The 57,226-nt window shown below is 64.1% G+C and carries 54 protein-coding genes (1 of these 54 cut by a window edge); 28 read left to right on the top strand and 26 right to left on the bottom strand.

Annotated elements, in window-relative coordinates; genetic code table 11:
* The 6 genes from ACIGGF_RS21820 to ACIGGF_RS21795 form a co-directional block, all read left to right on the top strand.
* On the top strand, positions 1-280 hold the final stretch of the coding sequence (locus tag ACIGGF_RS21820) for a sulfurtransferase (protein WP_397523249.1). 617 nt of this gene lie to the left of the window's left edge; 280 of the gene's 897 nt are visible here — the last part of the coding sequence; the start codon falls outside the window, past its left edge; the stop codon is at positions 278-280.
* A complete protein-coding gene (locus tag ACIGGF_RS21815) occupies positions 277-690 on the top strand; it encodes a SufE family protein (RefSeq protein WP_397523248.1) in 414 nt (137 codons plus the stop codon). The genes ACIGGF_RS21820 and ACIGGF_RS21815 overlap by 4 nt, the downstream gene beginning before the upstream one ends.
* 89 nt (positions 691-779) lie before the next feature.
* Positions 780-2,279 carry a condensation domain-containing protein gene (locus tag ACIGGF_RS21810; protein WP_397523247.1) on the top strand — a complete coding sequence of 500 codons (1,500 nt, stop codon included), beginning with the start codon at positions 780-782 and terminating at the stop codon, positions 2,277-2,279.
* A 109-nt stretch (positions 2,280-2,388) separates the two neighbouring features.
* Positions 2,389-4,182 carry an acetyl/propionyl/methylcrotonyl-CoA carboxylase subunit alpha gene (locus ACIGGF_RS21805; RefSeq protein ID WP_397523246.1) on the top strand — a complete coding sequence of 598 codons (1,794 nt, stop codon included), beginning with the start codon at positions 2,389-2,391 and terminating at the stop codon, positions 4,180-4,182.
* Between the two features lie 66 nt (positions 4,183-4,248).
* Positions 4,249-4,674: a DUF1707 domain-containing protein gene (locus ACIGGF_RS21800; RefSeq protein WP_397523245.1), complete on the top strand. Its 426-nt coding sequence runs from the start codon at positions 4,249-4,251 to the stop codon at positions 4,672-4,674.
* Positions 4,671-5,357, top strand: coding sequence for a haloacid dehalogenase type II (locus tag ACIGGF_RS21795; RefSeq protein ID WP_397523244.1), 687 nt, complete (start codon positions 4,671-4,673; stop codon positions 5,355-5,357). Before ACIGGF_RS21800 ends, ACIGGF_RS21795 begins: the two co-directional genes overlap by 4 nt.
* A 9-nt stretch (positions 5,358-5,366) precedes the next feature.
* Here ACIGGF_RS21795 and ACIGGF_RS21790 read toward each other — a convergent pair whose 3' ends face one another.
* Genes ACIGGF_RS21790 through ACIGGF_RS21775 form a run of 4 tightly spaced genes read right to left on the bottom strand, consistent with a single transcriptional unit; the run spans position 5,367 to position 7,865 of the window.
* The gene (locus ACIGGF_RS21790) at positions 5,367-5,930 is read right to left on the bottom strand and encodes an AAA family ATPase (protein ID WP_397523243.1); all 564 of its coding nucleotides are present in this window, start codon (positions 5,928-5,930) and stop codon (positions 5,367-5,369) included.
* Positions 5,931-5,961: 31 nt separating this feature from the next.
* The gene (locus tag ACIGGF_RS21785; RefSeq protein ID WP_397523242.1) at positions 5,962-6,789 is read right to left on the bottom strand and encodes a hypothetical protein; all 828 of its coding nucleotides are present in this window, start codon (positions 6,787-6,789) and stop codon (positions 5,962-5,964) included.
* Positions 6,790-6,816: 27 nt separating this feature from the next.
* Entirely contained in the window at positions 6,817-7,458 is a 642-nt protein-coding gene (locus tag ACIGGF_RS21780; RefSeq protein WP_397523241.1) for a class I SAM-dependent DNA methyltransferase, read from the bottom strand.
* Between the two features lie 5 nt (positions 7,459-7,463).
* Positions 7,464-7,865 (bottom strand): VOC family protein, encoded by a 402-nt coding sequence (locus ACIGGF_RS21775; RefSeq protein WP_397523240.1) that lies wholly within the window; start codon positions 7,863-7,865, stop codon positions 7,464-7,466.
* Positions 7,866-8,096: 231 nt separating this feature from the next.
* Between ACIGGF_RS21775 and ACIGGF_RS21770 the strand changes: the two genes are divergently transcribed.
* Positions 8,097-8,603 (top strand): alpha/beta fold hydrolase, encoded by a 507-nt coding sequence (locus ACIGGF_RS21770; RefSeq protein WP_397523239.1) that lies wholly within the window; start codon positions 8,097-8,099, stop codon positions 8,601-8,603.
* Between the two features lie 102 nt (positions 8,604-8,705).
* On the opposite strand, the gene ACIGGF_RS21765 is transcribed toward ACIGGF_RS21770, so the two are convergent.
* Positions 8,706-9,239, bottom strand: a complete 534-nt coding sequence (locus ACIGGF_RS21765; RefSeq protein ID WP_397523238.1) for an NTP transferase domain-containing protein — start codon at positions 9,237-9,239, stop codon at positions 8,706-8,708.
* 179 nt (positions 9,240-9,418) lie between these two features.
* Here ACIGGF_RS21765 and uraD (ACIGGF_RS21760) point away from each other — a divergent pair, with 179 nt between their 5' ends.
* Genes uraD (ACIGGF_RS21760) through pucL form a run of 4 tightly spaced genes read left to right on the top strand, consistent with a single transcriptional unit; the run spans position 9,419 to position 13,082 of the window.
* Positions 9,419-11,323, top strand: a complete 1,905-nt coding sequence (uraD, locus tag ACIGGF_RS21760) for a 2-oxo-4-hydroxy-4-carboxy-5-ureidoimidazoline decarboxylase (RefSeq protein ID WP_397523237.1) — start codon at positions 9,419-9,421, stop codon at positions 11,321-11,323.
* Between the two features lie 10 nt (positions 11,324-11,333).
* Positions 11,334-11,837, top strand: a complete 504-nt coding sequence (gene uraD, locus ACIGGF_RS21755; RefSeq protein ID WP_397523236.1) for a 2-oxo-4-hydroxy-4-carboxy-5-ureidoimidazoline decarboxylase — start codon at positions 11,334-11,336, stop codon at positions 11,835-11,837.
* Positions 11,834-12,160 (top strand): hydroxyisourate hydrolase, encoded by a 327-nt coding sequence (uraH, locus tag ACIGGF_RS21750; protein WP_397523235.1) that lies wholly within the window; start codon positions 11,834-11,836, stop codon positions 12,158-12,160. The genes uraD (ACIGGF_RS21755) and uraH overlap by 4 nt, the downstream gene beginning before the upstream one ends.
* Before the next feature lies 1 nt (position 12,161).
* Positions 12,162-13,082 (top strand): factor-independent urate hydroxylase, encoded by a 921-nt coding sequence (gene pucL / locus ACIGGF_RS21745; RefSeq protein ID WP_397523234.1) that lies wholly within the window; start codon positions 12,162-12,164, stop codon positions 13,080-13,082.
* Between the two features lie 10 nt (positions 13,083-13,092).
* Here pucL and ACIGGF_RS21740 read toward each other — a convergent pair whose 3' ends face one another.
* Genes ACIGGF_RS21740 through ACIGGF_RS21730 form a run of 3 tightly spaced genes read right to left on the bottom strand, consistent with a single transcriptional unit; the run spans position 13,093 to position 15,303 of the window.
* On the bottom strand, positions 13,093-13,725 hold the full coding sequence (locus ACIGGF_RS21740; protein WP_397523233.1) for a DUF2461 domain-containing protein: 633 nt from the start codon (positions 13,723-13,725) through the stop codon (positions 13,093-13,095).
* Positions 13,726-13,734: 9 nt separating this feature from the next.
* Positions 13,735-14,817: a PucR family transcriptional regulator gene (locus tag ACIGGF_RS21735; protein WP_397523232.1), complete on the bottom strand. Its 1,083-nt coding sequence runs from the start codon at positions 14,815-14,817 to the stop codon at positions 13,735-13,737.
* Positions 14,818-14,823: 6 nt separating this feature from the next.
* Positions 14,824-15,303 (bottom strand): PucR family transcriptional regulator ligand-binding domain-containing protein, encoded by a 480-nt coding sequence (locus tag ACIGGF_RS21730; RefSeq protein WP_397523231.1) that lies wholly within the window; start codon positions 15,301-15,303, stop codon positions 14,824-14,826.
* A 182-nt stretch (positions 15,304-15,485) separates the two neighbouring features.
* Here ACIGGF_RS21730 and ACIGGF_RS21725 point away from each other — a divergent pair, with 182 nt between their 5' ends.
* Complete coding sequence (locus ACIGGF_RS21725; protein WP_397523230.1) at positions 15,486-16,298, top strand: FAD binding domain-containing protein; 813 nt, start codon at positions 15,486-15,488, stop codon at positions 16,296-16,298.
* On the top strand, positions 16,295-19,009 hold the full coding sequence (locus tag ACIGGF_RS21720; RefSeq protein ID WP_397523229.1) for a molybdopterin-dependent oxidoreductase: 2,715 nt from the start codon (positions 16,295-16,297) through the stop codon (positions 19,007-19,009). The genes ACIGGF_RS21725 and ACIGGF_RS21720 overlap by 4 nt, the downstream gene beginning before the upstream one ends.
* Here ACIGGF_RS21720 and ACIGGF_RS21715 read toward each other — a convergent pair.
* The 3 genes from ACIGGF_RS21715 to ACIGGF_RS21705 all read right to left on the bottom strand — a co-directional run bounded on the left by ACIGGF_RS21715 (position 18,981) and on the right by ACIGGF_RS21705 (position 21,411).
* Complete coding sequence (locus ACIGGF_RS21715; protein WP_032397433.1) at positions 18,981-19,418, bottom strand: Lrp/AsnC family transcriptional regulator; 438 nt, start codon at positions 19,416-19,418, stop codon at positions 18,981-18,983. The genes ACIGGF_RS21720 and ACIGGF_RS21715 overlap by 29 nt on opposite strands.
* A 98-nt stretch (positions 19,419-19,516) precedes the next feature.
* Positions 19,517-20,227 carry a lysostaphin resistance A-like protein gene (locus ACIGGF_RS21710; RefSeq protein ID WP_397523228.1) on the bottom strand — a complete coding sequence of 237 codons (711 nt, stop codon included), beginning with the start codon at positions 20,225-20,227 and terminating at the stop codon, positions 19,517-19,519.
* A complete protein-coding gene (locus ACIGGF_RS21705) occupies positions 20,227-21,411 on the bottom strand; it encodes an NAD(P)H-binding protein (protein ID WP_397523227.1) in 1,185 nt (394 codons plus the stop codon). The genes ACIGGF_RS21710 and ACIGGF_RS21705 overlap by 1 nt, the downstream gene beginning before the upstream one ends.
* Before the next feature lie 54 nt (positions 21,412-21,465).
* Between ACIGGF_RS21705 and ACIGGF_RS21700 the strand changes: the two genes are divergently transcribed.
* Positions 21,466-22,068 (top strand): ribulose 1,5-bisphosphate carboxylase large subunit, encoded by a 603-nt coding sequence (locus ACIGGF_RS21700; RefSeq protein ID WP_397523226.1) that lies wholly within the window; start codon positions 21,466-21,468, stop codon positions 22,066-22,068.
* 3 nt (positions 22,069-22,071) lie between these two features.
* Here the strand turns inward: ACIGGF_RS21700 and ACIGGF_RS21695 are convergent, their stop codons facing one another.
* Positions 22,072-23,190: an acyl-CoA dehydrogenase gene (locus ACIGGF_RS21695; RefSeq protein WP_397523225.1), complete on the bottom strand. Its 1,119-nt coding sequence runs from the start codon at positions 23,188-23,190 to the stop codon at positions 22,072-22,074.
* 376 nt (positions 23,191-23,566) lie between these two features.
* Here ACIGGF_RS21695 and ACIGGF_RS21690 point away from each other — a divergent pair, with 376 nt between their 5' ends.
* Both ACIGGF_RS21690 and ACIGGF_RS21685 read left to right on the top strand, forming a co-directional pair.
* Positions 23,567-24,796, top strand: a complete 1,230-nt coding sequence (locus ACIGGF_RS21690) for an aminotransferase class I/II-fold pyridoxal phosphate-dependent enzyme (protein WP_397523224.1) — start codon at positions 23,567-23,569, stop codon at positions 24,794-24,796.
* Positions 24,793-26,358, top strand: coding sequence for an NAD-dependent epimerase/dehydratase family protein (locus ACIGGF_RS21685; protein ID WP_397523223.1), 1,566 nt, complete (start codon positions 24,793-24,795; stop codon positions 26,356-26,358). Before ACIGGF_RS21690 ends, ACIGGF_RS21685 begins: the two co-directional genes overlap by 4 nt.
* Here the strand turns inward: ACIGGF_RS21685 and ACIGGF_RS21680 are convergent.
* Positions 26,342-26,863: a DUF1992 domain-containing protein gene (locus ACIGGF_RS21680; RefSeq protein ID WP_397523222.1), complete on the bottom strand. Its 522-nt coding sequence runs from the start codon at positions 26,861-26,863 to the stop codon at positions 26,342-26,344. The two genes, ACIGGF_RS21685 and ACIGGF_RS21680, sit on opposite strands and share 17 nt — an antisense overlap.
* Positions 26,864-27,045: 182 nt before the next feature.
* Entirely contained in the window at positions 27,046-27,297 is a 252-nt protein-coding gene (locus tag ACIGGF_RS21675) for a modification methylase HgiDII (RefSeq protein ID WP_397523221.1), read from the bottom strand.
* Between the two features lie 94 nt (positions 27,298-27,391).
* On the opposite strand from ACIGGF_RS21675, the gene ACIGGF_RS21670 reads away from it, so the two are divergent.
* Positions 27,392-31,936: an ATP-dependent helicase gene (locus tag ACIGGF_RS21670; protein ID WP_397523220.1), complete on the top strand. Its 4,545-nt coding sequence runs from the start codon at positions 27,392-27,394 to the stop codon at positions 31,934-31,936.
* 32 nt (positions 31,937-31,968) lie between these two features.
* Entirely contained in the window at positions 31,969-32,751 is a 783-nt protein-coding gene (locus tag ACIGGF_RS21665; RefSeq protein ID WP_397523219.1) for a DNA-formamidopyrimidine glycosylase family protein, read from the top strand.
* 148 nt (positions 32,752-32,899) lie between these two features.
* Here the strand turns inward: ACIGGF_RS21665 and glpD are convergent, their stop codons facing one another.
* The 3 genes from glpD to ACIGGF_RS21650 all read right to left on the bottom strand — a co-directional run bounded on the left by glpD (position 32,900) and on the right by ACIGGF_RS21650 (position 37,501).
* Positions 32,900-34,630: a glycerol-3-phosphate dehydrogenase gene (glpD, locus tag ACIGGF_RS21660; RefSeq protein ID WP_397523218.1), complete on the bottom strand. Its 1,731-nt coding sequence runs from the start codon at positions 34,628-34,630 to the stop codon at positions 32,900-32,902.
* A 101-nt stretch (positions 34,631-34,731) separates the two neighbouring features.
* A complete protein-coding gene (locus ACIGGF_RS21655; RefSeq protein ID WP_397523217.1) occupies positions 34,732-35,958 on the bottom strand; it encodes a PLP-dependent aminotransferase family protein in 1,227 nt (408 codons plus the stop codon).
* A gap of 139 nt (positions 35,959-36,097) precedes the next feature.
* On the bottom strand, positions 36,098-37,501 hold the full coding sequence (locus ACIGGF_RS21650) for an NAD(P)H-quinone dehydrogenase (protein WP_397523216.1): 1,404 nt from the start codon (positions 37,499-37,501) through the stop codon (positions 36,098-36,100).
* A 182-nt stretch (positions 37,502-37,683) separates the two neighbouring features.
* Between ACIGGF_RS21650 and ACIGGF_RS21645 the strand changes: the two genes are divergently transcribed.
* Entirely contained in the window at positions 37,684-38,148 is a 465-nt protein-coding gene (locus ACIGGF_RS21645; RefSeq protein WP_397523215.1) for a gamma-glutamylcyclotransferase, read from the top strand.
* A gap of 13 nt (positions 38,149-38,161) precedes the next feature.
* Here ACIGGF_RS21645 and ACIGGF_RS21640 read toward each other — a convergent pair whose 3' ends face one another.
* From ACIGGF_RS21640 to ACIGGF_RS21625, 4 genes are all read right to left on the bottom strand, one after another.
* Positions 38,162-38,626 (bottom strand): TrmO family methyltransferase, encoded by a 465-nt coding sequence (locus ACIGGF_RS21640; protein WP_397523214.1) that lies wholly within the window; start codon positions 38,624-38,626, stop codon positions 38,162-38,164.
* Positions 38,627-38,640: 14 nt separating this feature from the next.
* Entirely contained in the window at positions 38,641-39,804 is a 1,164-nt protein-coding gene (locus ACIGGF_RS21635) for a M20 family metallopeptidase (protein ID WP_397523213.1), read from the bottom strand.
* The gene (locus ACIGGF_RS21630) at positions 39,801-40,964 is read right to left on the bottom strand and encodes a M20 family metallopeptidase (protein WP_397523261.1); all 1,164 of its coding nucleotides are present in this window, start codon (positions 40,962-40,964) and stop codon (positions 39,801-39,803) included. Before ACIGGF_RS21630 ends, ACIGGF_RS21635 begins: the two co-directional genes overlap by 4 nt.
* Before the next feature lie 112 nt (positions 40,965-41,076).
* Positions 41,077-41,781 carry an enoyl-CoA hydratase-related protein gene (locus ACIGGF_RS21625; RefSeq protein WP_397523212.1) on the bottom strand — a complete coding sequence of 235 codons (705 nt, stop codon included), beginning with the start codon at positions 41,779-41,781 and terminating at the stop codon, positions 41,077-41,079.
* A 120-nt stretch (positions 41,782-41,901) separates the two neighbouring features.
* Here ACIGGF_RS21625 and ACIGGF_RS21620 point away from each other — a divergent pair, with 120 nt between their 5' ends.
* Both ACIGGF_RS21620 and ACIGGF_RS21615 read left to right on the top strand, forming a co-directional pair.
* Positions 41,902-42,696 (top strand): purine-nucleoside phosphorylase, encoded by a 795-nt coding sequence (locus ACIGGF_RS21620; RefSeq protein WP_397523260.1) that lies wholly within the window; start codon positions 41,902-41,904, stop codon positions 42,694-42,696.
* A complete protein-coding gene (locus tag ACIGGF_RS21615) occupies positions 42,693-44,294 on the top strand; it encodes a phospho-sugar mutase (protein ID WP_397523211.1) in 1,602 nt (533 codons plus the stop codon). The genes ACIGGF_RS21620 and ACIGGF_RS21615 overlap by 4 nt, the downstream gene beginning before the upstream one ends.
* Before the next feature lie 112 nt (positions 44,295-44,406).
* Here ACIGGF_RS21615 and ACIGGF_RS21610 read toward each other — a convergent pair whose 3' ends face one another.
* The 4 genes from ACIGGF_RS21610 to upp all read right to left on the bottom strand — a co-directional run bounded on the left by ACIGGF_RS21610 (position 44,407) and on the right by upp (position 49,775).
* On the bottom strand, positions 44,407-46,218 hold the full coding sequence (locus ACIGGF_RS21610) for an ATP-dependent helicase (protein WP_397523210.1): 1,812 nt from the start codon (positions 46,216-46,218) through the stop codon (positions 44,407-44,409).
* Positions 46,218-48,008, bottom strand: a complete 1,791-nt coding sequence (locus ACIGGF_RS21605; RefSeq protein ID WP_397523209.1) for an AAA family ATPase — start codon at positions 48,006-48,008, stop codon at positions 46,218-46,220. Before ACIGGF_RS21605 ends, ACIGGF_RS21610 begins: the two co-directional genes overlap by 1 nt.
* A gap of 214 nt (positions 48,009-48,222) precedes the next feature.
* The gene (locus ACIGGF_RS21600) at positions 48,223-49,071 is read right to left on the bottom strand and encodes a DUF2797 domain-containing protein (protein ID WP_397523208.1); all 849 of its coding nucleotides are present in this window, start codon (positions 49,069-49,071) and stop codon (positions 48,223-48,225) included.
* 80 nt (positions 49,072-49,151) lie between these two features.
* Positions 49,152-49,775 carry a uracil phosphoribosyltransferase gene (gene upp / locus ACIGGF_RS21595; protein WP_397523207.1) on the bottom strand — a complete coding sequence of 208 codons (624 nt, stop codon included), beginning with the start codon at positions 49,773-49,775 and terminating at the stop codon, positions 49,152-49,154.
* 133 nt (positions 49,776-49,908) lie between these two features.
* Here upp and ACIGGF_RS21590 point away from each other — a divergent pair, with 133 nt between their 5' ends.
* Genes ACIGGF_RS21590 through ACIGGF_RS21570 form a run of 5 tightly spaced genes read left to right on the top strand, consistent with a single transcriptional unit; the run spans position 49,909 to position 53,342 of the window.
* Positions 49,909-50,241, top strand: a complete 333-nt coding sequence (locus ACIGGF_RS21590) for a type VII secretion target (protein ID WP_397523206.1) — start codon at positions 49,909-49,911, stop codon at positions 50,239-50,241.
* Between the two features lie 6 nt (positions 50,242-50,247).
* On the top strand, positions 50,248-51,372 hold the full coding sequence (locus tag ACIGGF_RS21585) for a C40 family peptidase (RefSeq protein WP_397523205.1): 1,125 nt from the start codon (positions 50,248-50,250) through the stop codon (positions 51,370-51,372).
* A 27-nt stretch (positions 51,373-51,399) separates the two neighbouring features.
* Positions 51,400-51,738, top strand: a complete 339-nt coding sequence (locus ACIGGF_RS21580) for a hypothetical protein (protein ID WP_397523204.1) — start codon at positions 51,400-51,402, stop codon at positions 51,736-51,738.
* Positions 51,735-52,049: a YbaB/EbfC family nucleoid-associated protein gene (locus ACIGGF_RS21575; protein ID WP_397523203.1), complete on the top strand. Its 315-nt coding sequence runs from the start codon at positions 51,735-51,737 to the stop codon at positions 52,047-52,049. Before ACIGGF_RS21580 ends, ACIGGF_RS21575 begins: the two co-directional genes overlap by 4 nt.
* Positions 52,050-52,064: 15 nt before the next feature.
* Positions 52,065-53,342: a primosomal protein gene (locus ACIGGF_RS21570; protein ID WP_397523202.1), complete on the top strand. Its 1,278-nt coding sequence runs from the start codon at positions 52,065-52,067 to the stop codon at positions 53,340-53,342.
* Positions 53,343-53,362: 20 nt separating this feature from the next.
* On the opposite strand, the gene ACIGGF_RS21565 is transcribed toward ACIGGF_RS21570, so the two are convergent.
* Entirely contained in the window at positions 53,363-54,487 is a 1,125-nt protein-coding gene (locus tag ACIGGF_RS21565) for an adenosine deaminase (protein WP_397523201.1), read from the bottom strand.
* Positions 54,488-54,732: 245 nt separating this feature from the next.
* Here ACIGGF_RS21565 and ACIGGF_RS21560 point away from each other — a divergent pair, with 245 nt between their 5' ends.
* Positions 54,733-56,235, top strand: coding sequence for an APC family permease (locus ACIGGF_RS21560; RefSeq protein WP_397523200.1), 1,503 nt, complete (start codon positions 54,733-54,735; stop codon positions 56,233-56,235).
* Between the two features lie 21 nt (positions 56,236-56,256).
* Positions 56,257-57,111, top strand: a complete 855-nt coding sequence (locus ACIGGF_RS21555) for a universal stress protein (protein WP_397523199.1) — start codon at positions 56,257-56,259, stop codon at positions 57,109-57,111.
* Positions 57,112-57,226 lie beyond the last annotated feature (115 nt).

The following is a 57,226-nucleotide window of genomic DNA, read 5'->3' as shown; positions in this document are numbered from 1 at the left end:
TGCCGTCAGCATTCCGTGGGCGAAGGCGGCGGCACCGGACGGACGCTTCCGCTCCCGCAAGGAACTGGACGAGATCTATTCCGCTACCTCCGCGAGCGACGACGTGATCGCCTACTGCCGCATCGGTGAGCGGTCGAGCCACACCTGGTTCGTACTGACACATCTGCTCGGTTACGACTCGGTCCGCAACTACGACGGCTCGTGGACCGAATGGGGCAACGCCGTTCGAGTTCCGATCGCCAAGGGCGAGGAGCCCGGATCGGCACCGGCGACTCGATGAGTGCCCTACCGGAATCGTTGGCCGAAATCGTCGAGGACTTCGCCGCAGTGGAAGGGCAGGACAAACTACAGCTGCTGCTGGAGTTCAGTCGCGAACTGCCGCCACTGCCGGAGCACCTGGCCCAGGATGCGATGGAACCGGTGCCCGAGTGCCAGTCACCGCTGTTCCTGTCCGTCGATGCCGCCGACCGCGAGCAAGTGCATCTGTACTTCAGTGCCCCGCCGGAAGCTCCGACCACTCGCGGGTTCGCCTCGATTCTTGCGCAGGGGCTCGACGGTCTCGGTGCTCAGGAGATCCTCGATGTACCGGACGACTTCTACTCGGCTCTCGGGCTGAGCGACGCGGTCAGCCCGTTGCGTCTGCGCGGGATGTCGGCGATGTTGGCTCGAATCAAGCGTCACTTGCGCTGACGGTCGCGAGCGTTCGTCTTGATCGATACATCCGGTGATCGGTAGACTGCCGGGACGAGCGTCGATGCTCGATTCATCCTCACCCCGATGTGGTCGAACGAAGGCTGGTTGCTGCCGACATGGAGTTCACGGAGTTAGCGGACTACGCGGTTCCCGCAGGCACGCTCACCGAGTGGATACCCAGCGTCGGCCCGCAGGCTCGCACGCCGGAAGCAGCGGGGTGGCGTCCGGACACCAGGCCGACGTCCTACGTTCACGAGGCGCACCTCCGCTCGAGTCTGAGTAGTCCCCGTCGTGGCCGCGAATCGTGGCTCGGTGCGGCCTTCGAGATTGCGGGCCCGCTCGACAAACCGGCGTTTCGGCAAGCGGTACTGCAGTGGATCGACCGGCACGAAGCCATGCGGTCCAGTGCGTCGATCGACGAGACGACCGGCGAGATGTCGCGGGTGACCGCGGCGGAGGGTGCCATCGACATCTGGCAGGTGGAGCAGGAGCGGTGCAGCCAGTCGAGCGAGGTTTTCGAGCACCTGCATTACCTGTTCGACGAGTTCACGTCACCGCTGATATGGCCCGCGTACGCGTTCGTCACGCTCGAGCCGCTCGACGACACGCGCCCGATCACCGTGTTCTTCGCAGCCGACCATTCCATCATCGACGGCCTGTCGACAGTCCTGGTTGCCCACGAGATCGCCGCGCTCTACGGAGCGGAACTGGGCGGTCCGCCTGCCGCCCTGTTCGAGGCAGGCAGTTACCTCGACTTCGGGTCCTCCGAACGCGAGCGTCATGCCGAACTCGAACATTCTCACGATGCGGTGACCATGTGGCGAGACTTCCTCGTCGAGGGCGACGGCGAACTACCTGCGTTTCCACTCGACATCGGCGATCCGAGCCCGGAGGACGTGCCGCAGGGTGGTCTCTCGGCATGGGTGCTGGACCCGGAGCAAGCCGACTCGTTCTCGGTCGCCTGCCGAAAGACGGGGCACAGCCTGTTCGCGGGACTGCTCGCGGTCCTGGCCATCACCGGCACCGAACTGGGCGGCGGCACTCGTTTCCGCACCGTGACTCCCGTGCACACCCGTGACGAGCCGCAATGGGCATCTGCGCTCGGGTGGTTCGTCGGGCTGTGCCCCATCTCCTTCGACATCGAAGGTGCCGATTCGTTCGGCTCGGTCATCGCGGCCGCCTCGGCGGAGGTGAAGAAGACCAAACCGATCGCCCGAGTTCCACTCGACCGGGTGTTCACCACTCTCGGCTACTCGGCCCGCCCTCGCTTCGTAGTCTCCTTCATGGACGTTCGCTTTGCGCCTGCTGCCGAGCACTGGCCGAACTGGAATGCCCGTGCGCTGCGCAGCAAGCAATATCAACACGACGTATACGTGTGGATCAACCGCACCCCGCAAGGGATCAACATCGCTGCCCGATACCCCAACACCGAGCAGGCGACGGCACGGGTGCACGAGTACATCGGGGCGCTGCGCAGACTGCTGACGGACGTTGCCGACACCTGGACCGTCCGACTTCCCGGAGGCACCCTCGAGCCGTCGAGTGACGGCCGCATCGACACCGGCCGCATCGCTACCAGCCAGTAGCCCCAGTCCACTCGGCGTGGCGGTGCAGTCCGATTGCAGCGATGACGAGTCCGATGCTTAGACTCCGACGTGACGTTCGCAACGATAAGACTCATTCGTAGGAGGCTCAGTGCCCAGCCATGCCAGTGCTCAGATCACCAAGGTTCTTGTTGCCAATCGTGGTGAGATCGCGGTGCGGGTGATCCGGGCGGCTGCTGATGCCGGGTTGGGCAGTGTCGCTGTCTACGCCGAGCCCGATGCCGATGCCCCGTTCGTCCGCCTCGCCGACGAAGCATTCGCCCTCGGTGGGCAGTCCTCGGCCGAGTCGTATCTGGTGATCGACAAAATCTTGGACGCCGCCGCCAAATCCGGGGCCGACGCCATCCACCCCGGCTACGGCTTCCTCTCCGAGAACGCCGACTTCGCCCAAGCCGTGATCGACGCCGGTCTGATCTGGATCGGCCCGTCCCCGCAGTCCATCCGCGACCTCGGCGACAAGGTCACCGCCCGCCACATCGCCGCCCGTGCCAAAGCACCGTCGGTCCCCGGCACCTCCGAACCGGTGAAAGACGCCGACGAAATTCTGGCGTTCGTCGACGAACACGGCCTCCCGATCGCGATCAAAGCGGCGTTCGGTGGCGGCGGCCGCGGCATGAAAGTGGCCCGCACCCGCGAGGAAATCCCCGAACTGTTCGACTCCGCCACCCGCGAAGCCGTCGCCGCGTTCGGGCGGGGGGAATGCTTCGTCGAACGCTACCTCGACAAACCCCGCCACGTCGAAGCCCAAGTCATCGCCGACCAGCACGGCAACGTCATCGTCGCCGGCACCCGCGACTGCTCCCTGCAACGCCGCTTCCAGAAACTCGTCGAAGAAGCACCCGCCCCGTTCCTCACCGAGGGCCAACGTAAAGAAATCCACTCCTCCGCCAAAGCCATCTGCCTCGAAGCCGGCTACTACGGCGCCGGCACCGTGGAATACCTCGTCGGCCAAGACGGCCTCGTGTCGTTCTTGGAGGTCAACACCCGTCTGCAGGTCGAGCACCCCGTCACCGAGGAAACCTCCGGCATCGACCTGGTGCTGCAGCAGTTCCGCATCGCCAACGGTGAGGAGCTGTCCATCACCGAGGACCCCGAGCCGCGGGGGCATTCGTTCGAGTTCCGGATCAACGGTGAAGACGCCGGGCGTGGGTTCCTGCCCGCCCCCGGCCCGGTCACCACGTTCACCGCGCCGTCGGGTCCGGGTGTGCGCGTGGATTCCGGTGTCGAATCCGGCTCGGTGATCGGTGGCCAGTTCGATTCGATGCTCGCCAAGCTCATCGTCACCGGCGCCACCCGCGAGGAAGCCCTCGCTCGGTCCCGTCGCGCGCTGGCAGAGTTCACCGTCGAAGGGTTGGCGACGGTGATCCCGTTCCACGCTGCGGTGGTCTCCGATCCCGCGTTCATCGGCGACGGGGAGTCCTTCGAGGTGCACACCCGGTGGATCGAAACCGAATGGGACAACCAGGTCCCGCCGTTCACCGCCGGCCAGCCCATCGACGACGAGGAGCTGCTGCCGCGGCAGTCCGTCATCGTCGAGGTCGGGGGCCGCCGCGTCGAGGTGTCCCTGCCCGGGGAACTGTCCCTCGGCGGCAACGGTGGCGGGTCTGCCGGTGCGGTACGGCGCAAACCCAAAGCCCGTACCCGCGGCGGTGCCGGAGCCGGAGCCGCGTCCGGTGACGCGGTGACCGCACCGATGCAGGGCACCGTGGTCAAAGTCGCCGTCGAGGAAGGCCAGGAAGTCGCCGCTGGGGACCTCATCGCGGTGCTCGAAGCGATGAAAATGGAAAACCCCGTCACCGCCCACAAAGCCGGCACCATCACCGGCCTGACCGTCACCGCAGGCGACGCCATCACCCAAGGCACCGTCCTCACCGAAATCAAATAACGACATTTCGGTAGCAATGCGAATTTCGGCTCGAATCCAGAACTTGGATGGCGCTACCCTGTAGCGATGTCCGAGCTTCCGGAAATTCGTATCGGTACAGCTGATCGGGAAAAGGCGCTCGACGCGCTGAGCCTGCACTTCAGCGAGGGACGTCTCACGGTCACCGAGTTCGACGAGCGCAGTGCCACAATCGCTTCCGCCATGACGCGTGGGGAGCTCGACACAGTTTTCGTCGATCTCCCCGCGGCGTCCGGTACCGGGTCGGCGTCGGTCGCTCGATCGGACTCCGGCACACCGGCCGTCGAGGACGGCGGATTCGATTGGGCAGCCGTGGTGATGCCGATCGTCATCTTCGGTTCGCTCGCTCTGTTCTTCCTTACCGATTTCGACCAGAAGTGGCTCTTCTTCCTGCTCATCCCACTGGCCGGAGCCATCCTGTCCGCGGCGGGACATCCTGCGGACAAGAAGAAGAACAAGAAGAAGAAGCGGTGAAGGCGCTGCTGTTCGACGTCTTCGGCACCGTCGTCGATTGGCGTACGAGCATTGCCCACGAGGTCCACGAGATCTGCGGGTCGGGAGTCGAGAGCCTTCGGTTTGCCGATCGTTGGCGGAGCCTCTATCAACCGGCGATGGAACAGGTGCGCTCGGGTCAGCGCCCCTTCACCCGGTTGGACGTGTTGCACCTCGAGTCCCTGCGAACGGTGCTCTCCGAGTTCGAGATCGACCTGGACGCGGACGCCACGACCACACTCAATCTCGCGTGGCACCGACTGGAACCGTGGCCCGATTCCGTTCCGGGACTCACCAGACTGCGCACCGACTTCATCATCGCGCCGCTCTCGAACGGCAACATCTCTCTCCTGCTGGACATGGCCAAGCATGCCGGCCTGCCGTGGGATGCCATCCTCGGCGCAGAACCGGTGCAGGCGTACAAACCCATGCCCGACGCCTACCTGCGCACCGCCGATATCCTCGGGCTCCGTCCCGACGAGTGCATGATGGTCGCCGCACACAACAGTGACCTCGCGGCGGCTGCCGACTGTGGCTTCGCCACTGCATTCGTCGCCCGGCCGCTGGAGCACGGGCCGAGTCAGACCACCGACCTCGCTGCAGAATCCGAGTGGACCTACAGCGTCGATTCGATCGAGGCTCTCGCAACGCACTTGGGCTGCTGACAGCACCTGTCACGTCAGCGGAGTCAGCTGGTGCGCGATCCACGCATCCACCTCGCGGTGAGACCGAAAGCGAACAATCATCAGCTCGAGTCGACTGCCATCGGCTCGATGCACCAGTTCCGCGGTTTTCGGGTACGTGCGCCAAGCCCATCGAATGATGTGGTCGCGCTCGAAGAAGATGCGGTGCAGTGGGGGTTCGAAGTTGCCGTTCCACAGCTCGCGCCTACCGTACCGTCGACGCAGCGTGCGAATCACGATCTGCCGCATCACCGTTCGGCGCGGCAGATCGAGCCACAACATCAGATCCGCGCGTTCGACGAGACGATCGCGCACAAGACTGTATTGCCACTCGGTGACCCACGACGGGCGGGCGATGAACTCGTCCACCTCCTGCTCGAAAGTGGCACGAGGCGTCCAGTTCTGACCGTGGAACAAACTGTCGATCTCGACGTGTTCGATGTCGAGCAAGGACCCGATGCGAGCGGAAAGAGTGGTCTTTCCGGAACCCGACGTCCCCGCCACGATGATCCGCGCGGGGCGATGGGGCACCGCATCGTTCGGTCCGAGAATCACGGAGAAGACGGTAGCGAACTGACTTCGCCCTCTATGGTTGGGCACACAGCGCTACGATCGCCTCCGCAGTGTGGTTCACGAACTCTCTACGCTCCGACTCGGGAAGCCGGTCGAGTGAGAGGTACGGGTTCAGGTCTTCGAGCTCGACCAACAGCAGCGCACCGTCGACGGTGCGGCATGCGTCGACCCGCGTGATTCCGTGGTCGATGTCGTTCCAGTCGACGAATCGTTGCGCGAACTCTTCGTCCTGAGCAGTAGCCCTGTACGGCTCCAAGTCCCAGCGTCGGCCGGGGTCAGGAGCGTGCAGGGCATATTGCACTGCGCGGCCGATGAAGTAGAACGACACTTCGTACACGAAATCGATCCGCGGCTGAATCAGGCTGCCCGGCTTCAGGTTCGACAGTTCGGCGCGATCGACCTGCCGCATGCCGATCGAGTCGGCACCCCATTTCGGTTTCACCAGATAGGTATCCACCTCGGGCAAGCACGAGACGTTCCGCGGATCGTCGACGGTAGGTATGACCGGAAAACCGTCGGCAAAGAGATCGACCAGGTACTGCTTGCCTCTCTGGTCGCCTTTGCCGGTGAGTTGGGTGAAGACCTTCGTACCGTTCTCTCGCGCATGGCGAGCAAACGCGTCGAAAGCATCCTGGTATCCCAGCACCGGTCCGGAGTTCCGGACAACGACAGCATCGAAGTCGTCCATCAGCGCACGTGCGTCGAGCGGGTGACACAGCGCGATGTCGACCCACTCGCGGAGCTGTGACGACAGGAAGATGTCTTCGTCGCAGTAGCGTCGGCCCTTCGACAGATACGCCAGGTCGGTGACGAAGAGAACGCGTGGACGGCGTGCATGCATCCAGCGAACCCTACCGGTCTCGAGGCGTCACGATGTTCGCTTGCGTGCCATCAGATATGCCTGCGGTGTGGGCTCGAATCCCATCGGAGCGCGATGCACGCGGACGTCCACCTCGAAATCGGCCTCGACGAGCATGCCCGCGACCACATCGGGATCGAGTCGGTAGGCATCGTACGAGACCGAGTGTCCGTATACGTGTTCGAGCCGCACGCACTCGTTACCGGATTGAAAAGCCAGCAGCAGTGAACCGTTCGGTGCCAGCGCTCGATGCAGTTCGGCAAATACCTGCGGCAGCTGCGCCGGCGGGGTGTGGATGATCGAATACCAGGCAACGATCCCGGCGACAGAGCTGTCCCCCGCGTCCAGTGCATCCATTGATCCGACACCGAATCGCAGGTGCGGATGTTCGCGCCGCGCAACCTCGATCATGTTGGGCGACAGGTCGATTCCGGTCACATCGACGCCGAGGCCGTGCAGGTGCTCGGTGATGCGGCCGGATCCACACCCCACCTCGAGAACCTCGCCACCCGCCACCCGGTCGGCAAATGTCGCCAGGAGACCGAGCTCGAGATGCCGACCGTCGAGTTCGTGCCGTACGAGGTCTGCGTAACTTTCGGCAACGGTGTCGTAGGCGGCCCTCGTCATCGAAACATGCTGCTGCTCGGTCACCGTGGCTACGGTACCGGCTCACCCGGCGTCGGCAGATACGAGTGCGTCAGCATCTCGAAAAAGTGCCCGGTCGGGTCGCGAAAGTACACTCCGCGGCCACTGTGATCGGTGTTGACGGTGCCGGGTTCGGTCATCCGAGGGTCTGCCCAGTGTTCGACGCCCTGGTCGACCAGCCTGGAATAGGCCGCGTCGAACAGATCGTCGCTGACCCGAAAGGCATAGTGCTGAAACTGAATATCGTCGAAGGGCGGCTCTGCGAATTGGACGAGAGTTCCATCGGTGAGTTGCACGTTGACGAACGGCCCCCACGACGGCGCTTCGGGGAGAGCGAACACGTCGCGAAAGAACGACGCAGAATCGGAACTGTTCTTCGCAACGATGATGGTGTGATCGAACGAAATGGACATGCGCTGCCTCCTGGGCAGTACGACGCCTCCATGCCTGACGCAGTCCGTCATCGGCACGCGACGCTGCACCAGATGGTTCCACTCGGGTCGGTTCGACGTCAACCCTTGTGCGCGTTTTCCGTAGCTATGGGTACGCAAAACGCGCACGACAAAATTGGGTGACTACCGGTTGATCAACGGGCAAACACCGGTCCTAATTCGTGACAGCGATACCGAGGAGAGGAACCCATCATGGCCGGACGACTTCTGTTCGTTCACGGTGCAGGCGGATTTGCCGACGACGCGGAGTTGGCGCGCGGGTTGGCTGGGGCTCTGCATCTCGATCTGCTCATGCCGGAGCTATCCGACACCGCTATGGGTTTCGAGGACTGGGCCGAACCGGTAAGGCAGCATCTGGACCGGCTCGGACCCGATGATGCGGTGATCGCGCATTCCTTCGGCGCGTCGATCCTCGTCAGGGTCCTGGCCGAGAGGAGCTGGGAACGCCCGCGGCGGGCCACGCTGTTGGCGATGCCGGATTGGACTCCGCGTGGGTGGGACGTTGCCGACTACGCGTTCACCGACCCGGAACTTGGGACCGAGCTGACGCTTCTCCACTGCCGGGACGACGAGGTGGTTCCCATTTCGCACCTGATGTTGAACGCGAAGGCCCTGCCGTCGGCGACAGTGGTCGAGCTCCCGACTGGTGGCCACCAATTCGACGGCATGGTCGACGTCGTTGCCGCCCGCATACTCTGACCGGCCTTCCCGAGGGGACGTGTCGACGTCTGTGGGAAACCCACGACGTCCTCCGTCATGCGCGTTTTGAGTAATTCCAGGGGCGCAAAACGCGCACAAGGGTTATCGGTAGTCGTGATCGATTCCCGTTGCCCATTGCGAACATTCGACGGCCCTGACGTCGGCGCGACCTTTCAGGAAATCCCGGGCACCGAAGTCTCCCGACGCCGAAGCCACGGCTGCCTCCACATGCCGGCGCGCCAGCACGACCGGATGACCGGGACGGCCGTCGAACACGGCCCTGGCGAGACCGGTTTCCCGCGCTGCAGCGAGAACCGCCCGCACCACCTCGGGTCCGACGTCCGGCGTATCGACCACGTGCACCACCGCGTAGTCCCCGTCCGATGCCGCTGTCAGCCCGGCCTCGAATGATGCACTCATGCCTTGTTCCCAGCGGGGTGCATACACCGCAGTGGCACCATCGGGCACCACTGCATCGGCCGCGCCCAGCACGACGACCACGCGATCACAGCCGCCGTCGGCCAGGGCCTGTACTGCCGTTCGAAGCCACAGCCCGTCGTATGCGAGCACTTTGGGTGAGCCGTATCGCGTTCCGGCTCCTGCGGCCAGAACCACTCCCACTGCGGAGTCGGACACCGCCGCTCCTCCCGTCGTTCGGCCGAGTGTTGGATGTTCGCACAACGTCCACGTCGAGTACGTCGACAAGTTTGTACCCGCTCGACTAGCGAGGATAGGCGTGATGGCTGATTCTTAGTGCACTTCTCCTGCAGCGTCGCAGGAATCCTGCCCTGTTGCTTCCCGCGAGGTGCCCACCCATGTCCGTCAAGCCCATCACACGCAAGCGCGTCCATCCCGTCGACGAAATTCTTCCCGTTCCCAAACTCGCCGCGTACGGGTTTCAACATGTCGTCGCGTTCTACGCCGGCGCTGTGCTCGTACCGATCATCATCGGTAGCGCGATCGGACTGACCAACGAGCAGCTGATTCACTTGATCAACGCGGACCTGTTCACCTGCGGTATCGCATCGATCATTCAGTCGGTCGGGTTTTGGAAGGTCGGTGTCAGACTGCCACTTCTGCAGGGCGTGACATTCGCCGGCGTGTCTCCGGTGATCGCGATCGCGATGGCGAACGGCGGCGGCACCGAGGGGTTGCTGTACGTCTACGGTGCCGTCATCGTCGCCGGTCTCGTCACGTTCTTCATGGCTCCGTACTTCAGAAGGCTGCTGCGCTTCTTCCCACCTGTGGTCACCGGTACCGTCATCACGATCATCGGTGTGGCGCTGCTGCCAGTGGCAGTCAACGATGCGGTCACCAATCCTGCTACGCACGAACAGGATCCGTCCAACGGACGGTGGATGGCCTACGCGATCGGCACGCTGCTGATCATCGTGCTGATCCAACGATTCTTCAAGGGCTTCATGGCCACCATCGCCGTGCTTCTGGGCCTGGTGATCGGCAGCGCCGTCGCATTCGTTCTGGGAGACATGAACTTCGACGGCACCGCCGAGGCATCGTGGGTTGGCTTCACTCAGCCTTTCCTGTTCGGTGTGCCCAAATTCAGTGCTGTCGCAATTATTTCGATGATTGTCGTCATGCTGATCATCGCCGTCGAGACCACCGGCAGTGTGTACGCGACGGGTGAAATCGTCGGCAAGCGCATCAAGAAGGACGACATCGCAGCGACTCTGCGCGCGGACGGCGTCGCCACCGTCATCGGCGGCACGTTCAACTCGTTCCCTTACACGGCCTTCTCCGAGAACGTCGGCCTGGTACGCCTGACCGGTGTCCGCAGCCGCTGGGTGGTGGCCACGGCCGGCGGGTTCATGATCCTGTTGGGCCTGCTTCCCAAAACCGCGGCCGTCGTGGCATCCATCCCGCCGCCGGTGCTCGGCGGGGCTGCGCTGGCTCTGTTCGCGACCGTCGCCGTCGTCGGAATCCAGACTCTGTCGAAGGTCGACTTCACCGACCATCGCAACCTGATCATCGTCGCCACGAGTCTCGGGCTCGCAATGCTCGTCACCATTCAACCGACGGTCTCCGAGGGTGTGCCCGACTGGCTGGAAATGTTGTTCGGCAGTGGCATCGTTCTGGGCGCGGTCTCGGCAATCGTGCTCAACGTGTTGTTCTTCCACATCGGCGGTCGAGGGCAAGCTGTCGCCGGTGGTCCGGGTAAGGGCATCACCCTCGACCGGGTCAACGAGATGTCCGCGGAGGACTTCGCCGCCACGTTCGGCGGCTTGGTGCAAGGCACTCCGTGGGTGGTCGAACGCGCCTACCAGCAGCGGCCTTTCGCCGATGCGCACAGTCTGCGCGAGGCATTCCAGGAGGCGCTGCTGGCCGGAACCACCGAGGAACAGATCGAGCTGATCAACAGCTATCCCGATCTCGGTAGCGAGGACGCCACCGGCACCCTCAACGCAGCGGACCACGTCGGATTGTCGAACCTGGAGGAGGACGAACACGACAACATCGTCCAGCTCGCCGCCGAATACCGCGAACACTTCGGCTTCCCGCTGGTGATCTGTGCCCGGGAGACCGAGCGTTACGATCGAGTTCTGGCCAACGGGTGGTCACGCGTCGAGAACGCACCGTCGGCGGAGCGGTCGTTCGCGATGATCGAGATCGCCAAGATAGCGAACTACCGGTTCGACGATCTCGTGGCCGATGCCAACCCGATCGCGGCCGCGCGGTTCAGTCGCATCAACGACTTCAGATAGCGAGCAAGAAGTGCTGCACGAATGGATAGGGCTCGACGGGTTCAATCGCCTCAGTGATCGGCAGGCGATGCATGCACTGTACGAGTGCTGCGCATCGTCGATCTGGGCCCGTCGAGTCGCCCAGGGTCGCCCCTTCGACAGCCGAGACATGTTGCTGGACAGAGCTGATCGAGTGCTCGCCGAACTGCCCGAGGCGGAGATCGATCATGCGCTCGACGGTCATCCCCGCATCGGCGGCACGGCCGACAATCCGTCCTCCAAACGTGAGCAGGCCGCGGTGACGACCGCGGGCACCGAGGTGCTCGAGAAGCTGGCGGCCGGAAATCGTTCGTACGAGGAGAAATTCGGGCACGTCTACCTGGTGTGCGCCACCGGCAGATCGGCGGAGGACCTGCTCGCTATCCTTCAGGAGAGGCTCGACAACGATGCCGAAACCGAGAGACGGGTGCTCCGCGTGGAACTGGCCAAGATCAACCGAATTCGCCTCGGCCGCATGCTGGGACCGGAGCAGTGACCGGGTTGTCGACGCACGTCCTCGACGCCACTTCGGGGACACCCGCCGCTGGGATGCGGGTGCGGTTGTTCCACTCCGACAAGGGCGAGATATCCACAGCCACCACGAACGACGACGGCAGAATCGGTGAGGTCGTGCCCGGGCCGATCGATCCTGGCGTGTACCGGCTCTCGTTCGACACCGGCGAATACTTCGCGGCGACGAAGACACCGAATTTTTACCCGGAGGTGTCCATCTCGTTCACCGTCGACGATCCAGACGCGCACTATCACGTCCCATTAGTGTTGTCCCCCTTCGCTTATTCGACCTATCGCGGGAGCTGACATGACAGACCTGACCGGAAAGATCGTCCTCGGATCCAATCAATACGGCAAGGCGGAGAACCGCGTGGTGCGGATCTATCGCGACTCGCCGCGGCACGAAATCCACGACATCAACGTCTCGAGCGCGCTGCGCGGCGACTTCTCCCCCGCGCACCTGGTGGGCGATCAATCCAACGTGCTGCCCACCGACACCCAGAAGCAGACCGCGTACGCATACGCGAAGACCAAGGGCCTTCTGCACCTGGAGAGTTACGGACTGGATCTTGCGCGCCACTATGTAGACGACGTCGAACCCGTCGACGGTGCCCGCATCGAGCTCGAGGAATACGCCTGGGCTCGTGCGGTGATCGACGGCGTCGAACACGATCACACGTGGACGCGCAAAGGCGAGGAGATCCGCACGTCGGCAGTGACCGTCGAGGGTAAGGGCGATGCGCAACAGACGTGGGTGATCAGCGGTTTCAAGGAGATGGTGATTCTCAAGTCCACGGGCTCGGAGTTCCACGGGTTTCTCGAGGACGACCTGACGATTCTGGAGCCCACCACCGACCGGGTGATGGCGACCTCGCTGACAGCGCAATGGCGCTACACCACCACCGACGTCGAATGGGACTCCGTGTACGCGGGAGTCAAAGCGGCGATGATCGAGCGGTTCGCCAATCTGCAATCGCTTGCCCTGCAGCAGACGTTGTACGCCATGGGCGAGGCGGTGCTGGAGAAGTACCCGTTCATCGCCGAGATCTCGATGTCGGCCCCGAACAAGCACCACTTCGTCTACGACCTGGGCAAATTCGGTATCGAGAACAACCTCGAGGTGTTCAACGCGGACGATCGGCCCTACGGTCTGATTCAGGCAACCGTCGAGCGCGAGGATGCCCCGGACGCCGGAAGTGCCTGGCGCACATACTCCGTCGTCGGGTGACGCGCTGCGCTCACGTGTGCAGTGCCGCGGTCCACTCCACCAACGGGGTGAGGGCCCGCCAGGCATCGCGCACCTTCGTCGCGGCCTTGGGTGTTTCCAGCCAGGCCGGGGAGCCGAAATGCTTGCCTGCGGTGAGCGACTTGTGGCGCAGGAGGTCGATACGAGGGTGCTCGAGTTCATATCCCCGGGGCTTGGTCTTGAGCTTGTCTCCGGCGATCTCGTAGCCTGCCTTCGTCAGTTTCGCCAGGATTCGTTCGAGTTCGGCTCCGCGCACGTCGTCGTCGACGGTCCGGCGGTAGCGCGCAACGCTCTCGGTCGAGGAGTCGTAGAAACCGCCGGCGACGAACAACCCGGCGGGATCTATTTGAACGTAGTAGCCGAGACTGTCGCCGCGAGCGACGAATCCGCCCTGGTGGGTTTTGTACGGCGTCTTGTCCTTGGAGAACCGGACATCGCGGTACGGGCGGAATACCTTGGCTGTGCCGAACTCCGGTTCGAGCGTCGCCAGAAGCGCCGTCATCGGCCCCTTGACCGCGTCGTCGTAGACATCCTTGTGCTCGCTCCACCACAGTTTGCTGTTGTCGGCTTCGAGGTCCTCGTAGAAATCCAGGGCGGTGAAGGGGATACCGGTGAAGCCAGTCATCCTTCGATCCTATGCCGCTCCCGTGGCCGACGACCGAGGGACGGATTGCAGAGCGAGGTAGATGTCCAGTCGGTCCTCGGTGGACCCGAGATCGCGGCCGAGTAGTTCCTCGACTCGCTTGATCCGATACCGGACGGTATTGAGGTGGACGTGCAACGACTCTGCTGTTCTGTTCCAGGAGCCACCGTTCGCCAAGAACTCACGAAGGGTATCGGTCAGACCTGCGTCTGCGCGTCTGTCGTACTCGAGCAGGGGTGACAGAACGTGTTCGACGAACGACCGACGCAAGTCGTCGGGAAGTGACGACAGCATCGACACAGCAGAGGTCAGCTGCGCTCCCGCGGTGACGGTCACCGGGCCGGTGCCGTGCCTGCTCATGTCCAGTGCGTGCCGGGCCGAACGCAACGCGCCGTCGATGGTGAGGCCGGTGGCCTCGGAGCTGACGCCCACGACCAAGCGGCTGCGTCCGATTCCCGAACCCAAGCGGGACAACCGAGTTCGCAGTATCGGAGCGATGTCCGGATCCTCGGTGTTGACGATCGCGACGATGTCGCCGTGCGCACTGCAACCGACGCAACCACCGCCGAAGGAGGTGAGGGTGTCGCTGAGTACGGTCCGCACCATCTCGCGCAGATCGACGCGACCACTGTGCACGACTCTGACGACGACGAGCGGCCGGTCCGGATCGACGCCCGCCTGCCGCAGCCGAGTCAGGGCTTCGGGCCTGGTGGCGTCGGCTTCGATCAATGCCACTGCTTGATCCGCAATTTCGCGCCTGACCAGCCGACCCTCCTCACGTCGAGCACGATCGAGTGCGGCGATGGCCGCGAGCTGGCCGAACGCGTCCGAGATTGCCGGTGGGAACGTCTGCATGTCACCCGCCACCGCGAGGAACCATCGCATCGTCCGCTGCGCGAGCGACGGCCCGATCCCGAAGATGCTGTACGGCTCACCGTCAGCGAGAGTGGTTGTCGTGGGCAGTCTCTCGGAGGAGAGTGCCGCGTGCGTCAGCGTGTCGACGTCGGCATCGGAGAATGCGGCAACCTCGGCCACCAAGCGACGGCCGGTGGCGGTGAAGATCAGGCACGCCATCCCGGTTTACCTGGACGTGTGCAGGGCCAGTTCGTCGAGAGCCCTACCGTCCGCGACCGCGGTGAGCAGTTGGCGTTGTCGCACGAGGGAGCTGTTGAGAGAGGCGATGCGATCGCCGGTGACGCGGCCGACGAGAAACTCCGTCACCTCACCGAACGAGACGGTATCGGGAACGGCCAGCAGTGGTAGTCCGTGTCGCTCGCACGCGTCGACGAGATCGGACGGAATGTGGCCGAGCAGCCCTTCGCCGGCGGCCAGTGCCGAGGCCCCTGATTCGGCGACGGCGCGTACGAACACCTCGCTGTCGGCCGGGCCGCGGTGCCACACGAGGCCGGTGATGACCAGCTCGCCACCCGCGATGTAGCGCGACGGGTCGGGTAGATCGGTGGTGTACGTCCACCGCAGCGTCCGACCCACCGCGTCGGAGTCGGAGGTGAGCAGTCGAATCCCGAGTTGGGTTGCGTCGAGCAAGTCCTTGACCTGCACTCTCGCCCTCCCCTGCTTCGGTGTCGCTGCGCTTGTCCGTGGCCAGGCTATGCGCGGGTTGTTTCCACCGAGTTTCGGTCGTATCGCGAGACTGCCCGAGATCGGTAACAGAAAGTCACTAGAGTTCGATGCGACACATCGAGCGGCGTGCAGTGCCGGCGAGGACGAGGTGAGCGAAGACCATGGATCTCGGCACTGTCGGCGACATTCTGCTTCCTGGCTCGCGCGCCGACCTTCCACCCGGACGTGCGGACACCGCGGTGCTCGCCGGTGGTACGTGGTTGTTCTCGGAGAAGCAGGACCACCTGGCCACGCTCGTGGATATCACGGCCTTGAACTGGGAGCCGTTGACCGTCAACGAGACCGGGCTCTCGATCGCCGCCACCTGCACGATCGAGACGCTGGCGCAGTTCGAATCGCCGTGGCCCGCCGTGGCGTTGTTCCCCCGCTGCGCCGCAGCACTGTTGGCCTCGTTCAAGATCTGGAAGACCGCAACGGTCGGTGGCAACATCGCCCTGGCCCTGCCGGCAGGCGCAATGATCTCGTTGACCGCAGCCCTGGACGGCGTCGGACAGGTGTGGTCGGGTGCCGGGCCCGAACACGACTACCGTGTCGCGATCGACGATCTGATCACCGGTCCGCATACCAATGCCCTTCGCCCGGGAGATGTGCTGCGCAGCATCGAGATTCCGCGCCATGCACTCGAGTCGAGAACAGCCATGCGCAAGCTCGCATTGTCCCCACTCGGCCGATCGGCTGCCCTCGTGATCGGCCGAGTCGATGCCGGCGGCGACTTCGTCCTGACGATCAGCGCGTCGACCGTCCGCCCGTTCGTACTTCGCTTTCCCACTCTGCCGACCAGTGCCGAACTCGACGACGCCCTCGCCGACGCGATCGGCCCCGAGCATTGGTACGACGACCCCCACGGGGCTCCGGACTGGCGTCGCCACATCAGTTGCACTGCAGCGCAACAGATTCGCGAGGAGTTGTCATGATCGTGAACATCAACGGTGTACCGACCGACGTCAGTCCCCGACCCGGGCAATGTCTACGCACCATGCTTCGTGAACACGATCACTTCGAGGTGAAGAAGGGGTGCGACGCGGGCGACTGCGGGGCGTGTTCGGTGCTCGTCGACGGAGAACCGGTGCATTCGTGCATCTTTCCCGCGTACCGTGCCGCGAATCGATCCGTGACCACTGTCGCCGGTCTGGGCACACCGGACGATCTGCATCCCGTACAGCGGCGCTTCGTCGAGGCCGCCGGCTTCCAGTGCGGGTTCTGCACCGCAGGAATGGTCGTCACAGCATCGACCCTCACCGAGAACGACAAGGACGAACTCCCCGAGCGACTCAAGGGAAACCTGTGTCGCTGCACCGGGTATCGCGCCGTATCCGACGCCGTCTGCGGGGTGGTCGACACCGAGAAGTCCGTCGACGGTCCGGCGTGCGGACGGTCCCTCGTTGCCCCTGCAAGCACTCGTATCGTCACTGGAACGGAGCCCTACACCCTCGACCATTCACCTCCGGGGCTCCTGCACGCCAAGGTACTCGGCAGCCCGCATGCACACGCGCGCATCGTCGCCATCGACGTCACTGCGGCAGAGCGAGTTCCAGGGGTCGAGCTGGTACTCACCGCGAAAGACAGCCCGACAACTGCATTTTCGACGGCACGCCACGATCGACGCGTCGACGACCCCGACGACACCCGTGTGCTCGATACGGTGGTGCGGTTCATCGGCCAGCGCGTGGCGATCGTGGTCGCAGATTCGGTCGCTGCCGCGGAGGAAGGGTGCCGTGCCCTGGTGGTCGAGTACGAGGTGCTCCCTGCAGTGTTCGACCCCGAATCCGCGCTACGACCGAATGCACCGAAGATCCACGGCGACAAGGATGCATCGGCTCGTATTGCGGATCCGTCGCGAAATCTGGTGGCGGAGTTGCACGGCAGCACCGGCGACGTCGACTCTGCGGTCCGCGACGCAGCCGCGGTGGTCACCGGACGGTGGACGACGCAGCGAGTACAACACGTACACCTGGAGACGCACGGGACCATCGGGTGGTTGGACGAGACCGGCAAGCTCACTCTGCGCACCAGCACTCAGGTTCCGTTTCTGGTGCGCGACGAGATCTGCGAGATCTTCGGTCTGCCCCGCGACGGCGTGCGGGTGTTCACCGCACGAGTCGGCGGAGGCTTCGGCGGCAAGCAGGAGTTGCTGACCGAGGATGTCGTGGCGCTGGCGGTGCTCCGCACGGGACGACCCGTGCAATTCGAGTTCACTCGAACCGACGAGTTCACGGTCTCGCCGTGTCGTCACCCGTTCCGAGTCGACGTCACCGCTGCCGCGAGCGCCGACGGGACGTTGACCGCGTTGTCGATCGACGTTCTCACCGATGCCGGTGCGTACGGAAATCACAGTCCTGGAGTGATGTTCCACGGGTGCGGCGAGTCCGTGGCGATCTACCGGTGCGCGAACAAGCGGGTCGACGCAAAAACCGTGTACACCAACAACATTCCGTCGGGAGCCTTCCGCGGCTATGGATTGGGCCAGGTGATGTTCGCGATCGAATCGGCACTGGACGATCTCGCCCGGGAGATCGACGTCGATCCGTTCGAGTTTCGTAGACGCAACGTGATCGTTCCCGGCGACGACATCGTTGCCGCACATCTCGAGGAAGACGACCTGCAGTTCGGCAGTTACGGCCTGGATCAGTGCATCGACCTGGCGGAGGCTGCTCTGCGACGCGGCAACGGTGAGTATGCGCCGGCGGGCTGGAAAGTGGGCGAGGGTATGGCTGTGGCCATGATCGCCACCATTCCACCACGCGGCCACCGCGCCGAGACCTCGGTGGCGTTGCTGCCCGAGGGTCGGTACGAGATACGCGTCGGGACTGCGGAATTCGGCAACGGGACCACCACGGTCCACACTCAGATCGCGGCCAGTGAGTTGTGCACGTCCGTCGATCGCATTCAGGTCTTCCAATCCGACACCGATTCCACGACCTACGACACCGGTGCCTTCGGTTCGGCGGGCACCGTGGTGGCGGGCAAGGCTCTGTACGCAGCCGTCCGGACACTGTCGGCACGGATTATCGACGTAGCCGCAACCGTTACCGGACACCGGCGCTCGGCCTGCACACTGGGGCCCGAAGGTGTGCGGTGCGGTGATCGGTTCATCACCCTCGACGAGATCGTGGCGGCGGCGGGAGGATCGTTGGTCGCCGAAGGCAACAGCGGCGGGCTACCGCGATCTCTGGCGTTCAACGTCCAGGCCTTCCGGGTGGCGGTGGACGAGGAGACCGGCACGGTGCGCATTCTGCAGTCGGTCCAGAGCGCCGACGCCGGGACGGTGATGAACCCGCAACAGTGCCGCGGTCAGGTCGAAGGCGGCGTCGCGCAGGCGATCGGCAGCGCGCTGTACGAGGAGATTCTTACCGACGGCGCAGGCCTGGTCACCACCGATTCGATCCGGAGTTATCACGTCCCGCAGTTCGCGGACATTCCTCGGACGGAGGTGTCGTTCGCGGACACCTACGACAGGTTGGGGCCGTTCGGCGCGAAGTCGATGAGCGAGTCTCCGTACAACCCTGTCGCACCGGCTCTGGCCAATGCCATTCGGGACGCAGTCGGAGTCCGCCTCTACGACCTACCGATGTCCTCGGACCGCGTGTGGCGGGCCGTCACCGGTCGTAGAAGGTCTGCAGAATGATCGTGCTGCGCGTACGAACGTTTGCGGTGGCCCTGATTTCCTGCAACAGGCGCTCGAGCGCGCGGGGGGACTCGACCCGTACCAGCAGAACGTAACTTTCCTCGCCTGCGACCGAGTGACACGACTCGATGGCCGAGAGGTGCTTGAGCCTGGCGGGAGCATCGTCCGGTTGGGCCGGGTCGATGGGAGTGATGGCGACGAACGCCGACAGGGGCCGACCGAGGGCTTCCGGATCCACCTGGGCGGTATATCCACGGATCACGCGCCGCGACTCCAGCCGTCGCACTCTCGATTGCACGGCAGAGACAGACAGGGAGGCCTTCTCGGCCAGGGTCGCCAAGGTCGCGCGGCCGTCGGACACAAGCTCGTCGATGATCAAGCGATCGACGCGATCGAGATTTTCACTCACCTGCGCAATCTAGCCCAGGTATCGACAGAATCAGCACGCAGGACCGTTTCCGCTGGCCGAATCGGTGTTTTCGCCTCTTTTCGTTTCACCGTTCGCGATCACACGAACAAGGGCGGCAATGCGAGAACCATGACCGCCGACCAGCTGACATGCGTGAGTATCGGAGCCAGAATTCCTCCCGAGGCACGGCGCTGTAGACCCATCACGTATCCCAGCAGTACAGCAGCGAAGCCGAGCATCGGGTTGCCCGAGGCGAGGGTGGCAATCGCGTAGACGACGGTCGAGATGATCACCGGATGCTTGACGCCGATTGCCGAGTACAGCGCTCCTCGGAAGAAAATCTCCTCGGCCACGCCGTTGAGCAGCGCGATGAACACGATGAGCACCAACGAACCCACCCGGGCATGCGCGAGCACATTCTCTGTGAAGTCGGCCAGCGGCGGAATCTGACGAACCACCAGACCGCCGAGCATGAACACTCCGCCCACCGCGAGACCGATGAGGATGGGCGTGACGATCGGTCGCCTGATCGATCCCCCGACCTGGATACGCCCGAGATGCAGTGGGCCCGAGAGAAATCCGCCCACCGTCCACACCGCCGCCAGCAGCAGCGTCAGCGCGTAGAACACCGGATCGCCCGGTTCGACCTTGAGCGAGAAGTAGAGCACCGTGGCACCGATCACCAGTGTGATCAACACGACGATGCGTCGCTTACGAAACGCCGCGTCGGACTGTCGGTGGTCCCGCTCGACAGGATCGACCAGAGCGGACTTCATCACGTTCAGCGCGGTCGTGGACCACGTTCCCATCACGCCTCCTCGCTATCGGTCAGACGACGCACCGCCGATGCCACGCGTCGATTCACACCGGCCACCACGTCCAGGTTGGTTCGTACCGCTGCCGCAACGGGTTTGGAGGACAGCAGCCGCCGCCCACCGAGCGCCTCGATCAGACCCCATGTTCGGTCGGACGACACCGCAACACCGCGACGCCGAATTCCAAGAGCATCGCCGCCGCTCCACGCTGCGTCCGTGTTCGCCAACCGAAGCGGATCCTTCAGTGCGCACACTCCGGGAGGTTCGCCCACCATGCCTCGCACACTACGGGCCATGGCGTCTGCGATGGTGGTCAGACCACGTGGAGGATCGGGCACGAGTTCGCGTATCCGGTTCTCCGATACCGTCATGGTGTTGTGCAGCGATCCCACCAGATCCTCGGCGAGCCCCGCGGGAACCGGAATGATCCGACCGATCACTTTACCGGCCAGAGCGGTGGGCACGAACGGCACCGGGACTCCGATTCGCTGAAGGCCGGCGGCCTCGACGTATGCGAATACCAGATCGCGATACGGAACCACGTCCGGGCCACCGATGTCGTAGGAGCCCGCCGGGACCGTCTCGGGGTCGGCGGACGCCACCAAGTAGGTCAGTACATCGTCGACGGCGATCGGCTGCACAGGTTCGGCGAGCCAGCTCGGCAGCGGCAGTACGGGCAAGCGGTCCGCGAGGTAACGCAACATCTCGAACGACGTCGACCCGGCACCCATGACGATGGCGGCTCGAAGCCAGACCAGTTCGATTCCGTCCACCGTCAACGCTTCCCCGACGTCCGCGCGACTTGCCAGATGCTCCGAGAGGTTGTCGTCGTCCGGTACGAAGCCCCCCAGATACACGATCCGACGCACACCCGCGTCGGCTGCCGCCGCGGCGAACTGCTCGGCGGATCGGCGATCCTGCGCACGATAATCGGACTCGCCGATGGCGTGCACCAGGTAGTACGCCACATCGATATCGCCGGTCTTCTCGAACGCAGCGGCGCACGACTGCTCGTCGGTGACATCGAGCGCCACCGCGGTGACCGCGTCGTAGAAGTCGAAGGTCTGAAGATTGCTCGGAGTACGAGAACCGACGACGACGTCGACGTCGTCGGCCAGCAGTGTTGCCACCAGCCGCGACCCGATGTATCCGCTGGCACCGGTCACGAGGACTCTCATGGTACGAGGCTAACGGCACTCGGGGCGTTGTGTCGGTGTGGCATTGTCGCTCCTATGGCTCTGGTTCTGGCAGGTGTAGCGCTCCCCGATCCGCTCGGTACCGAAACAGCGCTTCGGCGGGGCGTCGCGGTGGCGCGGGTCGGTGTGGGCTGGATGATCACCACCGCCGAATTCGCGCTTACCCTGCCCGGCCGAATCGAAGCACTGCTGAACCAGATAGAGACATTGATGACACGAATCGATCGGGTGATCGACTCGGCCGACGCTGTCGTCGCCAGGGTGCAGCGAACGACCGGTGCCGCCGACGAGGTCGTGGCATCGGCATCGGCCGCCTCGCACACTGCTCTCGAGCTGATCGAACTCTTCGACCCCATTGCCAAGCAGGCCGAGCCCATGGCGAAGAAGTTCGTCGACAATCTGTCCGACGAGGAGGTCGACGCCGCCATCGCCATGGTGGATCAACTACCCGGCCTTCTCGATCACATGGAAGCGCTGCTCCCGATTCTCGCCACCCTGGACACGGTGTCCCCCGAAATTCACGAATTGCTCGGTGTGACCAAGGATGTACGACGCGCTGTGATCGGCATCCCTGGGTTCAAGTTTTTCCGTAACCGAGGCGAGGACAAACTGAACGAGGACGAGCGCACCGAAGACTGACCACTACTTGACGAAGGCGAAATCCTCACCCGCGTGGAAACGGGCCAGGGTCTCCGAAATGGATCGTCGCGATGGCGGATGAAATGCAAAGGCGTGCAATGCCGATGCGACGTACGCGATCTCGGGTGACTTGATGAAACCGATCCCGCCGAGCGATTCGATGGCAGCCGAACTACTACGGACGAGTGCGTCACGTATCGCGATGCGGTTGAACAACAGCTTCACCGAAATATCCTGTCCACGTTCACCTTCGTCGAAAGCGCGGGCGACGTTCTCGATAGCCGCCATGGACACCTCGAGTTCGGCCGCCGCCCGAACGTAGCCCTCGTAGTCGCCCTTGTTCTGCTCGATCATTTTTTCGAGCAACGAGGTTGCTGCACCGATGTAGTTGGCGGAGATCAACATTCCGAACCAGAGGTAACCCGTCATCTCGTGCACGCCGTCGGGATCGTCGTCCTTGTTGGGCAGAACCAAGCTCGCGGGTACCTCAACGCTCTCGAGCAGAACTTCTTCGCTCTGTGCGCCCGCCAGAATGTCGGTGGTCCAGAACGGCTTCACGCTCATATCCGGCAGGCTGGCCGGAATCAGAGCGACGGCGCGGTCACCGGAGTCGATCTCGACGCTACAGGTCAGCAGGTCCATCGAACGAGCCAGGCTGCACGGCTTCTTGCTTCCGTTGACGATATAGTTGTCGCCCTTCTTCACCGCTGTCATCGTCGGAATGAACACACTTCCGCCGGTGACGCCCTCGGAGAATCCGGACGCGACGATCGCCTTCTGCTCGACCAATCCCTTGATCAGCGCACGGTCGTCCTCGGTGGCATCGCGAGCGAACTCCGTCAGCGAGGCAAGCGAGAGGTGGTGCATGGTGGTTCCCGCGCCGAGCGAAGGCGAGCGAGACCCGATGGCACGTTGTGCACGCACCGCGTCGATGGCCGGAGCACCGAGACCCCCCAATTCGGCCGGAACCACCAAACCGGTACCGCCGAACTCCTTGAACTTGTCGATCGCGTCCGATTCGCGAGATTCGAGTCGGTCCAGCGGAGTGTCGTCGAGATATTGCAACAAGCCCGGCATGTATTGTTCGAGCGTTTCTCTTTCGCGCACCATTAATCCAGTCATTGTTCATCTCCTTGTATCACTAATCGATTGTGCGCCACTGGTATCTTGCACAATCGGTCAATTCGTACCATGCGTTGAATTGGACAAATCAGCCAAGTGTCGATATGGACAGCAGTAATGCAGGTGAATTCGCGCTGAATCTCGACAGTACCCGGCCACCTGCGGAGATAAACTAAAGAACTCGTAAAATTTTACGCAGCGAAAGAGACTGAAATATTTTTTCAAGTTTGATTTACCAACCAATTTACGATGCGAGAGCGTCTTTCGAGACACGGAATATTCTTTGGCCGAAAGCCAATCTATTTCGATCACCGCGCCGAATGCACTCATGAATTCGCGACAAACCACAAACAACTCTGTGAGGAGTTCAGTACAGATGGTCGTCAACAGATTGATGAAACGACTCGGTGGCGACGAACGCGTGGACTTGCTGCGGGCAGTTCGAGACGCCGACGTAGCCCCGTACTTCCGCAAGATGGAATCGGCCGTCGCGCCGATCGTCCGCGTGGAGGGCCGGGACAAGATCATGCTCGGGTCCAACAACTACCTCGGCATCGCCGACCATCCGAAGGTTGTCGAGGGGGCTCAGCACGCGCTCGACACGTTCGGTGGTGCCGTCACCGGAAGTCGTTTGCTCAACGGCACGTTGGACCTCCACCTCGAACTCGAACACGAGATCGCCCAGTGGCACGGAACCGACGACGCACTCGTCTTCACCACTGGGTACCAAACGAACCTCGGCACGATCAGTGCGATCGTCGGACCCGGCGACACGATCATCGTCGATTCCGCGGCCCACGCGTCGATCCGCGACGGCAGCGCGCTCTCGGGCGCGTCTGTGGTCAAGTTCAAACACAACGACATTGCCGACCTCGAAGACAAGCTCCAGCAGCCTGTGGTCGACGACGGAGCCGTGCTGGTCATCGTCGACGGCTTGTATTCCATGGAGGGCGACCTCGCACCACTCGACGCGGTGTCGGAGCTGTGCCTGCGCTATCACGCCGCGCTGATGGTCGACGAAGCTCACAGCCTCGGCATTTACGGGCCCGAACTCACCGGAGCCGCAGAGCTGTTCGGCATCACCAAAGACGTCGACGTCACGATGGCATCGCTGTCGAAGAGCCCCAGCTCCACCGGCGGGTTCGTCACCGGATCCAGCGAATTGATCGACACTCTCCGGGTCAAGGCCCGCGCCTTCCTGTTCACAACCTCCGGCGTACCTGCTGCGGTGGGTGCCGCGTTGGCATCCGTGCGCCTGATCCGAAGCGATGAGGGCAAGGATCGGGCTCGGCGCGTACTCGACAATGCCGAGATCCTGCGTGGTGGACTGCAATCGGCCGGGCTCGATGTGGCGGGCCGCTCGGCGACACCACACGGAGATACGGCGGCCCCCATCGTCTCACTCCACATCGGCGACGACCTCGTAGCCATGAGTCTGTGGAAGAACCTCTACGACCGCGGCATCTTCACCAGTGCTGCATTGCATCCCGCCGTTCCGAAGTCGGGTGCCATACTGCGCCTGTGCGTGATGGCTACGCACACCGAACAGCAGCTCTCGACCGCCACCGAGCAGATCATCGAGGCCGTAGCGGAACTGCCGAAATGAGCGAGCACCACCGCGGCTTGCGGATCGCGGTCACCGGAGCCACCAGTGACTTCGCAGCCGCGATACTGCCCAGGCTGTTCGATGACCCCGAGGTGGACTCGGTCATCGGAATAGCCCGTCGCCCAGCCCGAGTCACGGACCCGAAGTTCACCTCGCTCCGCTCGGACATTCGCTCTCCCGACCTCGAGGAGACGTTCGAAGGATGCGACGTCGTGCTGCACTTGGCGTTCGTGGTCGAGGAGCTCAAGGACAAGACCGAAACCCACGACATCAACCTGCGAGGCTCACGCAACGTCATCGATTCTGCCTATCGAGCAGGCGTTACCCGAGTGGTGATCGCGTCGAGTATAAACGCCTACGGTGCCGACATCGCTCCGGAACCACTCACCGAGAACAGTTATCCTGCAGGCGATCCCAATCGCTATTACTTCTACGACAAGGCCGAGGTCGAGCATTACGCAGAGTGGTGGCTCCGTAGGCACCCCGGTGAGATGACCATTTCCATGTTGCGGTGCACCTACATCGTCGGACCGGACTTCGCCAACGACGGGATCGATCAGTTCACCGGGCCGATCGGAGCGTTTCCCGACGCTGATCGGGCGTCGTACCAATTTCTGTACCAGGACGATATGGCCGACGCATTCCATCGTGCGGCCAAGACCGATCTCGTGGGCCCGTACAACCTGGGTCCGGTGGATTGGGTAGGTGTGCGCGAACTCGCTGCGATGCAGGGGCAGTTGATGTTCGACGTCCCGCAGAAGGCCGCAACGCACGTCGCGAACATGGCTTTCAGGCTGGGGCTCACCCCGTTCTCGGGCCAGTGGGTCACGCCGGGTGAGCCCATTGTCGATTCCTCGGCCCTCGGCCGCGCGACCGGCTGGGCACCGACACTCACCGCACACGAGAGCGCAGCGGTGATGATTCTGCTGAAAGGCAAGTCGTTGCTGCGACGGGGTGACGCCCTCGTACGCGGCGTCGCGTGCGAAGCGGCGTTGCGCCCGGCGTCGGGAGCTGTTGCGTTGAGCCGATCCGATGTCGCGGCACTGCAGGTGGAACATCGCCAGCTCGAGACCGGCGACGGAAGCGTGCACGTCGAGATCCATCGGGCTTCCGTCGGATCCGGACAGTCGGTGGTACTCGTCGCCAACGCGGGTCTGCATGCGCGTTATCTCACGTCGTTGGCCTCGGACATTGCTGCCGGGGGCGTCGATGCTGTGCTGCTCGATCTACCCGGACACGGTTTGAGCACCGGTCCACGCGGTCGGTCGTCGGCAGCGCAGACCACCGAGGCCGTGGATGCCGCACTACGATTCGCTCGAGTCGAGCTAGATACCGCGCCGGTTTCTGTGCGCAGCGGAACCCGCCACGCGGCGGACACTCTGATCGGCGGGATTGTCAGGCGGGCCACCGGATGGAAGACGATGGAAGAACCGGCCTCCTCCGACAGGCTGCTGCCATCGAAGATTCGGGTCGACGGAACAGCCGACATTCCGTTCGTGTCGACGGCCGCCGATGCGCTGGCCCTCTGCACGACGGCGACGGGTCTCAGCGCCGCCGGGTGAATGTCCGACGCGCGCGCGTCCACCACGATGTGCCTGAAGTACCGAATTCCGATGCTCGAGGGTCGGCCGACTGCGAGCGATGCTCGCGCTCCAGTCGGTCCACCTCGGCTCGGTTGGTTCGCCACTTCGCGAGCCATGCGTCGACGTCGACCGGCCCCAACGGCACTATCGGCGGCGTCGGAAACCGTATCCAATCGACTATGCGAGCATTCAACTCGTCCAAAACATCTCGTGCCGAGTCCTCGCGCCGAATCCCTATCAGGATGGACGGCAACCGCTCGATCTCCTTGCGCAGCTGCAGTGCGGTGGGCAGCAATGCGTCGGCAGGCAGGTTCTCCCGCTTCAGGTAACCACGTACCCACCACAGCTCGTCGCCGGGATCGCCCACCGGTATCGGCTTTCCGGTGCCCTCGAGACCCTCGAACGCACCGTTGTCCTGCGCCTCGCGTATCTGCTTGTCCACCCAGGACTCGAACGTGACTCCTGGCTTCTTGCGTTCGGTCACCCCATCGACTGTAGATCCGGCACCGGGCTCTCCGCCACGTCCGCCGCACCCGAGCGTTCACGATCGGGCACCGGACGCGGCATTCTGCGGATTCCACTCGATACCGAACCGTCAGGTGGGGCCGGCGACCACGACGAAGCCCCGACCCTCGAAAAAGCCGGGGCAGACGTCGGGACGACGGATCAGCCGTATTCGGCGACCAGTCGATCGAACTCGTCGCGGTCGATCACCCCGGGCTCGTTGATGGCGAGCGCCTGCGCGTACTTGCTCGCCAGGTGGTAGTCACGACCGAGTGGCCCGTGCTCGGCGTCGTCCTCGTCGGACTGGGTGCTCGCCCCCGGAGGCACCTCGTTCTGCAGGCCGTTGGTCTTGCTGCCGAGCAGAGCGTCGAGCTTCGCGGAAATCTTCTGCATGATCTCTTGGTCGTCGGTCATGGGCTCCGGGTACCCGAATCGGGCGAAACGACACCGCAGCGCACGGCGTCGCGCGCCGGGGTTACCTGTCGGTGCCTCGGGGCATGATGGTGGGATGGCCAGGCACAGTATCGGCACCGACATCATGGAGAAGCTGTCGCGGCCGACTCGCGAGTGGTTCACCGGCGCATTTCCGGCCCCCACGTCGGCACAGCTCGGTGCCTGGTCGTCCATTTCCAGCGGATCGCACACCCTGGTCGTCGCCCCGACCGGTTCGGGAAAGACGCTGTCGGCGTTCCTGTGGGCCCTCGACGAGCTGGCGCAACTGGGTGCGGACAGCACTCGCAAGACCAAAGTGCTCTACATCTCGCCGCTCAAGGCTCTCGCGGTGGATGTCGAGCGCAATCTGCGAGCCCCGTTGGTCGGCATCACGCAGACGGCCAAGCGCCTCGGCCTGAACCCGCCCGAGATTTCCGTCGGGGTCCGCTCGGGCGACACCAGCGCCGCAGATCGCCGGACCATGATCAAGACTCCACCCGACATTCTCATCACCACTCCGGAATCCCTGTTCCTCATGCTCACCTCGGCCGCGAGAGACATCCTCGCCGAGGTCGACACCGTGATCGTCGACGAGGTCCACGCCGTCGCAGGCACCAAACGTGGCGCTCACCTCGCGGTGTCGCTCGAACGGCTCGACGCGATGCTGGACAAGCCGGCGCAACGCATCGGACTGTCCGCGACCGTGCGTCCACACGAGGAGGTGGGACGCTTCCTGGCCGGTGCCGCTCCCATCGAGATCGTGGCACCGCCGGCCCCCAAGACGTTCGACCTCACCGTCCAGGTTCCCGTCGAGGACATGACCGAGCTCGGTGTCACGGACTCGAACGCCGATACCTCCGCTGCTCCGCCGGCGCAGGGGTCGATCTGGCCGCACGTCGAGGAGAAGATGGTCGATCTCATCCTCGAGCACAGTTCGTGCATCGTGTTCGCCAACTCGCGCAGGCTCGCCGAACGCCTCACCGCACGCCTCAACGAGGTGTACGCCGAACGTATCGGCGGCGATGTGGACACCGAGCACAAGCCACCGTCCCAGGTCGGCACCGCCTCCGACGTGAACCACGGTGCCGACCCACTGCTCGCCCGGGCCCACCACGGCAGCGTCAGCAAGGACCAGCGCGCGCTGATCGAGGACGACCTCAAGACCGGTCGGTTGCGCTGCGTCGTGGCCACCAGCAGCCTCGAACTCGGAATCGACATGGGCGCGGTCGATCTCGTGGTTCAGGTGGAGGCACCGCCGTCGGTGGCCAGTGGGTTGCAACGCGTCGGCCGCGCCGGCCACCAGGTGGGCGAGATTTCGAAAGGTGTGCTGTTTCCCAAGCACCGCACCGATCTGATCCATTGCGCAGTCACCGTCGAACGCATGACCTCGGGCAAGATCGAGGCACTTTTCGTACCTGCCAATCCACTCGACGTGCTGGCCCAGCAGACCGTCGCGGCCTGCGCGCTCGAACCCATCGACGCCGAGGACTGGTTCGAATCCGTCCGCCGCACCGGTAGTTTCGCAACACTCCCCCGGTCGGCCTACGAGTCGACTCTGGATCTGCTCTCGGGTCGCTACCCATCCGACGAATTCGCCGAGCTTCGGCCGAGGCTCGTGTGGGACCGCGACGCCAACACTCTCACCGGCCGCCCCGGCTCGCAGAGACTCGCCGTCACCTCTGGCGGCACCATCCCGGACCGTGGCCTGTTCACCGTGTACATGGTCGGCGAAAAGCAATCCCGGGTAGGCGAACTCGACGAGGAGATGGTCTACGAATCACGAGTGGGTGACGTGTTCGCGCTCGGTGCCACCAGCTGGCGGATCGAGGAGATCACCCACGACCGCGTACTGGTCAGCCCGGCGTACGGCCAACCGGGCAGGCTTCCGTTCTGGCACGGCGACGGTCTGGGCCGACCGGCCGAATTGGGCCAGGCGCTCGGCGAGTTCCTTCGGAGCACCACCGATAGAAGCAACCTGGCCGAACGGTTGAGCACCGACGGGCTCGACTCCAACGCCGTCAACAACCTCATCGCACTGCTCGACGAGCAGTTGGAGGCCACCGGACAGTTGCCCACGGACAAGACGATGATCGTCGAGCGCTTTCGCGACGAACTCGGCGACTGGCGCTTGGTGCTGCACTCCACCTACGGCCAGCAGGTGCACGCGCCGTGGGCTCTCGCCGTGGGAGCACGGTTGATCGAGCGGTACGGCATCGACGCCGCCCCCACCGCATCCGACGACGGCATCATCGTTCGGCTCCCGGACACCGATGACCAGCCGCCCGGCGCAGAGTTGTTCGTGTTCGAGCGCGACGAGATTGCCGACATCGTCACCGAGCAGGTCGGCGGATCGGCGTTGTTCGCATCGAGATTTCGCGAATGTGCCGCTCGCGCACTGCTTCTCCCCCGTCGCAATCCGGGTAAGCGCGCGCCGCTGTGGCAGCAGCGCCAGCGATCGGCACAGCTGCTCGACGTGGCCCGGAAGTACCCCACGTTCCCGATTCTGCTCGAAACGGTGCGCGAGTGCCTCCAGGACGTCTACGACCTCCCCGCACTGGAAGACATTCTGGCCCGCATCGGCCGACGCCAGATCAGGATCGTCGACGTCGAAACACCGTCTCCCTCGCCCTTCGCGAATTCGCTGCTCTTCAACTATGTCGGCGCATTCATGTACGAGGGCGACAGCCCACTGGCCGAGCGCCGGGCCGCCGCACTGTCCCTCGACTCGGCGCTTCTCGCCGAGCTACTCGGGCGCGTCGAGCTGCGAGAGTTGCTGGACGACAGCGTCATCACGACCACCGAACTCGAATTGCAGCGTCTGCCCGAGGACAGACACGCCAAGGACATCGAAGGCGTAGCCGATCTCTTGCGGCTCCTCGGTCCGCTGACCGTCGAGGAAGTCGGTCTGCGGACCAACGGCGACGAATATCCGCAGTGGCTCACCGAGCTCGCCGATGCCAAGCGGGCGATGGAGGTCTCGTTCGCCGGCCGCACCTGGTGGACGGCCATCGAGGACGCAGCTCGCTTGCGGGATGCACTCGGCGTTCCGCTTCCCATCGGTACACCCGCCGCGTTCATCGAACCCGTCGACGACCCACTGGTCGACCTGATCAGTAGGTACGCCCGAACTCACGGCCCGTTCACCCTCGACGACGCGGCCGCGCGTTTCGGCGTGGGTACCGCGGTGGTGCGCGACGTACTGCGCCGACTGGCCGTCGACAAACGCGTCGTCGAGGGCGAGTTTCGTCCCGGCACAACGGGGAGCGAATGGTGTGACGCCGAGGTCCTTCGGCGGTTGCGGCGTCGTTCACTGGCGGCGGCGCGGCAGGAGGTCGAGCCCGTCTCGACCGCCACTCTGGGCCGCTTCCTTCCGGCGTGGCAGCACGTCGACAGTCGACGCCTCAGCGGAATCGACGGCGTCGCCACAGTCATCGAACAGCTTGCGGGCGTACCCGTTCCGGCGTCTGCATGGGAATCACTCGTGCTCTCGGCGCGAGTGAGCGACTACAGTCCAGCGATGCTCGACGAGTTGACCTCCACCGGCGAGGTGTTGTGGGCGGGGCACGGTGCAATCTCGTCCAAAGACGGCTGGGTGAGCCTGCACATGGCCGACACCGCCCCGCTGACTCTGGTGCCCGCCGCCGAATCCGACCTGTCCGAGTTGCAGATTCGCATCCAGGACGCAGTCGCGGGCGGTGGCGCGTACTTCTTCCGCCAGCTCTCCGACACGGTCGGCAGCACCGACGATGACGCACTGCAGGCTGCGCTCTGGGAGCTGGTGTGGGCCGGACGACTCAGCAACGACACGTTCGCACCACTGCGAGCGCTGTTGAACTCGACGGCCACCCGCTCCGCCCCGAGTCATCGATCGCCGCGTCGAACCCCGCGCCTGCGTTCCTACCGTCAGTTCGAGCGGCCGTCCCTACCCACCCGCACCGGCCCACCGACGGCCGGCGGTCGGTGGTCACGGTTGCCCGAACTCGAACCGGACCTCACCGTCCGCGCTCATGCCACCGCAGACGTACTCCTCGAGCGCTACGGCGTGGTGACGCGCGGTTCGGTCATGAACGAAGGCGTCCCAGGCGGGTTCGCCACGATGTACAAGGTGCTGACGGGGTTCGAGGATTCCGGTCGCTGCCGACGCGGCTACTTCGTCGATTCGCTCGGCGGTGCCCAGTTCTCCACCTCCGACGTCGTCGACCGTTTGCGTAGTTACGACGAACCGAAGAAGAACGCCACCGCCGTGGTGCTCGCGTCCTGCGATCCGGCGAATCCGTACGGCGGTGCACTGCCCTGGCCGAAGGCCGGCGGCAGCGAAGAGCCGGACGAAACGACGAAGCATCGGCCTGGCCGCAAAGCGGGCGCGCTGGTCGTACTCGTTCGCGGTGAGTTGACGATGTTCGTCGAACGTGGCGGGAAGTCGGTGCTGACCTTCGGCGACAACAACGAGGACATCGCCTCTGCTGCAACGGCATTGGCGACCACTGTCAAGCGCGGCGGGGTGGACAAGTTGCTGGTCGAGCGAATCAACGGTCACGACATCCACGGCACCGGCTTCGCGAAGACCTTGACCGAAGCCGGGTTCTCGGCGACCCCACGCGGACTTCGCCTTCGTCGCTGAAGCACCGCCCCCGAAAACGAAAGAGGATGCACATGCCCGAGGGCGATACCGTCTGGCGCGCCGCCAACACTCTGCGGGCAGCGCTCGAGGGCCAGCAGCTCACTGCCTGCGACATTCGTGTACCCCGTTACGCCACAGTGGACTTCACCGGCGAAACGGTCGAGTCCGTCTCTTCGAGGGGCAAACACCTGCTGATCAGAGTGGGCGGCTACTCGATCCACTCGCACCTGAAGATGGAAGGCACCTGGCACGTCTATGCGCTGGGGGCTCGCTGGCGTCGTCCGGCCTTCCAAGCTCGAATAATTCTGAACACCGAGAAGGCGCAGGCCATCGGATTCGAGCTGGGCGTACTGGAGATCCTCGAGAACGAGGACGACGCTGTCGGCTATCTCGGACCGGATCTACTCGGACCCGACTGGGAACCGGACATCGCCCTCACCAATCTGGAGTCGGATCCGGCTCGGCCGATCGGGCTCGCGCTTCTCGATCAACGCAACATCGCCGGCCTCGGTAACGTCTACCGCAACGAGATCTGCTTCCTTCGCGGAGTCGATCCCCGCACGCCGGTCGGCGAAGCCGGTGACCTGAAGAAGACGATCGACCTGTCCTATCGACTGATCATGGCCAACAAGGACCGCAACCAACGCGTCACCACCGGGGATCGGCGTCCCGGACGACATTTCTGGGTGTACGGCCGCGAGAACAAGCCGTGTCGACGGTGCGGTACCACCATCGAGTTCGGACTGATCGGAGACAATCCACTCGAGGAACGGCAGATCTACCACTGCCCGCACTGCCAACCCGCGCACATCTGACGGCGTCTTGTCAGCCGAGATACAGCCTGCTCACAGAATCGCCGTTCACCATGGAACCCATGTTGACATTGGCACTAATCACCCTGCTGGTCATGGCTGTCTCCGGCGCTACCGCAGCTCACGCACCTCGAACGCTGGTCCGAACGCGCTAGATCGTCCGAACCGGTTCCAGAATTTCCTGCCGGGCCTCCGGAGCGACGACGCGCAGAGCGTCCGCCGATTCGTCGTCGGGCTGGCGCTGCGATTCGATCTCGGCTTCGACGCGGGCGCGGTACGTCTCGACTTCACGATCGACCGTGGCCTCGTCCCACCCCAGGATCAGCGCTATCAACGCCGCCACCTGACCCGCACAGTTCATCCCGCGATGCGAGTACTCGATCGAGATACGAGTTCGACGCGACAGCACGTCCTCGAGATGCAATGCGCCCTCCGCCGCAGCCGCATAGACCACCTCGACCTGGAGGTAGGCCGGCGCATCGGTGAGTGGTTGCAGCAGTTCGGGTTTGCCGTCCGCCATCGCCAGCACCTCGTCGATCAACGAGCCGTATCGGTCGAGCAGATGCGTCACCCGATGGGGATGCAGGTTGTACATGTCGCCCAAGTGAGGTGCCTGATTGACCAGCGCGAAGTAACCGTCGGCACCGACCAGTGGCACCTTCTCGGTGATCGAGGACGCCACTCGTACCGGGATGTCCTCGGCCGCGAGATCGACGGCGTCCTCCGCCATCACTCGGTAGGTCGTGTATTTACCACCGGCGATGGCGATGAGTCCCGGTGCCACCCGAGCGACCGCGTGCTCGCGCGAAAGCTTGGAGGTTTCGTCGTTCTCACCGGCGAGCAGTGGCCGTAGGCCCGCGTAGACACCGTCGATGTCCTCGTGCGTCAATGCCGTGACGAGCACCGAGTTGACCTCGCCCAGGATGTAGTCGATGTCGGCTTTGGTGGCCGCCGGGTGCGCGAGGTCGAGGTTCCAGTCGGTGTCGGTGGTACCGATGATCCAGTGCGCACCCCACGGAATGATGAACAACACCGATTTCTCGGTGCGCAGAATGATCGCGGCCTCACTGACGATCCGATCGCGGGGCACCACGATGTGCACGCCCTTCGAGGCGCGCACCCGGAACCGTCCGCGCATGTTGGACAACGATTGAATTTCGTCGGTCCACACTCCGGTGGCGTTGATCACCACGTGTGCCCGCACCTCGGTGGTAGCACCGGTTTCCGAATCACGCACGCGCACACCGGACACCCGATCCGCCTCACGAAGAAACCCGACGACCTGCGTGGACGTACGCACCACCGCGCCGTAGTGGGCGGCCGTTCTGGCGACGGTCATCGTGTGCCGGGCGTCGTCGACGACGGTGTCGTAGTAGCGAATTCCGCCGATCAGCGACTTTCGTTTCAGACCGGGGGACATCCGGAGCGCACCGGAACGCGTCAGATGCTTCTGCTGCGGCACCGATTTGGCCCCGCCCATGCGGTCGTACAGGAAGATACCTGCGGCGATGTACGGGCGCTCCCACAGGCGATGGGTGAGCGGAAACAGGAATTTCAGAGGCTTGACCAAGTGCGGTGCAAGTGTGGACAACGAGAGTTCGCGTTCGTGCAACGCCTCGCGCACGAGCCCGAACTCGAGCTGCTCGAGGTAGCGGAGCCCGCCGTGGAACATCTTCGACGAGCGAGACGACGTGCCCGACGCGTAATCACGCGCCTCGACCAGAGCCACCTTCAGACCCCGAGTCGCCGCGTCGAGGGCCGCACCGGAGCCGACGACGCCACCGCCCACGACCACCACGTCGAATTGTTCCGATCCGAGTTGGTCCCACGCTTCCACCCGCTGAACGGGTCCGAGGAACTTCGTGTTCGATCGGTTGCTCACTGGGCGCTCCCTCTCCGTCGAAAATCCCCGCACTGCTTGCACGTCAGGCTACCGCCCCGGGTCGTTCGAGCGCAGAACCTGCAGTGGTTGGAGAACTGGGTTCAGAGTCCCCGGGCCGAAGCCGAGTGCGCGGCACCCAATCGTCGCACTGCATCCGCCAACACGGTCGGGGTCGAGCCGGCGAAGCTCAACCGGAGCGAGTGCCGGTAGCGCGAATCCGAACCGAATGCTGTGCCGGGCACGAACGCGACCCCGTGCTGCAGTGCAACCTGAAGCAACGCGGTCGTGTCGGTCCCGTCCTCGAAGGTGGCCCAGGCGAACATTCCACCCGTCGGACGCGAGACCGTGAGCAGACCCGCGAACTCGGCATCGAGTGCGTCCGTCAGTGCGGTTGCACGGCAGGCATACTCGCGACGCAGTGTGCCCAGGTGCACGGCCAGCCAGCCGGTATCGCCGAGCATGTCCGCGGTCATGAGCTGCGTCATCGAGGAACCGCACAGATCGGCACCCTGTTTGAGGAGCTCGACGGCCGCACACACGGCGGGCGGGGCGACGAACCAGCCCACCCGTAGCGTCGGGGCCAGAATCTTCGAGGCGCTCGACAACCGGATGACGCGATCGCCGAAGCACGCTATCGGCGGCGGCGGAGTGCCGCGTCCATCAGCGGGATCGGTTGCTGCGAAACAGATCTCGCCGTACGGGTCGTCCTCGACAACCCAGAATCCGTAGCGATCCGCGAGCGCCGCGAGGTGGCGTCGACGCTGCTCGCTCATCGTGACGCCACGCGGATTGTGGAAGTTCGCGACGGTGTGAACCAGCGTGGGCCGTAACCCTGCCGTCAGTCTGCGGTCGAGTTCGTCGGTGTCCATTCCCGTTTCGGTGATGGGAACGGCCTCGATGCGCGCTTCGGCAATCGAGAAGACCTGCAGCGCACCGGTGTAGGCAGGCTCGTCCACGACGACAACGGCGCCTGGGTCGATCAACGCCTGGGCGAGCAGCGTCAGCGCCTGCTGCGATCCATGCGTGACGACGACGGTGTCCGTCGGAACGCTCACTCCCCCGCGCTCGACACTCTCCCGCGCCGCGATCACCTCGCGCAGCGTGCGATGACCGGCGGTCTCGCAGTATTGGACAGCATCCGGGGTCCGCAACACCGCCTCGGCTGCAGCCGCGATGCGGTCGATCGGGATCAGGTCCGTGGCCGGCAGCCCGCCGGCCAGGCTGATGACGTCGTCGCGTGCAGTGAGGGCAAGGAGATCACGGATGGCTGAGCTGGAGAGTGATTCGGTGCGCCTGGCCAAGCCGGCGGGAGGGTACGTAGCGAACATGAGAAAGACTCCGGGGCAGCAGGAATGGGAGAACGGCCCGCGGATCCGCTGAGTCGAAGAAGGAGCGGACGGGTGTGTCCGCTCCTTCGACTGTCTCACGAGTGCCCGAGATATGAAATGTAATTCTCACATGATGAGATCAGTCCAGATCGTCGTGTGCCATCAACTGACGCGCAGCCTCGATCACCGAACCGGACAGCGACGGGTACACCGAGAACGTGTTGGCCAGATCGTTCACCGAGAGGTTGTTCTGCACCGCCATCGCGATCGGCAGAATCAGCTCCGATGCACTCGGGGCGACCACGACACCACCGATCACGACGCCCGTGGCCGGACGACAGAAGATCTTCACGAAACCACGCTTGAGCCCACTCATCTTAGCTCGCGGGTTGGTGGTCAGTGGCAGCATCACCACGCGCGCCGGTACGTCACCGGCGTCGATCGCGGTCTGCGCGACACCCACCGACGCGATCTCGGGCCGAGTGAACACTGCCGAGGCCACCGTCTTGAGTTTGATCGGGCTGACTGCCTGTCCCAGTGCGTGGTACATCGCGATGCGTCCCTGCATCGCCGCGACCGAGGCCAGTGGCAATAGACCGGTGCAGTCACCGGCAGCGTAGATGCCTGCTACCGCGGTACGCGAGACGCGGTCCACCCGCAGGTAGCCGCCCTTGTCGAGCTCGATACCGACCTTCTCGAGGCCCAGACCGGACGTGTTGGGCACCGATCCGACGGTCATCAGCGCATGACTGCCTTCGACGGTGCGGCCGTCCGAGAGGGTGACGAGAACTCCGTCGTCGGTGCGGACGACAGAATCGGCGCGGGCATGCTTGACGAGGGTGACGCCGCGCTCGTTGAACGCATCCTCGAGGACCAGAGCGGCATCCTCGTCCTCGTGCGGAAGCACGCGGTCACGGCTCGAGACCGCAGTGACCTTGACCCCCATCTCGGTATAGGCAGAAACGAACTCGGCACCGGTCACACCGGATCCGACGACCACCAGGTGGTCGGGGAGGGCGTCGAGGTCGTAGAGCTGACGCCAGTTGAGGATGCGTTCGCCGTCGGGTTCGGCCCCCTTGACCACGCGGGGGCGAGCTCCGGTTGCGATGAGCACGACATCGGCATCGAGGATGCGCTCCTCGCCGTCGGCGAGCACCGCCTTGATCTGATGCGAGGCCATCCCGACGTGCGAGTCGATCATCTCAGCGCGCCCGGCCAGCAGCTGAACGCCGACCGTGGTGACGCGATGGGCGATGTCGGAGGACTGGGCCTGCGCGAGGCTCTTCACGCGGTCGTGAATTTTCGGTAGCGCGACAGCTGCCTGCGACGGGTCGAGAGAGATGCCCAGGTCGCTGGCTCGACGCATCTCGGTGCGAATGCCGGTCGAGGCGATGAACGTCTTCGACGGCACGCAGTCCCAGAGAACGCAGGCACCGCCGATCCCGTCCGAATCGACCAGCGTCACCTCTCCGCCGTGTTGGGCGGCCACCAATGCTGCTTCGTACCCTGCCGGACCACCACCGATGATCACAATCCGGGTCATTGATCCTCTTCTCGCGTGCTCGAAATTCTGTCGCCCTGTCACCTCAACGGTATTCCAGACGCCGCCTCGGCGCGTCGGTAGGGCAGGCTTCGGTCGCCCGCCAAGGGGGCGGACCTGCGACGACTCACCGAAACGAGACCACGACGCGTCAACGGGCCCCGATACGGTTTAGGCTGGCCGACGTGCCAATTTATGCCGCCTACGGATCGAACATGCATCCGGAGCAGATGTTGCAGCGATGCCCGCACTCACCCCTGTCGGGTACCGGGTGGCTGCACGGGTGGCGATTGACCTTCGGCGGCGGCGACATCGGCTGGGAAGGCGCACTGGCAACGGTCGTCGAGGACCCCGATTCGCAGGTTTTCGTCGTGCTCTACGACGTATCCGACGAGGACGAAGAGAGCCTGGACCGCTGGGAGGGCTCCGAACTCGGCATTCACCGCAAGATCCGATTGCGCATCGAGACCGGCGGCGAGCCGGTGCTGGCGTGGATGTACGTGCTCGACGCCTACGAGGGCGGCCTGCCGTCGGCGCGCTATCTCGGGGTCATGGCGGAGGCAGCCGAAATTGCCGGTGCCCCACCCGAATACGTGCGAGACCTCCGAACGCGCAACAGTCGAAACGTCGGTCCCGGTACGTCCTCGTAGGTCGACGGACAGGTCAGAAGTAGTTCTTCATGACCGACGCCACCCACGTCGGTTCCGCGACGGCTGCGCGGTCGGGAACCATGGACTGCAGAAACGGCTTGACGTCGAACACGGGTGAGCCGTCGATCGCGTCGAGCCCGCGCACCCGCACGTGCAGGCCGTCGACGTGGACGATTTCGCAGCGCGATACACCGAGGTGGTTGGGCCGGTCCTTGACGCGCTGCGCGAGAACGCCCACCCGAGGAAGCGTCGTGTCGCCGCGAGGGTGACGTGAGCCGGTGGTGGTCGCGGCCGGATCACAGCGGTGGAAGCCGTAGACCACCTCGAGGTGCGAGAACTCGGTGAGACCGAGGGTCGCGTCGGCGTCGAGGACGCTGTCGTGGAGGTCGATGACGGACTCGACCGAACCCCAGTTGTCGTCCACCACCTCGGCGCGATCCGTCCGAACGGTTCCGATCGCCGAAATCTCGAAGGCCATATCGTGTCCTACCTCTAGTTCGGATCCAGTGCGATTCCGGTCATCACCTTCACACCCACGGCCAGTGCTCGCTCGTCGAGATCGAACGTGGGCTGGTGGATGTCGAGTTGCGGGCCGGTACCGGGCCAGACTCCCAGCCGAGCCATCGCCCCCGGCACCCGCTCGAGGTACCACGAGAAATCCTCGCCGCCGCCGGACTGCGCGGTATCGGCCAATGCGCCGGGTCCGACCCGGCCGATCGCCTTCTCGAAGGTGTGCGTGGACACCGGATCGTTGACCACCGGCGGTACGCCGCGACGGTAATGCAGCTCGAAGCGGACCCCGGTCGGCGCGAGCAGCCCCGTGACGATCTCGCGGACCAACGGTTCGAGCAACGCCCACGTCTCGTGGTCGCCGGTACGGACGGTGCCCGTCAACATGCCGGTCTGCGGAATGGCGTTGGGCGCCTGACCCGCGACCACCGCTCCCCACACCATCACCGTGCTGGTCCGCGGGTCGACCCGCCTGCTCAACATTCCGGGTAGGCCGGTGATGACGGTGCCCAGCGCATAGATGAGATCGGTGGTCAGATGCGGCCGGGACGTGTGTCCGCCGGGCGAATCCAGGCGCAGCTCGACGGTATCGGCCGCAGAGGTGATCGCGCCCAGGCGCACACCGACCTGCCCCACCTCCAGCCGCGGATCACAGTGCAGCGCAAAGATCTTGGTGACGCCGTCGAGCGCTCCTGCCGCCACCGCGTCCAGCGCACCCCCCGGCATGACCTCTTCGGCGGGCTGGAAGATCAGCCGAACGCCGTACTCCAGATTCGGAAGCGACGCCAGTGCGAGCCCGGTCGCGAGCAACACCGTGGTGTGCGCGTCGTGACCGCACGCGTGCGAGACGCCGGGCACCGTGGACGAGTACGCCGCGCCGGTGTTCTCCTGCAGCGGAAGTGCGTCCATGTCTGCGCGCAACGCCACTCGGGGCCCGTCGGGTCCTATGTCGCAGATCAACCCGGTGCCGCCGGGAAGAACCTTGGGCGACAACCCCGCGGCTTCGAGATGCTCGACCACGAATGCGGTGGTGCCGAACTCGCGGCGAGCAAGTTCCGGGTTGGCGTGGATGTGCCGACGCCACAGTGCGAGATCTGCCGTGTGGGACTGGATCCACTGCTCGACCGCGGCCTCGCGAGGGTTCACAGTCGCCCGGCCGATCGGGCGCTGACACCGTCGAGCAGACGGGCCCTGGTGTCGGGATCGGCTGCCGCCCGCGCGGCAGTTCTGGCCAGACCGAGGGCTCCGTCGTGGAGTGCTCGGTCGGCGGACTCGGTGACGCACGCAGCGGCGAACTCCGGCTGATGCGTCACCGCTCCGCCTGCGTCGAGCCCGATGACGGGATGGATACCGGGTAGAACATTCGTCACGTTTCCCATATCTGTGCTGCCCAACGGGCGAAATCCTTCCAAATCCGGAGCCAACGGCGATCGGCCCAGCGCTTCGATTTCTCGACGGAAAGCCGCGACCAGCCACGGATCCGGTGTCAGCGCCGCGTATGTGGGCGAGACCGTCCGTACCTCGTGAGTACATCCGGTGGCGAGGGCACCGGCCTCGAAGCACGCGAACGCTTTCGCCGTCAGCGTCGCGAGCGACTCCGTGGTGTTCGCACGGAGGTAGTAGAGCAACTCCGCATGGCCGGGAACGATGTTCGGGGCCGCTCCGCCGTCGCTGACGATGCCGTGGAACTGCTGACCCGGTGCCAGGTGCTGACGAAGCAGACCCAGCGCTACCTGGCTGATGGTGACCGCGTCGCCGGCATTGATGCCCCACTCCGGAGCTGCAGAGGCATGGGCGGCGCGGCCGGTGAACTTCACCGCGACGTCGGCCAGGGCCAACGAGGTCGCTCCGACGATGTCGAAGGGGCCGGGGTGGACCATCAACGCCGCGCCGACGGCGTCGAACACACCACGCTCGAGCATCAACACCTTGCCCCCGCCGGTCTCCTCGGCCGGGGTGCCGAGCACGCGAACGGTGATGCCCAGAGCGTCGGCTACCGGAGCGAGAGCCAGTGCCGCGCCCACCGCAGAGCCTGCAATGATGTTGTGCCCACAGGCATGGCCGATCTCGGGCAGGGCGTCGTACTCCGCACAGATCCCGATCACCAGGTCCCCGCTACCGAACGACGCGGTGAATGCGGTGTCCAGGTCTGCAACACCCGATTCGACCTCGAAGTGGTGGGCCCGGAGCGTGTCGAGAATCTTGGCGACGCTGCGATGCTCCTCGAACGCCAGCTCCGGTTCTGCATGGATCGAGTGCGAGAGCGCGACCACTTCGTCCGTGGCAGCGGAGAGGGCGCGGTCCATCGCCGTGCCCACCGCACCGCTGCTCGATTCGTCGATCACGACAGACAGTGTGTCACTAGCGCGGCCGAGAGTCGGATCGGCTGTGCCCAGTTGTCACCGATGGCGGGGGCTGCTACTTCCCGAAGCTGAAGTTGCTGTCGTCGGTCGCGGTGTTCAACGCGGCCAGCAGATCCACGTGCATGCGGCTCTTGATCCCCGCCAGGTTCGCCCCCCGAGTGCTGGTCAGTGCTGCAGCCTTGGCGACCGCGTCGGAGACCAGCGATTCTTCGGGAGCCGTCGACTCGACGATTCCCGCAGCCACTGCGTCGGCACCGCCGTAGCGTCGTCCGGTCGTCATGGCGTCGACGGCGGTCTGCTTGGGCAGACGCGAGTTGATCAGCGCGGACATTCCGACCGTGAACGGCATGTTCAGGTTGACCTCGGGCAGGCAGTAGAAACCGCGATCGGCTCGTTGGATGCGGAAGTCCTGGGACGTGGCCAACATTGCGCCCGCCCCGAACGCATGCCCCTGCACCGCAGCGACGGTGGACATCGGGAACGCGAGCAGCCGGCTGTACAGCGTGTGCACGCGATCGAGGTACCAGGTGATCTTGTCCAGGTTGGCGAAGAGCCAATCGGTGTCGAGACCGTTGCTGTAGAACTTGCCCGCCGACGTGGTGACCAGCGCCGCCGGACCGGTCGACGCCTCGACCTCGTCGAGCAGCGCGTGGGTGGCGTCGATCCAGTCCGGGTGAAACCGGTTCTCCGGATTGCTCGCGCCGTCCTGGGCACCGAGGAAGAGAATGTGGACGTCACCGTCGCGTTCGAGATAAGGCATGCAGCGGATACTACTCGGGGGTAACTTGCTGGTGGCAACCTCTGTCGGTCGCGCATCGATCGCGTCGATCTCCTACTGTTGTGGACCGTGGCAACCACCGACGCGCATGAGACCGACCCCGTGACCGATCCCGAGGGGGCCGCGCGCACCGCCGCCGACGCCCTCGCCGCGGCAACCGGAGTCGACACCCATTCCGTGGCCATCGTGCTCGGCTCCGGCTGGCAGGCGGCCGCCGATGTATTCGGCTCCCCCACCGCGACCGTGCGCATGGCCGACCTACCCGGTTTCGCACCACCCTCGGCATCGGGCCACTCGGGCACCATCACCTCGGTGGACGTCGCCGGTACCCACACGCTGTTGCTGCAGGGCCGGACGCACGCCTACGAGGGTCACGATCTGCGACGCGTCGTGCACCCGGTTCGTACCGCGATCGCCGCAGGTGCGACGACGGTCGTGCTCACCAACGCCGCGGGTGGAATCCGCGAGGGAATGAGCGTCGGGCAGCCCGTCCTGATCTCCGACCATCTCAACCTCACCGCACGTTCACCTCTCGTCGGTGCCGAGTTCGTCGATCTGGTCGACGCGTACTCCCCCGAACTTCGCGCTCTTGCAGCCCGGATCGATCCGACGCTCGAGGACGGCGTCTACGCCGGTCTGCCCGGCCCCCACTACGAGACGCCTGCCGAGATCAGGATGCTGCGCACTCTCGGAGCGGATCTGGTGGGCATGTCGACGGTGCACGAAACGATCGCCGCACGGGCGAAGGGCGCCCGGGTCCTCGGCATCTCGCTGGTCACCAATCTCGCGGCCGGAATGACCGGCGAGCACCTCGATCACACCGAAGTACTCGCTGCCGGTAAGGATTCCGCCGCCCGGATGGGTGCCTTGTTGCACGAATTGGTCTCCCGGCTGTGACCGAGGAACTCTCCGAACGGGTACAGCGATGGATCGCCGGCGATCCGGACCCCGCTACCCGTGAGGAACTCGACGGCCTGCCCGAGTCCGAACTCGCCGACAGGTTCAGCGGTCCCCTGACGTTCGGCACCGCGGGCCTTCGTGGCCCGGTACGCGCTGGACCGAACGGGATGAACGTGGCGGTGGTGACGAGAACCTCGGCCGGCATCGCGGCGTGGTTGATCCAGAACGGCCTGGGTGGGTCCACGATCGTGGTCGGTCGCGACGCCAGAAACGGCTCCGAACAGTTCGCCTTCGCAGCCGCCGAAACCTTCGCAGCCCAGGGCTTTTCCGTGGTAATGCTGCCTCGGCCGCTCCCGACCCCCGTCGTCGCCTTCGCGGTACGGGCGCTCGACGCCGAGCTCGGCGTGCAGATCACCGCGTCGCACAATCCCGCCGCGGACAACGGGTACAAAGTGTACCTGCGCGGCGGCTCGCAATTGATCCCGCCGAGCGACGCGGAGATCGAAGCACTCATCGAGGCGACTCCCGACGCGATCGACGTTCCGCGCGCGATCGTCCAGCCGGGTGGCTCCGACATCGCCGCACGATATCTCGATTCCGTTGTCGCACTGCCACGTTCGACGCGTCGAGACATTCGCGTCGCACTGACTCCCCTGCACGGTGTCGGCGGTGATCTCGCGACCGCCGCACTGCGCGGTGCGGGGTTCCGCGACATTCGGGTGGTCGAGGAGCAGTTCGAGCCAGATCCCGCGTTCCCGACCGTCGCGTTTCCCAACCCCGAAGAACCGGGCGCGGCCGACGCGTTGCTCGCGCTGGCGGCCGAGATCGACGCCGATATCGCACTCGCGCTCGATCCCGATGCCGACCGCTGTGCGGTCGGAGTTCCGGGGCCGGACGGGTGGCGGATGCTGACCGGAGACGAGACCGGAGCCCTGCTGGCGAATCACCTGTTGAGCGCGTCACCGTCCGACCCGCTGGTGGCCAACACCATTGTCTCCTCGCAGCTGCTCTCGGCGCTCGCCCCGGCGCGTGGTGCCCGCTACGCCCGCACTCTGACCGGCTTCAAGTGGTTGGTCCGCGCCGGCGAGGGCCTCGTGTACGCATACGAAGAGGCGATCGGTCACTGCGTCGATCCGAATGTGGTGCGCGACAAGGACGGCATCTCGGCCGCGGTGGTGCTGGCAGATCTGGCCGCCGGCCTGAAGCAGGACCGCCGGACCTTGCTCGACGTACTCGACGACCTCGCGGTCGAGTTCGGCGTGCACCTGGGGTCGCAGGTCTCGCGCAGGGTCCAGGATCTTGCCGATATCGGGAACATGATGCATCGGTTGCGCAGTACGCCGCCGACAGAACTGGCCGGTCGCACCGCCACCGTGCTGGACTACGCTCAGCGCGACGACGAATTACGCACCGACGCAGTCGAGATCAGCGGATCCGGGTTGCGAGTGATCGTGCGACCGTCCGGTACCGAACCCAAACTCAAGGCGTACCTCGAAGTGATCGAACAGGTCGACGGCCCCGAGGACCTGCCGAGAGCGCGGACGGCAGCAGCCGAGATTCTGGCCGAACTGACCGATTTCGCTCAGCACTTCTGACGTAGGGTGTTCGCGGGTTGCAGCGAACCACGATTAGTCCACCGGATACCGCCACGTTCGCCGGATACTCACATGCGAATTCGGTTAACCGCCTGGCACGAAAATGCTGACTTCACAAACGCGCGTATCCCAGAAATGGCGAAGGTTTGCCAACGCGCGCACCGTATCTGGTTGATCGACTTCTCGCTCGGGTTAGTAGCAAAATTCGACGACTCCGCGTCACGGCTACGTAGAAAGCTCTCAGCTCCGACTGCAGTTGATCGGGGGTAGTGTTCCTAAAGTCCGGAAACTGGCCGTCATTAAGACCAACGATTGCGACTGCTCGAAACTCTCTACCCTGAGATTTATGGATAGTCAGTACCTGCACTCCGCGGCCTTCTTCCCCGCGCTGCTTGCGCGAGCAAAAAATACGGAAACTCGCCCAGTTTAGCGCACTTCTTTCGGTAGTCAGGTCGAACTCGCCCCAAGTGGCTAAAAGCAGGGCGAGATCAGATTCCCAGGACGCGAGTTCGGTGTCGGACGGACCCTCCACCCAGGTTAAGCCGCGCAGGACTTCGAAAAAATCCGAGACAGTATCTGCATCGAGCAGTGGCGCAAGCATCCTCATCATAGGACTCTCATGGCTTTCAAGAACAAGTCGCAATTTTCCCACGGATGAGACGCGTTCAGGCAGCACTCCGAGTAGGCGAGAGAGGTGCCAGTGTGTTGAGCGGTGGGACTCTGCACCCTTCATCGCCACTATCTCAAGCGCGACGTTAGCTGGCGCACCCTCTAACCAATCCCCCTTAGTTCCGAGTGATGTAAATTCGATGCCCTTTGCCGCAAGCTCGGCCGTAGCAGACTTCATAGAACTAGCAGATCTCCCAATGACCGCAATATCTTCTGGACTCATAGCTGTCGGCTCGCTAACGGATAACGCTTGCGAGGGCATACCATTCGACAGTAAATCAGCTACCCAATCTGCTACGATTCGGCCTTCGCCTTCTTCGTCGCTTCCCTCAGCCAACTGGACAAGGCCATCCGCTGCGTGCGCCGTTTCAACAGTGTTCACGTTTCCTAATGCATCCGCGACTCGTGTAGCGAGTTCCGAAACTCTCTTTGCAGAGCGAAAGTTCACTGTAAGCCGAATCGTCAGGGCCTCATACTCAGTAGCGAATCGGTGCAACAGTCGAGGATCTGCTCCGGCAAAGCTTATTATTGATTGCTTATCATCGCCAACAAACATCGCAGTAGCACCCGCGCCAGTACCTGGGCCACCCAGAATGGCTGAGATGAGGTCGTACTGTGCGGGTGTCAGGTTCTGAGCTTCGTCGACGATCACATGGGAATAAACTCTGTTGAGCTGCCGCCTAGCAGAACGCACCTCAAGCAGCTTGCGTGCTGCTACCAAAAGTGCGGGATAGTCAAGGGCCTGAACGCTCTCCAGCGCAGCTTCCCAATCCTGGACCTCAGAATTGGTTTGCAGTTTCGCGCGGTCCAAGTCGACCGAGCGCAACACGTCCAGCGTGTCCTCCAGCAGAGGCAGACCTTGACTCGTACGCCAAAGATTCATCAATTCTGCACGGTCTTCGTCTCTTGTCAACAACTCTGGTTCGAGCGGCAGGCCTATTTTCGTGCCATGCTGACGGAGGAGGCTGTGGGCAAAACCATGAACTGTTTCGGCATCGACGAATTTTACATTCTCGCCGGTGCGGTCCCTCAGCCTACTTTTCAGTTCGTCGGCAGCCTTTATTGTGTACGTAAGCGCAAGGACTCTTCCACTTGCAGTGTCCGCGTTCTGAAGCAGTCGCTGAACCCGACGGGCGACTACCTCAGTCTTACCGCTGCCAGCACTGGCAACCACAAGAATGGCTGTACTGTCAGCATTTACAATTTCTAATTGCTCGGCACTCAGCTGGACGTCTGAAGGTAAGAAATTGCCCATTACAGTTCACTTTCAAGTCGTTCAAGAAGCGTCTTAAGCGGCAACGGCCACACCGATGCATCCGGATACTCAGAAATTAGATGTTGCGCAAGCGATGCCCCAGAACTCCCCTTCAGTTTTTTCATCAAAGGCAAAGTTGCTTGTGATGCAAGGTCCGGCCTGACTTCGAGACAGGCCCTCCGGCACATGCCCTCGTCGAACTGGAGCAACAAGCTCTCGATGGCACCATCGACAGGGTTACCATCTCTGTCAACCCCATTGATCCAGATCACTCGGGTTGAGTCACTGTGGCCCAGCGACAACAATTTAGCCACCGCCATCTGCCCGTCAACGTCGCTGTCGGCGAACAACACCCAGGGGGTGCTTGTCATCTGCGCAAATTTTACTGCGGCAGTAGCTAACTCGTTGTTGAGGCTTCCTGGATCGACAACACAAATACCGTGCGCTTTTCCGCCCAGCGCATGTCTGATAACCGCGGGAAGGAACGCCCTCTCGGTAGCTCCATCACCTAGCACCATCGCCGTCGCGAAGATCAGTTCTCCAAATGGCCTCTCGACGAGTCGCTTCAGCTTTTCTATTTCGTCAGCATGAAGGTCCGGACGAAACGCACGGTGGGTGGCCGTCGCCAGGCTTGAGGCTGGCCCTAGGTCGATTACTTCGATGTTCGCCTTCCCAGTCCGCAGGAGTCGGACGCTGGAGTGGTCCACGCTGGTAATTAGGTGCGCCGAGTGTGTTGTTACGACTTTTTGCCCTTGCAGAGAACCAAGTAGCGCAGCAAGCTCCATAGCTGCTTGGGGATGAAGGTGGGCCTCTGGTTCCTCGACTAACGTTATTGGCGACGGACGGAGCGCGGTACCGTCTCTGCCCAATCTTCTATCGTACAAGACGCCCTGCACTTGGAGCGAAGCAAGGCTTCGGGATCCAGCGCCGTGGAGACGCATCGGTAGCGGACCATTACCCGTGTCTAATCCGATCGATATCAAGCGCGCAAGCTCATCCAGATTCGCGGGCAGCGGATTCAGCGACGGCGAACCGATACTTCCTACCGCCTTGTGCAAATCGTCGAGAGCACTTCGGACCGACTTCAGGGTCTCGCTTTCACCCAAGATGCTTTTGCTGAGATCGAGGAGCCGCTCCTCGAGGGCAGCACTTTGGCTGCCAGGAATCTCGAGATCGCTGAGGATTCTTCGGATACTGGAACCCCGACGATTGAGTTCGTCGAGCAAATCGCGACCGGTATTGATCAGATCGACAGACAGTATCGAACGTTGCGTTCTAGTAAGTAGCTGCGCATCCGAACGTTGTGCCCAGACTGACGATCGCGCGTCGAACGTCAAAATTCGCGCATCCGCCCGTGCGCCCATTCCTTCAGCAGACGGGGAGACAGTTGTTCGCCAAGCGATGCGTTCACGCGCTGGCTCCTCTGACAGCGATTGCACGCTGTCGCCGAACAAACGTGCTACCGACGTTGAAAATTCGTCGTCATCGGTGTTGCTAACGGGTGGCGCTGGAGCAACAATCAGGTCGACTTCCGGCTGAGCTTGAATACCTACTGTGAAGTCATCGATCTCCGGGGGTCGTCCGCCCAGGGCCAGATACAGTGCCGACAATATTCTCGACTTGCCAACATTGTTTCTTCCGGCGAGCACCGTCATCGTCGGCTCAAACTCGATTTCGCAGTTGGCAATCCCCCTGAAATTCCTGAGCAACATCCGTTCAACGTATGGTGCCCCGGTTGACAGCGCTGATGTCACTGTAGGTCCGTTCCCAGCAACATCGTCGTCAGTCACGGCACCAATCTACATGTCCGGGCGTGGTTCGACGCTGGACAATGCGAAGATCCGTATGGTGGCCGGTACCGCACAACGAATACTATGCTGTCGCTCGTTATTCGACGTTTGCAGACGGCCGACCTCTGTTTCCATAGATGCAATCACATTTTCCGCTGCAGAGACTAACTGCATCGATGGATGGTGAACAGCTCACTGGCCTCGCGCCCTAACCTCAGAAGAGCGCCGACTGCACCGCAGGCAAATCGGACCTGAAGGCCCCGAGTTCGATTCGCCGACCCTTCAGTGCCGCCAGATCCGCGACGTACGTCTCGCCGTCGACGGTCGCGAGCACCGCCTGCCCGACGCACGTCCTGATGGCGAGTCCGTGGGATCCGGTTGCGACATCCGCTGGGTAGGCGACGCGGCTGATGTTCTCGCTCAACGCTTCCCGGCCTGCGGGCGGGGCCCAACGTTCGTCGATCGGGGTGCATCCGGCGACGCCTGCCTCGGTCAGCATCTCGCGGACCTGCTCGGCCCGGGCAGCGGTGGCGACCTCGAGCCTATCCACGTCGATCGGCAAACACAGCGAGGCAGCTTTCGCTGTGGATCGCACCGCCTGCCGAAGCCCCATCGACTCGGTGACGAGGTCCTCGGCCACTCGGACGGCCTTTCCGTCGTCGGCGTGGGCGACGTAGCGCGCACAGATGGCACCCTGCTCGGCGAGCCGGCCCCATTTACGCGTATCCGCTGCCGTTCCGATCTTGAAAGTACCGTTGGCGAACGCCGCCAGATACAGCCAATGCGGTTGCATGACATGCTTTTCCAGATCGCGCGAGACGAGCCCACTGCGATGCACGGTGTGCACGAATCTGAAGCTGTCCTTACCGGCGCACGTCTCGCACTGCCCGGACGACACCGCCCGCTCCCGGCCGGGGCACGGAACGTAACGCGGCGGACCGTCGGCCCGGAAGGCCGTCCGCCCGGTGCAGTAGCGATCGCCGGACGCACCCAGCGCCCGGAATCCGAGTGTGCTGCCGACCAGTTCGTGGAACTCCATCTCCTCGGTGTCGACATCGAGCACCCGCAATCTCGGGCGCGGTTCAGGCGACGCCTCCGAAGGCCAGGAGACCCCCAGGACCAACCGGTCGGCGGTATCGGAGATCAGCGCGGGCCGAACTGACGATCGCCCGCGTCACCGAGGCCGGGAACGATGAAGGCGTTGTCGTTGAGGCCGTCGTCGATACTCGCAGCCACCAGTCGCACCGGAAGACCAGAGGCTTCGAGCGCGGCAACTCCTTCGGGAGCAGCAACGACGCAGATCGCGGTCACGTCCGCGGCACCGCGACCGACCAGCAACTCGATCGTGTGGACCATGGATCCGCCGGTGGCGAGCATGGGGTCCAAGACGTAGACCGGCGTCTGCGACAGGTCGTCGGGCAGGGACTCCATGTACGGCACCGGTTGGTGGGTTTCCTCGTCCCTGGCCATTCCCACGAATCCGACGCGAGACTGCGGAATCAGGCTGCTGGCCTTCTCGACCATGCCGAGACCTGCACGCAGGACCGGTACGAGCAGAGGCGGACGAGCCAACCTGGTGCCCTCGGTGACGGCGACGGGTGTGCGTACCTCGAAGGTGTCGATCGCCGCATCGCGGGTGGCCTCGTAGACCAGCATGTGGGTGAGCTGACGCAGAGCCGATCGAAACGTGGCGTTGTCGCTGCGCTCGTCCCGCATCGTGGTGAGTAGAGCTGCGGCCAGTGGGTGTTCGACCACGTGTGTTTCCATGCGGTACAGGATAGGACTCCGGGGGTGGGACGCGAACGGCAAGTCAGGGGAACCGAACGGCGGGCATCCGCGTCGAACCAGTTGGGCGTCGCACTCGGCGGCCGTGAATCGATTGCATTCTCAGGGGGCACTGATGGCCGAGCTCGTCGTCGAAACCGAGGGAGTCCTCGCATACAGTGCGGTGGCGTCGACCATGGCCCAACAGATCGCCGCGGCGGGTGCTGCCGCCGCCTCGTGCGGGCCCGCCGTGCTCGCGCCGGTGTTCGGCCTCATCGGGCAGGAGTTTCTCGGTGCGGTCACCGGTACCCATCTGGCGCACACCGACGCCGTGGTGCGATTGGCCGGAGCGGTGGCGAGCATCGGTTCCGCGGCCACCGCGTCGGCGGTGTCGTACGCCCTCACCGATGTCGGCACCGGCGCAACCGTTGCCGGCACGGCCGCCGGTATCGCGCAGGACGCGCGGTAAGCGCCGATGATCGATCTGCTCGCCCGTCCGATCGTCGACCTGCTCGGAGCCTTCGGCAACGGGGCACTTCCCACCGGAGGGCCGGCCGATGTACTGCGTGTGTCCTCGGCAGCGATAGAGGCGGCGCAGGGAATCGGCAGGGTCGCCATCACCGAGCTCGCCGCCAACTGGAACGGCGAGGCCGCCGACGCGGCAATTCGATACGCCGAGAACGCGCATACGAGCGCACTGGCCCTCGCCGACCACGCCGACGACATCGCTGCCGTCGTCGATCACGCCTGCCGCGATACTCACCAAGGGTTCCTCGAACTGCAGGCGATCGTGCAGTCCTTCGTGGGTATCGCACTCTCCGCCGGGCCGATCATCGCTACCCCGCCGGGGCAGACCATGCTGATCTCGGCAGCTATCGAACATCTCGAGCGGGCACTGGTGGTGATTGCCCGTGTTCGCGCCGAATTGGCTGCGCACACAGCGAAAGTCGGGACACTCGCCGCTCCGCCGACGGTGCCTGCCCCGGTGGGCGGAGAGGCCGTACCCACTCCGGGCTCACCCTCGAATCTCATGACCTCACCTGCAGCGTCGCAGGTGATCGAAGCCGGCGAGAAGCTGGCGAAGACGTTCGCGCAGTCGGTGTCCGCTCCTACCACCGGAACCGACGCGGCGAGCGGCGGCGGCGTGCAGAACTATCTCGGCAACTCGGCCGCGGATTCTGCACAGTCGACGGAGAGTACCGGCCGCGGCGTCGAGGTGCGTCTGCCCGACGGCAGTACCGTCACCGCACCGAACACCGAGGCCGCGGGTGCCGTGCGTAGCGCACTGACCCAACAGGGTGTGCCCTATGCGTGGGGCGGCACCACACCGGGCAGCGGGCTGGACTGCAGCGGCTTGACGCAGTGGGCGTACGCACAACAGGGGGTCGAGATTCCACGTCTGGCGCAGGAACAGGACATCGGTTCGTCCGTGTCACCGGGCGACGTGATGCCCGGCGACCTCGCGGTGTGGGACGGCCACGTGGCCATGGTCATCGGCAACGGTCAGCTCGTCGAAGCAGGAGACCCGGTGCAGGTGGGGCCGATCCGAACAACGAACAGCGGTATGGATTTCAAGGGCTTCTACCGTCCGACCGAATGACAGGCAGATCGAACGAAGGGCCATGAAATGACCGATTCGACCACCACCGTCGTCAGCGCGGTATCGAGCACCAGATCGGGATCGGTGACAGTGCGCTCCACTGAGCACGGGCTGCCGATCGCAATAGCCATCGACGAACATGAATTGCGTTACGGCGGAGGTGCATTGGCATCGACGATTCTTCAGCAGTGCGTGCGGGCCACTGCGGCAGCACGCGCACAACGCCGCACCCTGCTGGCCGAGGACGGCGTTCCGACCGAGGTGCTCGATCGCCTCGGACTACCCACTCGTGCCCGAGTCGCCGCCGAAGCGAACGACGATCTCGCAGAGGATTTCGCACCCACGAGTTGGTTGAAGTCGGTATGACCCACGCACACACGACCGAACTGGACATTCTTGTCGGCAGCGCCCGGCACCGGCTCGATGCGCTCCACGAAACGCACGAGCGCCTGGACCGCATCAGGTTTCGAGCCAGCTCACCGAACAACACGGTGACCGTCGTCGCCGATGGTTCCGGTGCCATGGTCGACCTCGAACTCGCCGAGAATCTCGGCGCAACGACCGCCCATGTACTCGCGTCGACGATCACTGCTACGGCAGCCGAGGCCGCCGCTGGTGCACTCGACCTGCACGAGGCGATCCTGCAAAGTCTGCAGGCTTCGTTCACAGACTCCTGAGATAGGCTTCGCGCCATGGCTGGAGACATCATCCCGATCGAACTCGGTCTCACCGCCGGTGACTTCTCGACACTGTGGGCACCGGAGTGGCGAGAAGGCGACGACGAGTGGGAGGCATTCCTCGGACACGAGGAGGATCTGTACGGATTCTCGACCGTCGCGGAGCTCGCGGCATTCGTCAGATCGGACGACGACAACGACCTCGTCGACCACCCGTCGTGGCCGGTGGTCTCCGCACTCGCCGCATACGAGCTCGAGCCCGACGATCTACATCACTTCGACCTGGTAGCGGTGCCGGAGCTCGTGGCCTCGGACCCCGAAGCCGACGTCCTCGCCGAACTGCAGGCCACCTTCGACATCGTCGCCTCGATCGGTGACGTCTGCGAACTGCGCCCTGTCACAAGCTTTTTCGGCTCCAACTCATTCGTCGGTGCTGTCAGCGGTGGCGTCGAGAACTTCCTCGGACGCGAGGGTGCCGAACTGTGGGACCGCATCGGAGCGGCGGTGGCCAAGCACTGGGACGACGTGCTCGACGCCGTCGACGCCATCGTCACGTCACCCGACGTCGACTCCGCTGCCGTTGCCGTCGCCGAAGCGGAGATCACCGCGGCGGCCGAGAACGCGGTCGACGCCGATGACGTCACGGACGACATCGACTCGGACTCGGACGACGATGATGACGACGCTGCCGACGACGACGCTGCCGAGGTGGACCGCGATCCGATCGCCGCAGCCGCAGCCGAGGACACGTTCTGGACCACCGTCGGCATCGATCCGATTCGCATCATCACCTCGGACGACACGCTGTACACCCTGCGGTGCTATCTCGGCGACAAGCCGGTGTTCCTCGGCCGCGGCGGGGCGATCAGCGTGTTCGGCTCCGAGCGCGCCCTCGCCCGGTACCTGGCCGATGATCACGATCACGATCTCGCGCAGGTCAGTACCTACTCCGACATTCAGACCGCCGCCATCGACGGCTCTCTCGACATCGCGATCACCGACGACAACGTCTACGTGCTGCCTGGACTGGCCGACGATCTGGCCGAGGGACCGACGTCCGTCGACGTCGATCAACTGGATCTGGCGGTCGAACTGTTCACCGATGCAGCCGATTTCGCCGGCGACGACTCCGTCGAGCAGGCGCTTGCCACGTCCACGCCGTTGGGCTGGTACGTCTCGTACACCCTCGAGCCGAGCCCGGACCGGCTCGCCCCCAGCGCCCCGTTCGCCGTCGAGGCCGAGGCGTGGCGCGCTCTCGAGCGCGAGTTCGAGAGCCGGCTCCGCAAGAAGTAGCGCCTGAAGTCGGTGCGGGATCAGCCGATGAGGACTGCGTAACCGGGTTTGATGATGTCGTCGATCAGCGCCAGCCGCTCGTCGAACGGCAGGAACGCGGACTTCATCGCGTTGACGGTGAACCGCTCCAGATCACTCCACCCGTAGCCGAACGTCTCGACGAGCTTGACCATCTCCCGGCTCATCGAGGTGTCGCTCATCAGGCGGTTGTCAGTGTTCACGGTGACTCGAAAGCGCAGCCGGGCAAGCAGATCGAAGGGGTGCGTCGCCAAGGACTCGACCGCGCCGGTCTGCACGTTGGAACTGGGGCACAGCTCGAGTGGCATTCGGGTGTCGCGAACGTACGCGGCCAGCAAACCGAGCGCAGGCGATCCGTCGGCGTCGTGGGTGATGTCGTCGGTGATACGCACTCCGTGACCGAGCCTGTCGGTTCCGCAGAACGCCACTGCTTCCTGAATCGACGGTAGCCCGAACGCCTCGCCTGCGTGAATGGTGAAGTGCGCGTTGCTTGCTCGCATGTACTCGAACGCGTCGAGGTGCCTGCTCGGCGGAAAGCCGGCTTCGGCACCGGCGATGTCGAAGCCGACGACACCGCGATCGCGGAATCGAACCGTCAATTCGGCAATCTCCCGTGAACGCGCCGCATGCCGCATGGCGGTGAGCAGGGTGCCGATCGTGATGTTCTTGCCTCGCACCTTGGCTGCGGAAATGCCGGCCTCGAAACCTGCGAGGGTGTGGGTGACGACCTCGTCGAGGCTCAGCCCGCGTTCGAGATGCTGCTCCGGCGCGAAGCGCACCTCGGCGTACACGACTCCGTCGTCGGCAAGATCCTCGGCGCATTCGCGTGCCACTCGAAACAGTCCCTCGGGAGTCTGCATCACGGCCACCGTGTGCGCGAACGTCTCGAGGTAGCGCTCGAGCGAGCCACTGTCGGCGGATGCGCGGAACCATTCGCCGAGTTCGGCCCCGTCGGTAGCGGGAAGCCCGTCGTATCCGCACTCGTCGGCAAGCTCGAGCACGGTCTGCGGACGAAGCCCTCCGTCGAGGTGATCGTGCAGCAACGCCTTCGGAGCTGTCCTGATCGACGCGAGATCGAGTGGCGCGCTGCCACCGGTGGAAGCCTGTGTGTTCTCCGCGGTGCTCATGTGACGACGGTAGCGCGCGACTCGCGCACCCGCGCGCCTGTCAACGAGTGTCGGCGAGTCCGCGGATTCCCCTGGCCTCCGCCGCTTCTGCGACCCATTTCGTTGCATTGTTACTCCGATGAAAACAATTCCGTCGATACACAGCGAATCGGCGACGGAAATCGTAGTGTTCATCCAACACACGCGGCCGATTCTGTCGGGTCCCTCTCCGACATCCTCGGTCGACACGACCCTCGGAGAGACCTATGTCGATTGCGGAACCGCCGAACACCATTCCGGGTAAGGGACTCAACAACGGCGCTCTCGGGTTGGTCGGCAACATCGTCATCGGACTGTCGGCGGTCGCCCCGGCATACAGCCTGGCCGCCACCCTCGGCTACGTCGTTCTGGCCGTCGGCGACAAAGCACCGTCGATGTTCCTGCTGGCTTTCGTTCCGATGCTCCTCACGGCCTTCGCATATCGCGAGTTGGGTCGCGACACACCGGACTGCGGCACGTCGTTCACCTGGGGCACCAAGGCGTTCGGTCCGTGGGTCGGTTGGATGGCCGGATGGGGTCTGGCCGTCTCGGCGATCATCGTGCTCGCCAACGTGGCCGAGATCGCTGCCATCTACCTGTTCGAGTTCCTGGGCCTGTCGGGATTGGCGGAGTCGACTGCGGCCAAAGTCGCTCTGGGTTCGTTCTTCATAGTTGCGATGACCTATGTCAGTTTTCGCGGAATTCTGATCAGCGAGCGCATGCAGAACGTGTTGCTGGTCGTGCAGTTCGGCGTTCTCATCGGGGTGTCGGTGACGGCGTTGGTCAAGGTGGGGGCGGGCACTGCCGGACCGCAGGCCATCACACCTCAGTGGAGCTGGTTGGTCCCCACCGGAGTGACGATGTCCGACGCGGCGCAGGCCATCATCCTGTGCATCTTCATCTACTGGGGATGGGACGCCTGCCTGGCCGTCGGCGAGGAAACCAAGGATTCGGAGAAGACCCCCGGTCGCGCTGCGGTGATCACCACGCTGATTCTCGTGGCGACGTACGTGCTCGTCGGATACGCCGTGCAGTCGTTCGCCGGGTTCGGCGATACCGGCATCGGCCTGAACAATCCGGACAACGTCGACGATGTGCTCACCATTCTCGGCGGCCCGGTCGCCGGCTCCCTCGTGGCGTCACTGCTGCTGTTGACGGTTTCCATCTCGGCGCTGTCCTCGACGCAGACGACCATTCTGCCGACCGCGCGCGGAACGCTGTCGATGGCCGTCTACGAGGCCCTGCCCAAGCGGTTCGCCAGTGTCCATCCCAAGTACATGACCCCCGGCTTCGGCACGCTCGTGATGGGGGCCGCCGCTCTGATGTTCTACCTGGTCCTCACCTTCGTCAGCGCCAACGCACTCCAGGATTCTGTGGCATCGCTCGGGCTCGCGGTCGCGTTCTACTACGGCATCACCGCATACGCGTGCACGTGGTACTTCCGTCGAACACTGTGCTCCTCCGTCCGAAACCTGTTCATGCGCGGCATCTTTCCGCTCCTCGGTGGACTGTCGATGACGTGGGCATTCGTGCAGAGCGCAGTGGACATGATTCAGCCCGACTACGGCTACACCGTCTACGGCCCCGTCGGCGGAGTCTTCGTTCTCGGTGTCGGGATGCTGGTACTCGGCATTCCGCTGATGCTGCTGTGCTTCGTGGGCAACAAGGACTTCTTCCAGGGCAAGACACTCACCGCGTCCACCGAAGTCAAGGTTCCGGACACTTACTAGAAGAGAAGGACCGACGAACTCATGAAGATCACCGTGGGCTACCTCGCCACCCCCAGCGGCGACGATGGCGTAGCCCTGGCCATTGCCCTCGCTCGTGCTCTCGACGCCTCCATCGACATCGTGCTGGTCATGGCCGTCGACGAACCGGTCATGGAAGGCAGCGGACCGTACCGAAAAGTGCTCGCCGCTAAGGCGCAAGGTTGGGTGGACGACGCGGCCGCCCGGGTGCCGTCGGGCATCGAGGTGGCTACCCATGTGCTCCAACACGAGTCCTTCGCGGGTGCCCTCATCGACTTCGCAGCACAGACCGATGCCGACATGATCGTCGTCGGCGGTGCCCGAGACGGCTTGTTGAACCGGCACTCGATCGGGTCGGTCGCCAGTCAACTGCTGCACGCGTCGGAAGTGCCGCTGGCACTTGCTCCTCGGGGGTACCGGCTCTCCGACGCACCGATCACCGACCTCACCGTCGCCGTCCCCACCCGCGCCTCGGCCCCCAATCCGTTGCCGTTCGCGATCACGCTCGCCAGCGCTGCGCACGTGCCGGTGCGCTTGGTGTCACTGGTCTCGCTCGAACCGACCGGTGCCCCGAGCGACGAAACGTCACTGGACGCCCGACGACGACAGGTCGCTGCCGCTCAGGACAATCTCGACCACGCGGCCCGCACTCTCCCCGATATCGACGGGCTGCAGTCGATCGTCGCCGACGGGTCGTCGTTGGACGAGGCAATGGCCAACCTCGACTGGAAGCCGGGCGATGTGCTGTTCCTGGGATCGAGTGGGTTGGCGGCTCCCAAACGGGTGTTCCTCGGTTCGAGTGCGGCCAAGATTCTGCGGGCCGCCCCGGTGCCGGTGGTCGTCGTCCCGCACGATTAGTGCCAAGGCAGTGGTGGGGGGGGGGGGGGGGGGGGGGGGGGCGCCCCCCCCCCCCAGAACCGAGAACAAAAACAAAAAAAACAACACGGACACACAAAACACAAAGAGGACCAGC

The sequence above is a fragment of the Rhodococcus sp. NPDC078407 genome (assembly GCF_044542515.1).
In the GTDB taxonomy this organism is placed as follows: domain Bacteria; phylum Actinomycetota; class Actinomycetes; order Mycobacteriales; family Mycobacteriaceae; genus Rhodococcoides.
Note: the sequence above shows the minus strand (reverse complement) of the source record. Positions and strands in the feature narration are given on the sequence as shown.

What these genes read in the sequence shown, in the direction of transcription:
- ACIGGF_RS21675 (WP_397523221.1), bottom strand. Translation starts at nt 27,297, where the DNA reads ATGACCGACGACCAAGAGATCATGCAGAAGATTTCCGCGAAGCTCGAC.
- ACIGGF_RS21740 (WP_397523233.1), bottom strand. Translation starts at nt 13,725, where the DNA reads ATGACTGGCTTCACCGGTATCCCCTTCACCGCCCTGGATTTCTACGAG.
- ACIGGF_RS21775 (WP_397523240.1), bottom strand. Translation starts at nt 7,865, where the DNA reads ATGTCCATTTCGTTCGATCACACCATCATCGTTGCGAAGAACAGTTCC.
- ACIGGF_RS21705 (WP_397523227.1), bottom strand. Translation starts at nt 21,411, where the DNA reads ATGAGAGTCCTCGTGACCGGTGCCAGCGGATACATCGGGTCGCGGCTG.
- ACIGGF_RS21700 (WP_397523226.1), top strand. Translation starts at nt 21,466, where the DNA reads ATGGCTCTGGTTCTGGCAGGTGTAGCGCTCCCCGATCCGCTCGGTACC.
- ACIGGF_RS21590 (WP_397523206.1), top strand. Translation starts at nt 49,909, where the DNA reads ATGGCCGAGCTCGTCGTCGAAACCGAGGGAGTCCTCGCATACAGTGCG.
- ACIGGF_RS21710 (WP_397523228.1), bottom strand. Translation starts at nt 20,227, where the DNA reads ATGGGAACGTGGTCCACGACCGCGCTGAACGTGATGAAGTCCGCTCTG.
- ACIGGF_RS21815 (WP_397523248.1), top strand. Translation starts at nt 277, where the DNA reads ATGAGTGCCCTACCGGAATCGTTGGCCGAAATCGTCGAGGACTTCGCC.
- ACIGGF_RS21575 (WP_397523203.1), top strand. Translation starts at nt 51,735, where the DNA reads ATGACCCACGCACACACGACCGAACTGGACATTCTTGTCGGCAGCGCC.
- ACIGGF_RS21695 (WP_397523225.1), bottom strand. Translation starts at nt 23,190, where the DNA reads ATGACTGGATTAATGGTGCGCGAAAGAGAAACGCTCGAACAATACATG.
- ACIGGF_RS21655 (WP_397523217.1), bottom strand. Translation starts at nt 35,958, where the DNA reads ATGTTCGCTACGTACCCTCCCGCCGGCTTGGCCAGGCGCACCGAATCA.
- ACIGGF_RS21720 (WP_397523229.1), top strand. Translation starts at nt 16,295, where the DNA reads ATGATCGTGAACATCAACGGTGTACCGACCGACGTCAGTCCCCGACCC.
- ACIGGF_RS21565 (WP_397523201.1), bottom strand. Translation starts at nt 54,487, where the DNA reads ATGAGCACCGCGGAGAACACACAGGCTTCCACCGGTGGCAGCGCGCCA.
- ACIGGF_RS21735 (WP_397523232.1), bottom strand. Translation starts at nt 14,817, where the DNA reads ATGGCGTGCCTGATCTTCACCGCCACCGGCCGTCGCTTGGTGGCCGAG.
- ACIGGF_RS21685 (WP_397523223.1), top strand. Translation starts at nt 24,793, where the DNA reads ATGAGCGAGCACCACCGCGGCTTGCGGATCGCGGTCACCGGAGCCACC.
- ACIGGF_RS21640 (WP_397523214.1), bottom strand. Translation starts at nt 38,626, where the DNA reads ATGGCCTTCGAGATTTCGGCGATCGGAACCGTTCGGACGGATCGCGCC.
- ACIGGF_RS21555 (WP_397523199.1), top strand. Translation starts at nt 56,257, where the DNA reads ATGAAGATCACCGTGGGCTACCTCGCCACCCCCAGCGGCGACGATGGC.
- ACIGGF_RS21570 (WP_397523202.1), top strand. Translation starts at nt 52,065, where the DNA reads ATGGCTGGAGACATCATCCCGATCGAACTCGGTCTCACCGCCGGTGAC.
- ACIGGF_RS21650 (WP_397523216.1), bottom strand. Translation starts at nt 37,501, where the DNA reads ATGACCCGGATTGTGATCATCGGTGGTGGTCCGGCAGGGTACGAAGCA.
- ACIGGF_RS21560 (WP_397523200.1), top strand. Translation starts at nt 54,733, where the DNA reads ATGTCGATTGCGGAACCGCCGAACACCATTCCGGGTAAGGGACTCAAC.
- ACIGGF_RS21665 (WP_397523219.1), top strand. Translation starts at nt 31,969, where the DNA reads ATGCCCGAGGGCGATACCGTCTGGCGCGCCGCCAACACTCTGCGGGCA.
- ACIGGF_RS21725 (WP_397523230.1), top strand. Translation starts at nt 15,486, where the DNA reads ATGGATCTCGGCACTGTCGGCGACATTCTGCTTCCTGGCTCGCGCGCC.
- ACIGGF_RS21770 (WP_397523239.1), top strand. Translation starts at nt 8,097, where the DNA reads ATGGCCGGACGACTTCTGTTCGTTCACGGTGCAGGCGGATTTGCCGAC.
- ACIGGF_RS21580 (WP_397523204.1), top strand. Translation starts at nt 51,400, where the DNA reads ATGACCGATTCGACCACCACCGTCGTCAGCGCGGTATCGAGCACCAGA.
- ACIGGF_RS21690 (WP_397523224.1), top strand. Translation starts at nt 23,567, where the DNA reads ATGGTCGTCAACAGATTGATGAAACGACTCGGTGGCGACGAACGCGTG.
- upp (WP_397523207.1), bottom strand. Translation starts at nt 49,775, where the DNA reads ATGGAAACACACGTGGTCGAACACCCACTGGCCGCAGCTCTACTCACC.
- uraD (WP_397523237.1), top strand. Translation starts at nt 9,419, where the DNA reads ATGTCCGTCAAGCCCATCACACGCAAGCGCGTCCATCCCGTCGACGAA.
- pucL (WP_397523234.1), top strand. Translation starts at nt 12,162, where the DNA reads ATGACAGACCTGACCGGAAAGATCGTCCTCGGATCCAATCAATACGGC.
- ACIGGF_RS21625 (WP_397523212.1), bottom strand. Translation starts at nt 41,781, where the DNA reads ATGCCTTATCTCGAACGCGACGGTGACGTCCACATTCTCTTCCTCGGT.
- ACIGGF_RS21610 (WP_397523210.1), bottom strand. Translation starts at nt 46,218, where the DNA reads ATGGGCAATTTCTTACCTTCAGACGTCCAGCTGAGTGCCGAGCAATTA.
- ACIGGF_RS21630 (WP_397523261.1), bottom strand. Translation starts at nt 40,964, where the DNA reads ATGGACCGCGCCCTCTCCGCTGCCACGGACGAAGTGGTCGCGCTCTCG.
- ACIGGF_RS21785 (WP_397523242.1), bottom strand. Translation starts at nt 6,789, where the DNA reads ATGCATGCACGCCGTCCACGCGTTCTCTTCGTCACCGACCTGGCGTAT.
- ACIGGF_RS21585 (WP_397523205.1), top strand. Translation starts at nt 50,248, where the DNA reads ATGATCGATCTGCTCGCCCGTCCGATCGTCGACCTGCTCGGAGCCTTC.
- ACIGGF_RS21670 (WP_397523220.1), top strand. Translation starts at nt 27,392, where the DNA reads ATGGCCAGGCACAGTATCGGCACCGACATCATGGAGAAGCTGTCGCGG.
- ACIGGF_RS21800 (WP_397523245.1), top strand. Translation starts at nt 4,249, where the DNA reads ATGTCCGAGCTTCCGGAAATTCGTATCGGTACAGCTGATCGGGAAAAG.